At 69.2% G+C, this 49029-nt stretch carries 52 protein-coding genes, 1 tRNA gene and 1 pseudogene (1 of these 54 cut by a window edge); 32 read left to right on the forward strand and 22 right to left on the reverse strand.

All coding sequences use genetic code 11. The features are described 5' to 3' along the window. A protein-coding gene (locus AC061S_RS07540; protein ID WP_478685053.1) for an MFS transporter crosses the window boundary here: on the forward strand, positions 1-777 show its 3' portion. Its footprint begins 507 nt before the window's first position; the window shows 777 of its 1284 coding nt (coding positions 508-1284); its start codon lies beyond the left edge, outside the window; its stop codon occupies positions 775-777. A gap of 280 nt (positions 778-1057) precedes the next feature. Here the strand turns inward: AC061S_RS07540 and AC061S_RS07545 are convergent, their stop codons facing one another. Then, positions 1058-1462 (reverse strand): arsenate reductase ArsC, encoded by a 405-nt coding sequence (locus AC061S_RS07545; protein ID WP_478685054.1) that lies wholly within the window; start codon positions 1460-1462, stop codon positions 1058-1060. Between the two features lie 91 nt (positions 1463-1553). On the opposite strand from AC061S_RS07545, the gene AC061S_RS07550 reads away from it, so the two are divergent. The 3 genes from AC061S_RS07550 to AC061S_RS07560 are packed head-to-tail and all read left to right on the forward strand — an operon-like array spanning position 1554 to position 3716. Further along, positions 1554-1868 carry an ArsR/SmtB family transcription factor gene (locus tag AC061S_RS07550; protein WP_478685055.1) on the forward strand — a complete coding sequence of 105 codons (315 nt, stop codon included), beginning with the start codon at positions 1554-1556 and terminating at the stop codon, positions 1866-1868. 34 nt (positions 1869-1902) lie between these two features. Beyond that, complete coding sequence (locus AC061S_RS07555; RefSeq protein WP_478685056.1) at positions 1903-2670, forward strand: aquaporin; 768 nt, start codon at positions 1903-1905, stop codon at positions 2668-2670. Then, positions 2667-3716 (forward strand): ArsO family NAD(P)H-dependent flavin-containing monooxygenase, encoded by a 1050-nt coding sequence (locus AC061S_RS07560; protein WP_478685057.1) that lies wholly within the window; start codon positions 2667-2669, stop codon positions 3714-3716. Before AC061S_RS07555 ends, AC061S_RS07560 begins: the two co-directional genes overlap by 4 nt. 55 nt (positions 3717-3771) lie before the next feature. Here AC061S_RS07560 and AC061S_RS07565 read toward each other — a convergent pair whose 3' ends face one another. Continuing rightward, positions 3772-4131: an ArsR/SmtB family transcription factor gene (locus tag AC061S_RS07565; RefSeq protein ID WP_478685058.1), complete on the reverse strand. Its 360-nt coding sequence runs from the start codon at positions 4129-4131 to the stop codon at positions 3772-3774. Between the two features lie 141 nt (positions 4132-4272). Between AC061S_RS07565 and AC061S_RS07570 the strand changes: the two genes are divergently transcribed. Continuing rightward, positions 4273-5625: an NAD(P)-binding domain-containing protein gene (locus AC061S_RS07570; RefSeq protein ID WP_478685059.1), complete on the forward strand. Its 1353-nt coding sequence runs from the start codon at positions 4273-4275 to the stop codon at positions 5623-5625. A gap of 102 nt (positions 5626-5727) precedes the next feature. Here the strand turns inward: AC061S_RS07570 and AC061S_RS07575 are convergent, their stop codons facing one another. Genes AC061S_RS07575 through AC061S_RS07585 form a run of 3 tightly spaced genes read right to left on the reverse strand, consistent with a single transcriptional unit; the run spans position 5728 to position 9160 of the window. Further along, entirely contained in the window at positions 5728-6417 is a 690-nt protein-coding gene (locus tag AC061S_RS07575; protein WP_478685060.1) for an ATP-binding cassette domain-containing protein, read from the reverse strand. Further along, positions 6405-8240, reverse strand: coding sequence for a phosphate ABC transporter permease subunit PstC (pstC, locus tag AC061S_RS07580; protein ID WP_478685061.1), 1836 nt, complete (start codon positions 8238-8240; stop codon positions 6405-6407). The genes AC061S_RS07575 and pstC overlap by 13 nt, the downstream gene beginning before the upstream one ends. A gap of 2 nt (positions 8241-8242) precedes the next feature. Next, positions 8243-9160 carry a phosphate ABC transporter substrate-binding protein gene (locus AC061S_RS07585; protein ID WP_478685062.1) on the reverse strand — a complete coding sequence of 306 codons (918 nt, stop codon included), beginning with the start codon at positions 9158-9160 and terminating at the stop codon, positions 8243-8245. A gap of 584 nt (positions 9161-9744) precedes the next feature. On the opposite strand from AC061S_RS07585, the gene arsL reads away from it, so the two are divergent. The 6 genes from arsL to AC061S_RS07615 all read left to right on the forward strand — a co-directional run bounded on the left by arsL (position 9745) and on the right by AC061S_RS07615 (position 16034). Continuing rightward, positions 9745-10995: an arsinothricin biosynthesis radical SAM protein ArsL gene (gene arsL, locus AC061S_RS07590; protein ID WP_478685063.1), complete on the forward strand. Its 1251-nt coding sequence runs from the start codon at positions 9745-9747 to the stop codon at positions 10993-10995. Between the two features lie 30 nt (positions 10996-11025). Beyond that, on the forward strand, positions 11026-12282 hold the full coding sequence (locus tag AC061S_RS07595; protein ID WP_478685064.1) for a GNAT family N-acetyltransferase: 1257 nt from the start codon (positions 11026-11028) through the stop codon (positions 12280-12282). 38 nt (positions 12283-12320) lie between these two features. After that, a complete protein-coding gene (locus tag AC061S_RS07600; protein WP_478685065.1) occupies positions 12321-13433 on the forward strand; it encodes a GTP-binding protein in 1113 nt (370 codons plus the stop codon). 17 nt (positions 13434-13450) lie between these two features. Then, entirely contained in the window at positions 13451-14239 is a 789-nt protein-coding gene (locus AC061S_RS07605) for a methyltransferase domain-containing protein (protein WP_478685066.1), read from the forward strand. Positions 14240-14348: 109 nt separating this feature from the next. Then, entirely contained in the window at positions 14349-14699 is a 351-nt protein-coding gene (locus AC061S_RS07610) for an ArsR/SmtB family transcription factor (RefSeq protein WP_478685067.1), read from the forward strand. A 60-nt stretch (positions 14700-14759) separates the two neighbouring features. Next, entirely contained in the window at positions 14760-16034 is a 1275-nt protein-coding gene (locus tag AC061S_RS07615) for an ATP-grasp domain-containing protein (protein WP_478685068.1), read from the forward strand. Between the two features lie 68 nt (positions 16035-16102). On the opposite strand, the gene AC061S_RS07620 is transcribed toward AC061S_RS07615, so the two are convergent. Together AC061S_RS07620 and AC061S_RS07625 are read right to left on the reverse strand one after the other, a co-directional pair. Next, entirely contained in the window at positions 16103-16579 is a 477-nt protein-coding gene (locus AC061S_RS07620) for an N-acetyltransferase family protein (protein ID WP_478685113.1), read from the reverse strand. A gap of 133 nt (positions 16580-16712) precedes the next feature. Beyond that, positions 16713-17819 (reverse strand): permease, encoded by a 1107-nt coding sequence (locus AC061S_RS07625; protein WP_478685069.1) that lies wholly within the window; start codon positions 17817-17819, stop codon positions 16713-16715. Positions 17820-18163: 344 nt separating this feature from the next. Here AC061S_RS07625 and AC061S_RS07630 point away from each other — a divergent pair, with 344 nt between their 5' ends. From AC061S_RS07630 to AC061S_RS07640, 3 genes are all read left to right on the forward strand, one after another. Beyond that, a complete protein-coding gene (locus tag AC061S_RS07630; RefSeq protein ID WP_478685070.1) occupies positions 18164-18481 on the forward strand; it encodes an ArsR/SmtB family transcription factor in 318 nt (105 codons plus the stop codon). A 13-nt stretch (positions 18482-18494) separates the two neighbouring features. Beyond that, entirely contained in the window at positions 18495-18860 is a 366-nt protein-coding gene (locus tag AC061S_RS07635; RefSeq protein ID WP_478685071.1) for an ArsR/SmtB family transcription factor, read from the forward strand. A gap of 717 nt (positions 18861-19577) precedes the next feature. Beyond that, positions 19578-20522 (forward strand): helix-turn-helix transcriptional regulator, encoded by a 945-nt coding sequence (locus AC061S_RS07640; protein ID WP_478685072.1) that lies wholly within the window; start codon positions 19578-19580, stop codon positions 20520-20522. Positions 20523-20555: 33 nt separating this feature from the next. Here the strand turns inward: AC061S_RS07640 and AC061S_RS07645 are convergent, their stop codons facing one another. The 4 genes from AC061S_RS07645 to gntD all read right to left on the reverse strand — a co-directional run bounded on the left by AC061S_RS07645 (position 20556) and on the right by gntD (position 24739). After that, a complete protein-coding gene (locus AC061S_RS07645; RefSeq protein WP_478685073.1) occupies positions 20556-21713 on the reverse strand; it encodes a PrnB family protein in 1158 nt (385 codons plus the stop codon). Positions 21714-21783: 70 nt separating this feature from the next. Continuing rightward, positions 21784-22656 (reverse strand): MBL fold metallo-hydrolase, encoded by an 873-nt coding sequence (locus AC061S_RS07650; RefSeq protein ID WP_478685074.1) that lies wholly within the window; start codon positions 22654-22656, stop codon positions 21784-21786. After that, entirely contained in the window at positions 22653-23591 is a 939-nt protein-coding gene (locus AC061S_RS07655) for an EamA family transporter (protein WP_478685075.1), read from the reverse strand. The genes AC061S_RS07650 and AC061S_RS07655 overlap by 4 nt, the downstream gene beginning before the upstream one ends. 62 nt (positions 23592-23653) lie before the next feature. After that, entirely contained in the window at positions 23654-24739 is a 1086-nt protein-coding gene (gene gntD / locus AC061S_RS07660) for a guanitoxin biosynthesis L-enduracididine beta-hydroxylase GntD (RefSeq protein WP_478685076.1), read from the reverse strand. 266 nt (positions 24740-25005) lie between these two features. On the opposite strand from gntD, the gene AC061S_RS07665 reads away from it, so the two are divergent. From AC061S_RS07665 to AC061S_RS07675, 3 genes are all read left to right on the forward strand, one after another. Further along, complete coding sequence (locus tag AC061S_RS07665) at positions 25006-25398, forward strand: ACT domain-containing protein (RefSeq protein ID WP_478685077.1); 393 nt, start codon at positions 25006-25008, stop codon at positions 25396-25398. A gap of 20 nt (positions 25399-25418) precedes the next feature. Further along, positions 25419-25904, forward strand: a complete 486-nt coding sequence (locus tag AC061S_RS07670; protein ID WP_478685078.1) for a hypothetical protein — start codon at positions 25419-25421, stop codon at positions 25902-25904. Positions 25905-26006: 102 nt separating this feature from the next. Beyond that, positions 26007-26079 (forward strand) — tRNA-Arg (locus AC061S_RS07675). Between the two features lie 45 nt (positions 26080-26124). On the opposite strand, the gene AC061S_RS07680 is transcribed toward AC061S_RS07675, so the two are convergent. Both AC061S_RS07680 and AC061S_RS07685 read right to left on the reverse strand, forming a co-directional pair. Continuing rightward, on the reverse strand, positions 26125-27795 hold the full coding sequence (locus AC061S_RS07680; protein ID WP_478685079.1) for a site-specific integrase: 1671 nt from the start codon (positions 27793-27795) through the stop codon (positions 26125-26127). Further along, positions 27792-28466: a helix-turn-helix domain-containing protein gene (locus AC061S_RS07685; protein ID WP_478685080.1), complete on the reverse strand. Its 675-nt coding sequence runs from the start codon at positions 28464-28466 to the stop codon at positions 27792-27794. The genes AC061S_RS07680 and AC061S_RS07685 overlap by 4 nt, the downstream gene beginning before the upstream one ends. 109 nt (positions 28467-28575) lie before the next feature. On the opposite strand from AC061S_RS07685, the gene AC061S_RS07690 reads away from it, so the two are divergent. The 6 genes from AC061S_RS07690 (at position 28576) to AC061S_RS07715 (ending at position 34669) form a co-directional block, all read left to right on the forward strand. Next, complete coding sequence (locus AC061S_RS07690) at positions 28576-28791, forward strand: hypothetical protein (protein ID WP_478685114.1); 216 nt, start codon at positions 28576-28578, stop codon at positions 28789-28791. A gap of 246 nt (positions 28792-29037) precedes the next feature. After that, positions 29038-30321, forward strand: a complete 1284-nt coding sequence (locus tag AC061S_RS07695; protein WP_478685081.1) for a DUF3631 domain-containing protein — start codon at positions 29038-29040, stop codon at positions 30319-30321. Positions 30322-30498: 177 nt separating this feature from the next. Then, on the forward strand, positions 30499-31305 hold the full coding sequence (locus AC061S_RS07700) for a DUF2637 domain-containing protein (protein WP_478685082.1): 807 nt from the start codon (positions 30499-30501) through the stop codon (positions 31303-31305). Between the two features lie 243 nt (positions 31306-31548). Further along, on the forward strand, positions 31549-32070 hold the full coding sequence (locus tag AC061S_RS07705; RefSeq protein ID WP_478685083.1) for a plasmid mobilization relaxosome protein MobC: 522 nt from the start codon (positions 31549-31551) through the stop codon (positions 32068-32070). Next, positions 32071-33726 (forward strand): relaxase/mobilization nuclease domain-containing protein, encoded by a 1656-nt coding sequence (locus AC061S_RS07710; RefSeq protein ID WP_478685084.1) that lies wholly within the window; start codon positions 32071-32073, stop codon positions 33724-33726. Between the two features lie 55 nt (positions 33727-33781). Next, a complete protein-coding gene (locus tag AC061S_RS07715; RefSeq protein ID WP_478685085.1) occupies positions 33782-34669 on the forward strand; it encodes a ParB/RepB/Spo0J family partition protein in 888 nt (295 codons plus the stop codon). 55 nt (positions 34670-34724) lie between these two features. Here AC061S_RS07715 and AC061S_RS07720 read toward each other — a convergent pair whose 3' ends face one another. The 6 genes from AC061S_RS07720 to AC061S_RS07745 form a co-directional block, all read right to left on the reverse strand. Then, positions 34725-35162, reverse strand: coding sequence for an NUDIX hydrolase (locus tag AC061S_RS07720; protein ID WP_478685086.1), 438 nt, complete (start codon positions 35160-35162; stop codon positions 34725-34727). Between the two features lie 29 nt (positions 35163-35191). Further along, positions 35192-35983: an SDR family NAD(P)-dependent oxidoreductase gene (locus AC061S_RS07725; protein ID WP_478685087.1), complete on the reverse strand. Its 792-nt coding sequence runs from the start codon at positions 35981-35983 to the stop codon at positions 35192-35194. Continuing rightward, positions 35964-37082 (reverse strand): hypothetical protein, encoded by a 1119-nt coding sequence (locus tag AC061S_RS07730; protein ID WP_478685088.1) that lies wholly within the window; start codon positions 37080-37082, stop codon positions 35964-35966. Before AC061S_RS07730 ends, AC061S_RS07725 begins: the two co-directional genes overlap by 20 nt. Continuing rightward, complete coding sequence (locus AC061S_RS07735; protein ID WP_478685089.1) at positions 37079-38986, reverse strand: nucleotidyltransferase domain-containing protein; 1908 nt, start codon at positions 38984-38986, stop codon at positions 37079-37081. The genes AC061S_RS07730 and AC061S_RS07735 overlap by 4 nt, the downstream gene beginning before the upstream one ends. A gap of 95 nt (positions 38987-39081) precedes the next feature. Continuing rightward, entirely contained in the window at positions 39082-39267 is a 186-nt protein-coding gene (locus AC061S_RS07740) for a hypothetical protein (RefSeq protein WP_478685090.1), read from the reverse strand. Beyond that, on the reverse strand, positions 39264-39518 hold the full coding sequence (locus AC061S_RS07745; RefSeq protein ID WP_478685091.1) for a hypothetical protein: 255 nt from the start codon (positions 39516-39518) through the stop codon (positions 39264-39266). The genes AC061S_RS07740 and AC061S_RS07745 overlap by 4 nt, the downstream gene beginning before the upstream one ends. A gap of 175 nt (positions 39519-39693) precedes the next feature. Between AC061S_RS07745 and AC061S_RS07750 the strand changes: the two genes are divergently transcribed. Then, positions 39694-41013: a helix-turn-helix domain-containing protein gene (locus tag AC061S_RS07750; protein ID WP_478685092.1), complete on the forward strand. Its 1320-nt coding sequence runs from the start codon at positions 39694-39696 to the stop codon at positions 41011-41013. 131 nt (positions 41014-41144) lie between these two features. On the opposite strand, the gene AC061S_RS07755 is transcribed toward AC061S_RS07750, so the two are convergent. After that, complete coding sequence (locus AC061S_RS07755) at positions 41145-41861, reverse strand: hypothetical protein (RefSeq protein ID WP_478685093.1); 717 nt, start codon at positions 41859-41861, stop codon at positions 41145-41147. 1191 nt (positions 41862-43052) lie between these two features. Here AC061S_RS07755 and AC061S_RS07760 point away from each other — a divergent pair. The 6 genes from AC061S_RS07760 to AC061S_RS07785 all read left to right on the forward strand — a co-directional run bounded on the left by AC061S_RS07760 (position 43053) and on the right by AC061S_RS07785 (position 45735). After that, positions 43053-43385, forward strand: coding sequence for a hypothetical protein (locus AC061S_RS07760; protein WP_478685094.1), 333 nt, complete (start codon positions 43053-43055; stop codon positions 43383-43385). Between the two features lie 228 nt (positions 43386-43613). Continuing rightward, on the forward strand, positions 43614-43955 hold the full coding sequence (locus AC061S_RS07765) for a hypothetical protein (protein WP_478685095.1): 342 nt from the start codon (positions 43614-43616) through the stop codon (positions 43953-43955). A 141-nt stretch (positions 43956-44096) separates the two neighbouring features. Continuing rightward, complete coding sequence (locus tag AC061S_RS07770; RefSeq protein ID WP_478685096.1) at positions 44097-44327, forward strand: hypothetical protein; 231 nt, start codon at positions 44097-44099, stop codon at positions 44325-44327. A 62-nt stretch (positions 44328-44389) separates the two neighbouring features. Continuing rightward, complete coding sequence (locus tag AC061S_RS07775) at positions 44390-44761, forward strand: hypothetical protein (protein ID WP_478685097.1); 372 nt, start codon at positions 44390-44392, stop codon at positions 44759-44761. A gap of 111 nt (positions 44762-44872) precedes the next feature. Then, a complete protein-coding gene (locus AC061S_RS07780; RefSeq protein WP_478685098.1) occupies positions 44873-45334 on the forward strand; it encodes a hypothetical protein in 462 nt (153 codons plus the stop codon). Positions 45335-45438: 104 nt separating this feature from the next. Next, positions 45439-45735, forward strand: coding sequence for a hypothetical protein (locus AC061S_RS07785; RefSeq protein WP_478685099.1), 297 nt, complete (start codon positions 45439-45441; stop codon positions 45733-45735). Positions 45736-46198: 463 nt separating this feature from the next. On the opposite strand, the gene AC061S_RS07790 is transcribed toward AC061S_RS07785, so the two are convergent. Both AC061S_RS07790 and AC061S_RS07795 read right to left on the reverse strand, forming a co-directional pair. Further along, positions 46199-46621 carry a CBS domain-containing protein gene (locus AC061S_RS07790; protein WP_478685100.1) on the reverse strand — a complete coding sequence of 141 codons (423 nt, stop codon included), beginning with the start codon at positions 46619-46621 and terminating at the stop codon, positions 46199-46201. Positions 46622-46852: 231 nt separating this feature from the next. After that, positions 46853-47323, reverse strand: coding sequence for a universal stress protein (locus tag AC061S_RS07795; protein WP_478685101.1), 471 nt, complete (start codon positions 47321-47323; stop codon positions 46853-46855). A gap of 249 nt (positions 47324-47572) precedes the next feature. Between AC061S_RS07795 and AC061S_RS07800 the strand changes: the two genes are divergently transcribed. Continuing rightward, positions 47573-47857, forward strand: coding sequence for an isoamylase early set domain-containing protein (locus AC061S_RS07800; protein WP_478685102.1), 285 nt, complete (start codon positions 47573-47575; stop codon positions 47855-47857). A gap of 99 nt (positions 47858-47956) precedes the next feature. Further along, positions 47957-48818 (forward strand): annotated as a pseudogene (locus AC061S_RS07805) (VOC family protein). Positions 48819-49029: the final 211 nt, after the last annotated feature.

Genomic DNA, 49029 nt, shown 5'->3' on the forward strand with positions numbered 1-49029 from the left:
GCCGAACACCTCAGCTGGCGAGCCACCTACGTCGCGCTGGCCGTGACCCTCGCCGCCGTCACCATCCCCGCCCACGCCCTGGCCCTGCGCGCCCCCTGGCCCCCGGCCCCGCCCTCCCCACCCTCAGCCGACCGCACCCCGGTCGCCCGCAGCCGCCCCTTCCTCCTCCTGGCCGTCGCCTTCACCTTCTCCGGCTTCGCCATGTACGCCGTCGTCATGGGCCTCATCCCGCTCCTCACCGAACGCGGCGCGAGCCCGACAACGGCCGCCTGGGCCCTCGGACTCGGCGGGGCAGGGCAGACTCTCGGCCGCACCCTCTACGCCGCCCTGGCAACCCGTACGTCCGTCACGACCCGAACCGTCACCCTCATCGCCCTCGGCGGCGCGACCACCGCATCACTGGCCTTCGTTCCCGGCCCACTGCCGCTGCTGGTCGTGTTCGCGACCCTCGCGGGAGTCGTACGAGGCAACCTCACCCTCCTCCAGGCCACCGCCGTCACCGATCGCTGGGGCACCACCCAGTACGGCCGCCTCTCCGCCCTGCTCGGCGCCCCGGCCCACATCGCGGGAGCACTGGCCCCATGGGCCGGCGCCGCCCTCGCGGGCCCACTCGGCGGCTACCCCCACCTCTTCGCGGCCCTGGCCTCGCTCTCGGTCGTGTCCGCCTGCCTCGCACTGGGCACCTCCGGGAAAAACCGCGGCCGGGCGGAGACTTCGACACCGTCCGCGAGGCGACCGCGCAGCCGGAAGACCTCACCCGGTCCCCCCGAGAACTGAGCCGCGGAGCCCGCCGCCGATCCGCTACCGTGTCCCTGGGCTGCCCTCGCGGCAGCCCAGGACCTTGCCGAGGCGAGCCGGACTCTCACGCAGAGTGTTCAGCCACGCTTCACGCAAGGCCCGCCTTCGTGGGCCTTGCGGAAAACTACGAAACCGCAGATCAGGGCCCCGCCTTACAAAGCCTCGGGAACGCCCCTCTCCCATTTCGGGAACGTATGGCGCTCCTTCGCAGGTCAGCACGGTCCCCGTCGGCCGTGACTCCCTCAACGTCACTCACACCTCAGGCTCCGGGCGCGATCTCCGCGATCAGGCCCTCGACCAGCTTCTTGATGTCATCCCGGATCGGGCGTACGGACTCGACACCTTGACCAGCCGGGTCCTCGAGCTTCCAGTCGAGGTAGCGCTTACCGGGGAAGACAGGGCAGGTGTCGCCGCAGCCCATGGTGATGCAGACATCGGAGGCCTTGACCGCGTCGACGGTGAGCATCTTGGGGGTTTCGGCGGACATGTCGATGCCGACCTCGCGCATGGCTTCGACCGCAGCCGGGTTGACCGAGTCGGCGGGTGCGGAGCCGGCGGACCGGACCTCGACGCGGTCCCCGGCCAGGTGGGTCAGCCAGGCAGCAGCCATCTGGGACCGACCCGCGTTGTGGACACAGACGAACAGCACGGAGGGCTTGGACACGGCAGGTCTCTTCTCAAGCAGGTGGGTGTACGGCAGCGCACGCGTCAGCGCCGGATGGTGTCATCTATCAATGATGTGAAAGTATCAGCACATGATGACGTCAGTCGACACTGAACTGATGCGGGTGCTCGCCGACCCGCTCAGGCTCCAGATCGTGACCCTGCTCGCCCGCGAGACGCTGTGCACCACACACCTCGTGCAGGAGACCGGCGCCAAGCAGACCAACCTCTCCAACCACTTGAAGGTGCTGCGGGAGGCCGGGGTCGTGGAGACGGAACCCTGCGGACGCTTCATCTACTACCGCCTCAAGCCTGACGTCATCGCCCAGCTCGCCAGCCAGTTCGCCCACCTCGCCGAATCGGCTCGCGCCACCGTCGAATCGAACCTCAAGCGGTCCTGCCCGTAGCCCGCTTCCCGCCTCGCCTGCCCGAGGAGCACCGTTGACCGCCCCCGAGTCCGCCATACCCGCCAACGCGCCCCAGCCAACCCCCGGCGCGCCCCCGCCCCGCACGCCCCTGGCCGCCCGCGCAGCCGCTGAACTCGTCGGCACCGCCGCGCTGGTCACGGTCGTGGTCGGCTCCGGCATCCAGGCCACGGAGCTGACGCACGACGTGGGCTTGCAGCTGCTGGCGAACTCCCTGGCCACCGTCTTCGGTCTCGGCGTCCTGATCACCCTCCTCGGGCCCGTATCCGGCGCCCATTTCAACCCCGCGGTCACCCTGGCCGAGTGGTGGACGGCCCGGCGCCGTGGCGCCGACGTCACGTCGCGCGAGCTGGCCGTCTACGTGCCTTCGCAGATCGTCGGCGCGGTGGCGGGCGCGGTGCTCGCGGACGCGATGTTCGGGCAGCCGCTGGTGAAGTGGTCGACCCACGACCGCTCGGCCGGGAACCTGCTGCTCGGAGAGGTCGTGGCGACCGGCGGGCTGATCCTGTTGATCTTCGGCTTGGCCCGTACCGACCGCCTGCGCTTCGCACCCGTAGCGGTCGCCTCGTACATCGGCGCCGCGTACTGGTTCACCTCCTCGACCTCCTTCGCCAACCCGGCGGTGACCGTCGGCCGCGCCTTCACCGACACCTTCGCGGGCATCGCCCCCACCTCGGTCCCGGCCTTCATCGGCGCCCAGCTCACGGGAGTGGTGGTGGGCCTGGCCCTGACCGCCGTCATCTTCATGCGCGGCAAGACGGACACCGGACCGCCCGCCGCATGATCCGCCACACGGACGTGGTCGTGATCGGGGGCGGCCAGTCAGGGCTCGCCGCGGGCTACCATCTCCGCCGCTTGGGCGTCGAGTTCACCATCCTCGATGCCCAGGCCACGCCCGGCGGAGCCTGGCAGCACACCTGGGATTCCCTCCACCTCTTCTCCCCGGCGTCGTACTCGTCGCTGCCGGGGCGGATCATGCCCGCACAGGACGGAGAGACGTACCCCGGAGCCGGGCATGTCGTCTCCTACCTCAGCGACTACGAGAAGCGATACGAACTGCCGGTCGTGCGCCCCGTACGCGTCCAGGGCGTCCACCGCGACGGCGAGTTCCTGCGCGTTGAGACCGACTCGGGCGACTGGCTGGCCCGGGCCGTCATCAGCGCCACCGGCACCTGGTGGCGCCCCTTCGTCCCCGCCACAGGCGGGAAGTTCGATGGCCTACAGCTCCACACGGTCGACTACCGGTCACCCGAGGACTTCGCGGGTCGGCGTGTCATCGTGGTCGGCGGCGGAAATTCCGGCGCACAGGTCGCGGCGGACCTCGCGTACAAGACCGACCTGACCTGGGTCACGCAGCGCGAGCCACGTTTCCTCCCCGACGACATCGACGGCCGCGCCCTCTTCGACGCGGCCACTGCCCGCCGCCGGGCCCTCGACGCCGGCCGCACCGATACCGGGGGTGTTTCCTCCCTGGGCGACATCGTCGCCGTCCAGCCCGTGCGGCAGGCCCGCGACGCCGGACTCCTCACAGCCCGGCCGATGTTCGACCGCCTGACTCCTGAAGGCATCGCCTGGGCCGACGGTACGAGCACCCGGGCCGACGTCCTCATCTGGTGCACGGGATTCCGCCCGGCGCTGTCCCACCTGGCCCCGCTGGGCCTACGGGGCGCGCGTGGCCGCATCCCCACACGCGGCACGCGGACCGTCGACGAACCGCGCCTGCACATGCTGGGCTACGGGGACTGGACCGGCCCTGCCTCTGCCACCCTCATCGGCGTCGGCCGCCCGGCCCGCGAAGCCGCCCGGGAGATCGCCGAGCTGTTGGGCTGACACGGTCGGCGCGTCCGGTCCGAGTGAGCCCGGCCGCGGTGGAAGCCGAAGTCCGTCAGCCGCTCGTTGCGAGGAGCCGGGCCATCGCCGCCACCACACTCGGCTCGACGCGGTAGTACACCCAGGTCCCACGCCGCTCGGAGGAGAGCAGGCCGGCCTCCCTGAGCTTCTTCAGGTGGTGGGAGACGGTCGGCTGCGAGACGCCGACATCGGATATGTCGCACACGCACGCCTCCCCTGCCACGTGGGAGGCGACCGCCGAGAACAGCCTCAGGCGGACCGGGTCGCCGAGCGCCTTGAACATCGCGGCCGTCCGATCGGCTTCCTCGGCGGTCAGAGGGCGTTCGGTCAGCGGCGGGCAGCAGGGCACAGCGGCATCCGGCTCCAGCAGGGGCAAAGCAGCGGCATTCGACATGCCTCCACATTGACATGCATCGAATCAGCAGGCCAGCGCCCCACCCTGATTCGACAGTTCTCTATGTTGACGTTTATCGATACAACATGCCATGCTGGCACCTCAAGCCATCGACAAACGTCGAAGCAGTGGGAGTCCGTCGTGAACGCATCCTCCGCAGCCCTGCCTGTCATCGTGATCGGAGCCGGCCCGGCCGGACTCGCCGCGGCTGCTCACCTGGTCGGGCGCGGCATCGAGCCTCTCGTCGTGGAGGCCGGGCCCACAGCCGGCTCCGCAGTGCGCCAGTGGTCGCACGTACGCCTCTTCTCTCCCTGGTCGGAAGTGGTCGACCCTGAGGCCGAGAAGCTGCTGGCCCCCACTGGCTGGACCGCGCCCGCCCGCGACGCCTATCCGACGGGCGGCGACTGGGCAGAGCAGTACCTCCAGCCCCTCGCGGACGTCCTCGGCGGCCGAGTCCGCTACGGCACGCAGGTCACCGGCGTATCCCGCGCCGGCCGGGACCGCATCGTCGACGCCGACCGCGACCAGCAGCCCTTCACCGTCCACCTCCTGGGGGCGGACGGCACTGAGGACCGGCTCCTGGCCCGGGCCGTGATCGACGCCTCCGGTACGTGGTCCGCCCCAGGCCCTCTCGGCGGCGACGGTCTCCCCGCGCTCGGCGAGAAGACCTCAGCCGACCGGATCTCCTACCGCGTCCCGAACCTCAAGGACCCCGCGATCCGGGCCCGCTATGCAGGCAAACGCACCGCCGTCGTCGGCTCCGGTGCCTCCGCCTTCACCGCGCTGGTCTACCTCGCCGAGCTCGCGAAGGAGGCCCCGGGCACGCACGCGGTCTGGGTCCTCCGGCGCGGCATCGGCGGCTCCACCTTCGGCGGCGGAGCCGCCGACCAACTACCTGCCCGCGGCGCCCTCGGTCTCGCCGCGAAGGCGGCGGTGGACGGCGGCCATGCGGACGCGGTCACCGGCTTCCGCACCGACGCCCTCGAACAGGACGGCAACAGTCGCCTGGTCCTCATCGGTGCGGACGGCCGCCGCCTCGAACCGGTGGACGAGGTCATCGGCCTGACGGGCTTCCGTCCCGATCTGTCCTTCCTGAACGAGCTCCGCCTCGGCCTGGACGAACGCCTCCAGGCACCCACCGAACTGGCTCCGCTGATCGACCCCAACCAGCACTCCTGTGGCACCGTCTACCCCCACGGCGTGAACGAACTCTCCCACCCCGAGCGGGGCATCTACCTCGTCGGAATGAAGAGCTACGGCCGCGCCACCTCGTTCCTCGCCATGACGGGCTACGAGCAGGTCCGCTCCGTCGCGGCGGCCCTCGCGGGTGACCAGGAAGCCGCCGAGCGGGTCGAACTCACCCTCCCCGAGACCGGGGTGTGCGGAGGCACCGGGCTCTTCGATGAGCCCGAAGCCACCGAAGGCACCAGCGGCTGCTGCACGACCCCCGCCGCGCTCACGATCGGCACCCCGGCCCGCTCCGGCGGCTGCTGAACTCAAGGTGACCGACCGCCGAAGTGACGGGCGGGTGACAGACGCCGGGCCCGGTCCATCGTGATTTCGCCACGACGGACCGGGCCCGGTTCCCGCCCCCGCTCAGACTGCTGCCGAGGAGTGCTCCATGGTCTCCGGCAACTCCAGACGCACCGTGCGGTCGCAGAGCCGTTCCACCTGCGCCGGATCGTGCGAGACGAGGAGGACCGTGCGGTTGCCGCGGAGGGCCGCCACGGACTCCTCTACCGTGTCCCGGCTCCGCTCGTCCAGGGCACTGGTCGGTTCGTCCAGTAGGAGGGCCGCCGGCTCCAGGGCCAGGGCACGGGCCAGGCACAGCCTCTGACGCTGTCCCGCAGAGAGCGTCTGGGCCGATTCGTCCAGCCTGTTGTGGACCTCACCCCACAGACCCGCTTCCCGCAGGGCCTGTTCCACACGGTCACGCATCTCCGCCCGGGAGGCGCGCACCAGGTGTCGGAGGCCGAAGAGGGCGTTGTCCAGGACGCTCCCGCCGAAGACGACGGGTGTCTGCGGCACGAGGACGACCGTGCTGCGCAGGCCGGAGTCGCCCTTTCCCTGCCGGACGGGGCGCCCGAGCACGTCGAGATCACCGTCGCGGGTGAGGCCGTGGGGCAGCAGGTCGACCAGGGCGCGCAGCACGGTGGACTTGCCTGCGCCGGAGGGGCCGCACAGGCCGGTGGTCGATCCGGCTTCCAGCTCGAAGGTGACCGGCCCCACCAGGGTCTTCTTGCCGTCGAGGACCCGCAGGTCGCGGACGGATATCACGTGGTCCATCGTGCTCCTTCGGAGCGGTTGCGCAGTGCCACCGCCAGGCTGAGAAGTACTGCGGTGATCAGGACCAGGACCAGGGCGCTCCCCCATGCCTGGGTGATCGCCTCAGGTGCACCCGAGTCCTGGGACAGGGTGAAGATGTGGGTCGGCAGCGCCTGCACCGGGGAGTCGACGATCCCGCTCGGCAGGGCGGGCGCCCCGAAGAACACCGTGGCGGTGAAGATCAGGGGAGCCGTCTCGCCCGCCGCCCGGGCCAGGCCGAGCAGCAGACCGGTGAGTGTGGCCGGCCAGGTGTAGGGGATGACCACGGAGCGGATGTACTGCGCGCGGGTCAGGCCGAGTGCCAGGGCGCTCTCGGTGAGTTCGCTCGGCATGCTCCGGATGCGGCCCGCGGTGGTCAGGGCGATGACCGGCACGACCACGGGAACCAGCACGATCGCTCCGGCCAGCCAGGACCGGCCCCATCCCATGGCGGTGGAGAAGAGGACGTACCCGGCCAGACCCAGCAGGATGGTCGGGGTTCCGCCGATGGCCACCGTGAGGGTCTCCAGCACACGTGCTGTCCTCGCGGAGGCCAGGGTGCCGATGAGAACGCCGGCGCCGTAACCGAGGGGCAGCGCGATCAGCGCCGTGGTGGCCATCAGCAGGAGCGTGCCGAGGATCTGGTCACTCACCCCGCCCCCGGCCGCACCGGTGGAGGAGGTGAACCAGAAGGCCGGGTTGAGTGCGGAGCCGCCTCGCGTCACGAGGATGGCGAGCATCCCGACGAGCAGCGTTCCCGGCAGCAGCAGGGCTACCGTCCGCAGCAGGGTCGCGAGCCGGTCCCGGGGGATGCGCATCCGGGCGGCGGCCCGGTGGGAGCGCAGCCCGCGCTTCACGGAACGGCCCGGGGACGAGCTGCGGGTGCCCCACACCGTGGCCGCGGCCACCAGGACGAGCAGGAGGATGCCCAGGGCGCACAGCGCGGCGAAGTAGGGACCGGAGGTGCCCGCGAGCATCGGCTCCGGGCCGGCCAGCTTGGTGGTCAGGGTCTGCCCGGGGTGCACCAGGGAGGAGAAGAAGCCCCCGAGCGACTCCGGAAGCCTTCCGTCGGCCCGTCCGATGACGAGGAAGACCGCGATCGCCTCGCCGAGCCCCCGGGCCAGGCCGAGCAGGACACCGGCACGCATGCCCGCTCGCGCCTGGGGCAGCACGGCCGACCGTACGACCTCACGGCGGGTCAGGCCGAGCGAGTACGCGGCCTCCCGGTAGCGGGCTGGAACGGCAGCCAGGGCGTCCACGCTGACGGCCACGATCGTCGGCATGATCATCACAGCGAGGACGATGCCTGCGGCGAGCAGGCTGTCGCCGCCCGGTACGTCACCCAGTGCGGCGACGAACGGCCGGATCACCATGATGCCGATGAGGCCGTAGACGATGGAGGGGACCGCCGCCAGCAGTTCGATGCTCAGCCGCAAGGGCCGGGCGAAACGGGGCGAGAGGTACTCCGACAGGGCGATGGCCGCGGACCAGCCGACCGGTACGGCCAGCACGAGCGCCAGGGCGCAGACGACGGCCGAGCCGTAGATCATGGACAGGGCGCCGAAGGCCCCGTTCACCGGGCTCCACGACCGGCCTGCGATCTGGCTGAGCCAGTCGACTTCGCCGCTCGCGATGCCGGTGGCGAGGTATCCGATCAGCACCAGCAGGACGAGGACGACCGAGGACATCCCGGTGTAGACCCATCCCCAGACCCATCTCGCCCGGCCGGGGCGGCCACCCTGGGCGGGCGGCCGCGATGCGACGGATCCGGGCGCCTCGTGAGGGCGCTCCAGGGTGCCGCTCACTGTCAAAGCCCCATCTGCTGGCGGGTCAGGTAGCCGTGGGCGGGCAGCAGCTTCTGGCCTTCGGGCGAGAGGACGTAGTCGATGTACTCCTTGACGGCGCCCTTCGGCTGACCATCGGTGATCATGAACAGCGGCCGGGTCATCGGGTACTTGTTGGACGCCACGTTCTCAGGGGTGGGAGCGACGCCCTCCAGGGCCACGGCCACCAGGTCGTCGTGACCCTCGATGAAGCCGGTCGACAGGGGGGCGATGGAACCCTTGGTGGACTTCAGCTTGTTGCGGGTCTCCAGGTTGCCGCCGACGACGGCGTAGTTGTCGGACTGCGGAGGAAGCGGGGGCTTCTCCTTGCCGTAGACGAACTTGTCGAGCACCTCGCGGGTGCCGCGACCGGGCTCCTTGTCGTAGACGAAGACCTTCAGGTCCGGGCCGCCGACCTCCGACCAGTTGGTGATCTTGCCTTCGAAGAGGCCCTTCACCTGCTCCTTGGTGAGGCTCTTGACTCCGGCGTCGGCGACCTCCTTGGTGATGACGATGCCGACGGCGTCCGCACCTATCTGCGTCGGCACGAAATCGGTGTTCGGGTACGTCTTGCGGTCCTCGTCAGACATGGGCTTGGAGCTCAGCGCCACCTTGATCTGCTTCTGACCGAGCTGGGAGATCCCGCCGGCCGAACCGCCCTGAGTGGCCACAGTGATCTTGAGCCCTCGGGACTTGAGTACCTCGGCGGCATCCGATGCGACCGGGGCAACAGTGGTCGATCCGCTGGCTTGAAGTGTGGTCGAGGCGGCGTTGTCGGAGCCGGCGCAGCCCGTCAGCACCATCGCGAGGAGCAGCGCGGCGGAAGCGGCGAAAGCGATCCGCTTCCGCTTTCCGGTGGGGAGCGACGGTGTCCGGTGGGGGTCGGTGATCATGACAGACATGGCGGTGCCTTTGCTGGTGGATGGGTGAGTTGACTGAGGAATGCGTGCGGGCGAGCCACGCCGACGATCAAGAATCTGCTCCGTGGCAAGGCGGGCGCGAGCCTTGATCACCCGACCTGCCGGGCCGCGAACCCGTCCGCCTCACAACGGTCTGGTGTAGACCTTTTTCGGACACTCATCCAGAAAGGCCACATCCCGCAGCAATCGAAGACTGGCGATGGAGCAAAAAGGATCAAGGACGCCCACACGGAGGCCGGTGCAACGCTGCAACCTTGTCCGACCGACGTCCATCACGGAGGCAGGATTCGTGGCCTACCTCGTGGAATTCAGATGCCGTAGGGGTTCCACGACCCGACCCGGCGATCATTGACGATAGCGGCACGCCTCCCGAGCAGCAAGGATCGGCCGCGATCTGGAAGGGAAACGGGCGTTTCATCCAGAGCCCCATTCATCGATCCATTGACATACATCGCTGAAAGCTGACATGGTTCCGGCCATTGGTCGACACCGCCGTCCGCCACCTGGGCTCCTGACCGCCGCCCCGACTTGCGGTCTTTTCATGCCGATCACTCCCTGGGGGGGAAGTGCCTCAACCTCGTGTGCTCGTAGCTTCCGCGTTCGAAGCGGAACTCCAGCCGTTGACCTGCGCCGTCGTCGCAGCCGCCCTGCAGCAGCACGACGCCCGCGTGGTGGGCTGGGACGCCCATCTGCAGCCGGACGCCCTGCCCGAAGGGCCCTTCGACCTGGTCCTCGTCTCAGTGCAGCAGTTCGAAGGACTTGAACGCGGTATCACCCTGGCCCGCAGGATCCGGGAGGCATTCCCCGCGCAGGTCATCGCCTTCGGTCAATACGCGCAGATGAATCACCGGGCATTCCTCGACGTCGTCGACGGCATCGTCATGGACGAACCGGAGCTGATCGCCGCCGAGCTGGTGGAACTCGCCGCCGGCAGCCGCGAACTCGCCACGGTGCCCGCGCTGATGACCGCAGGTGGTCTGAGGCCCAAGCCCGCACGCTCACGCATCTCCGTCGTCCGCCCGGCCCGAGAGCTCTTCCCCTCCCTCGTGCACTACCCGGCCCACCACTCGCCGTTCGGACTCATGGGCAACATCGAGTCCACCCGTGGCTGCCACCACAAGTGCACCTACTGCTCCGTGTACGGCGCCTACGACGGCGGCATCGCCGCCTATGACGCGGACAGCGTCCTCGCCGACGCCCTGCAGCTGGCCGAGGAGGGCGTGCGGCACTTCTGCTTCATCGACGCCGAGTTCTTCAACTCGCGCACCATCGGGATCAGCGTGGTCGAGCGCCTCGTCGAGGCCATCGGACCGATCACCTTCGAGTTCACCACGCGCGTCGACCACGTACTGGACTACACGAGCGAGCTGGAGAAGTTGGTCCCGCTCGGCCTCAAGCGGGTCACCTGCGCGCTGGAGTTCCCCTCCAACCGGATCCTGCGCATCTTCGACAAGCACATCGACGTCGATCACATGAAGGAAGCGGTCACGGAAGCGGCGCGGATCGGGTTCGAGCTCTACCCGACCTTCATCCCGTTCACCCCGTGGATCGAGTACGAGGAGCTCCTGGGCTTCGAGGACTTCCTCGTCGAGACCGGGCTGGCCAAGGTCACCGACCCCACGGCGCTTCAGACCCGCCTGCTCCTCTTCAAGGGATCCCCGCTGTTGTCCTCCCCGTGGATGGAGGACATCGCGACCGTCGACCGCGGCTTCTGGGTCGAGTGGACCCACCCGGACAAGCGAGTCGAGGAACTGTGGCAGGAGCGCCGCACGGACGCCGAGGACATGGGCAAGATCCGCTGCTGCGTCAAGTGCTGACCCGCCCCTCAAGAACCGAAGGAACCTGACATGGGTGGATCACCCCGCGTCGTCATCTCCACCGGCCGGCAGTTGCCCGGCCTCGACTGGGCCGGTGAACTCGACAGCCTCACCGACGCCTGGCCGTACCTGGGCCCGACCTTCCTGGGCGCGACCGAGAAGGTCATGCCGGACCTCCAGCCCTGGCACACGATCGCCACCCGAGCCCGCGGCGAACTCGCCCTGCTGCCCGGCTACATCCTCCACACCCCGCCGGTCGTCGACCACGAACCCCGCACCTACCTGGGGTGGCAGGCCCCCTCCGGCGAGGAGGTCTGCTGCGGGGCCGAGACCGACGCCGCGCGCAGCGCCGAGATCGACGCCCTGGGCACCGAGCCGTTCTTCCCCGCCCTCCTCCTGGGATCCCCGCTCGGCTACCGCACCGAGGTCGCGTACAACTTCTGGACGCCGACCTTGATGTCGGCCATCGTCGACAAGCTCGTCCCGGCCGCCTTCGAGGCAGGCATCCGCTGCATCGTCGCTCCCTGGATATCCGACCGGCGAGGCAACGAAGCCCTGGTCGACGCGTTCAACGCGGCCGGCGGCCACAGCGCTTTCTGGGGCTACGAGGATTTCCTGAGCCTCGACGCCACCAGCTGGGAAGGCCACCTGGCCGCTCTGCCCCTGAAGAAGCGGCAGCGCATCAAGGGCGACGTACGCCGTGCCGAAGCCGCAGGCGTCACCATCCGCCGTGTCGACGGCACCGACATCCGCCCTCATGTGGCTCGGATCGCGGAACTGACCTGCCTGAACCGGGAGAAGAACGGAGCGGGCGAGCAGCCGGGCCACATCGCCGGAATCCTCACCGCCCTCATCGACGATGGCGCGGACGTCCGGGCCTACCTGGGCTACAAGGACGACGCTGTCGTCGCCACCTGCGTCACCATCCGTAAGAACCACAGGCTGTTCCTCAAGTGGGCCGGCTTCGACTACGCGGCCGTCGGCGAGCGCAGCGGAATCTACTTCGCCCTCGTTCTCGACGCCCCCGTCCGCGACGCCTATGCCGAAGGCCTGCGCACGGCCGAGTTCGGTGCGGGCGCCCACCAGGCCAAGGCACTGCGCGGCTGCACCCCGCGCTCGGTCACCACCTCGATGATCCTGGCCGACCCGGCACTGCGGCCCCAGGCCGCCACATGGCTGAACGCGTTCGGGCGCAGCCGCCGCACGGCATTCGGAGACGCCGCCACCCCCTCGGCCCTGCCACTGCTCGCAGACACGGCCGCCGGCGGCTGCTGCGCCGACAGCTGAGGCCACCCGACCGTCGACCAGGACACCAAGGAACACACATGATCACGTTCATCCCCCTGACCGGCTTCCTCGGCGCCGGCAAGACCACCACCATGACCGCCGCCGCCCTCGCCCTCCAGGCACAGGGCCGCAAGGTCGCCGTCATCACCAACGACCAGGGCGTCGAGCTCGTCGACACCAAGCTCGTCCGCAGCAAGCTCGACAGCGTCGCGGAGGTCACCGGCGGCTGTTTCTGTTGCAAGTTCGAAGACCTCGTCGAGGCGATCGTCGCCCTCGTCGAGTCCGACAGCGTCGACACCGTCATCGCCGAGGCCGTCGGCAGTTGTACCGACCTGCAGGCCACGGTGGTGCGCCCGCTGCGCCAGTACTACGGCGAGAGCATGGTCGTCGCACCGCTCACCACGGTCGTCGACCCGCTGCGCCACCTCGCCTTCGACAAGGCTGCCCAGCGGGGAGAGCCGGAGTCCGACCTCTCCTACCTCTTCCGCCAGCAGCTCATCGAGGCCGACGTCATCGCGGTGAACAAGCAGGACACGGTCCCCGGCAGCCGCGCCGCCGATCTGCTGGAGCGCCTGCGCACCGACTACCCCAACGCGGCCGTCGTCGGGTACTCCGCGACCCAGGGGCAGGGACTGCCCGCCCTCCTAGAAGCCTGGCAGGACCCGGCGGGCAATGCGGAGGTCCAGCTCGACATCGACTACGACCGCTACGCGGCAGCCGAGGCCCAGCTTGCCTGGATGAACCAGGAACTCGACCTCACCCCCACCGGTGGGCCCTTCGACGCCACCGACTGGGCGCGCGCCGTCCTGGCGGAGCTGTCTGCCTGGGCGCACCAGAACAACGCGGTCATCGGTCACGCGAAGCTCACCGTCGAGCTGGCCGACGGCGACTTCGCCAAACTGAGCCTGACCGAGGCCGGAGCCGAGCCCACGCTGGACCGTGGCGCCACGAGCCCGGCCCAGGCGGCCAGGGCCGTGATCAACGCCCGGGTGGCCTGCGAGCCCGCTGCCCTCGACGCGGCAGTCACCGCGGCCGTGGCCGCCGCGGACGCCGTCACGGACGTGTCCTCCTCCGCCACGGCTCCGGTGTCGTTCAAGCCCTCGTACCCCCGCCCCGTGCACCGCCTCGCCGCCGCCAGCACCAGCGCCTGAACTCCAAGGACCCCACCATGTCGGACACCACCAGCAGTCAGCTCGACACCGAGGTCCGGGACTACTACCGGGCCAAGGCCGCCGAGGCGCAGAACGAGGGAGCTTGCTGCTCCCCCGACCCGAACACCTTCGGCCCCGCCGCCTACGCGGAGATCCGCCCCGGCGCCGCCCCCGACACCGCTCTCCTCGCCAGCCTCGGCTGCGGCAACCCCACCGCCGTCGCCGAGCTGCGCGAAGGCGAGACCGTACTCGACCTCGGCTCCGGCGGCGGTCTGGACGTCATCCTCTCCGCCCGCAGGGTCGGCCCCGACGGGCGGGTCTTCGGGCTCGACTTCCTCGAGGAGATGCTGGCGCTCGCCGCCCGCAACGTCGAGGACGCCGAGATCGACAACGTCGTGTTCCTCAAGGGCACCATCGAGGCCATCCCTCTCCCCGCGAGCACGGTCGATGTCATCATTTCGAACTGCGTGATCAACCTGTCCCTCGACAAGCCCGCGGTGTTCGCCGAGATGGCGCGCGTGCTGACCCCCGGCGGCCGCATCGGCATCAGCGACGTCGTCGCGGAGGACCGCCTCACGCCCGCCGACCGGGCCGAGCGCGGAGGACACAGCCAGTGCATCGCCGGCGCGCTGTCCATCACCGAGTACAAGACGCTGCTGGCCGAGGTCGGACTCCAGGACGCGGAGGTCGTACTCACCCAGGAAGCCGCCGACGGTCTCCACGCGGCGATCATCCGGGCAGTCAAGCCCGTCACCGATGCCGCCACCGACGCCCAGGAGTGCGCGCCCGGCGGCGGATGCTGCTGACCGTTCAACCGTCGGGGCGGCCGGGCCGCGGACGGCCCGCGGGTCATTGCCGTGCTCGAGAAGGTGCGGGTCCGCCCGCCGGCCGGCAGTCTGCCAAAAAGGAAACCGGATGCCCGACGAAGAACTTGAGCGCGAGACAGTCGAGCTGTACACCCGCTGGTTCCAGGCCCTGGCCGAACCGACGCGCATCCTGATCATGCGATACCTCAGCGGACAGGCGGAGCCCATTCCGGTAGGCGCCATCGTCGACCACCTGCAGGTCGGCCAGCCCACCGTCTCGCATCACCTCAAGATCCTGCACCAGGTCCGCTTCGTCACCCGGCGCAGGGCCGGAACCAGCATCCTCTACTCGCTCAACGACTGCTGCGCGACCGAGATCCCCCGTGCCGCAGCCGTGGTGCTGGGTCTGCACGCGGCACCGCCCCACCACGCCGATACCGCCCGAGCGAACGCGCACTGACGCGATGCCGCCCACCCGGGCGGTATCGGCCTTCCCGCTCCGTACCGAATGGACTCTTCCGTGCCTGCGAAGACCACCGACACCGACACCGCGCCCCACCCGGCGGCCGCCAAGCCGGTCCTGCTGCTGATCGGCAGCGGCGACCGACGCTACCGCGAGTACATCGTGGAAGCCGTCTCCAGCCACTTCCGCCTCTGGCTCCTGGACTCCTACGAACCCACCTGGCAGCTGCCGTACGTCGAGGGCACCACCCTCGTCGACACGAAGGATCCGGCAGCCCTGCGTGCCGCAGCCGAACCGGTCATGGACTCGCTCCCGGTGGCCGGCGTGTTCACCTACGACGAATCCCTCGTTCACGCCGCGGCACACCTCGCGCAGGCACTACAACTGCCCGGCAGCGCACCGGAGGCGGTCCTCGCCTGCCGGGACAAGGCCACCACCCGGACCCTGCTCAACGCCGCCGGGGTGCCGCAGCCCGCCAGTCACGCCGTCGCCGGAGTCGAGGACGCTCTCGCGGCTGCCGAGAGCATCGGCTACCCCGTGGTCGTCAAGGCGCGGGGCCTGGCCGGGAGCCTGGGGGTCGTACGGGCCGACGGACCCCAGGACGTGGCAGCCGCCTATGCCGCGGCAAGCTCCGCCAACTACCCGGGCGTGCCACGGTACGAAGCGGACGTCCTGGTCGAGGAGTTCCTCACGGGGCCGGAGATCAGCATCGATGCGGTCGTCGTCGCGGGTGTGTGCACCCCGATGGTCCTCGCACGCAAGCAGGTCGGCATGGATCCGTACTTCGAGGAGACCGGGCACACGGTCGACGCAGGCGATCCGCTGCTGCACGACCCGGAGCTCCTCACCCAGCTCGACCGCATCCACAAGGCCCTCGGATTCGACCACGGATCCACCCACACGGAGTTCAAGCTCACCCCCTCCGGACCTCGTCTGGTGGAGATCAACGCGCGACTCGGCGGTGACTTCATCCCGTACCTGGGCGCCCTTGCAACGGGTACCGACCCCTCTGTCGCCGCGGCCCACGTTGCTGCGGGCTTGGTGCCGCACACCGCTGCGCGGCACCACAAGACGGCTGCCATCCGGTTCCTCTACCCGGCCGCCGACTGTGAGGCCGTCGAGGTCGTGGTGCGGCGGGACCGGCTCGGACGTACCGTCCACAAGGCCGTGGCCACGGCGGAAGCCGGTACCCGGCTCGCATTGCCGCCCAAGGCCTACCTGAACCGCTACGGGTACGTCATCGCGGTGGGCGACGACGGCGACGAGGTCCGCGCCGACCTCGCCGAGCCCGAGGCCCTCATCGAACTTGTCACGCGCCCTCTCGACGCCTGACGAGGCATGTGAGGAGGCCCCTCCCCCGACGGAAGGCCGTCGATGGAGGGGCCTCTTCACATCCGGCCTCACCCGATGACGGGGCTGCGGCGCTCCAGCAGGACGACATCGCGCCAGAGGCCGTGGTGCCGTGCCACCCGCTCGCGCCTCCCGATGACCCGGAAGCCGCAGGCCAGGTGGAGGGCCATGCTGGCGTCGTTCTCGGGAAAGACACCGGACTGGACGGTCCAGATCCCGGCGGCCTCCGTGGAACCGATCAACGCGTGCAGCAGCTGCCGACCGACTCCGGCCCCCCGGGCATCCGGGGACACATAGACGGAGTGCTCGACCACGCCGGCGTAGGCGGGCCTGCCGGAGACGGTCGAAACAGCCGTCCAGCCCAGCACGCGGCCGCTCTGCGGCGCGAGCGCGACGAACCTGTGGCCGGTCATCCTGCCCGCATCGAAGGACGCCCAGTCCGGGGCACGGGTCTCGAAGGTCGCGTTCCCTTCGTCCATGCCGGCTTGGTAGATCGACAACACCTCAGGGGCATGCACCGACGACATGGGCGCGAGTCGGGTGCCGGCGCCCATGGGCGGTTGGTTCGTCATCGTGGTCCCCCTCGTGGTTCGGGTAAGGATCCGGCCCCCGCGACGGGGGAGACGCGGGAGCCGGGAACAGGGAGACAGCCCGGGGCTGTCACAGCAGCGGGATCGAGACCACTCCGATCGCGATGCTCCCCAGCATGCCGATGGCCAAGTAGAGCCCGAAGACCTTGTTGTTGACGACGCTGCGCACGGCGACCATCGCCGGAATCGTCGTCACGGCCCCGCCCAGGAGGAAGGTCACACCGGCGGCAGCCAGCATGCCCTGGTCGAGGAGTCCCTCGACGACCGGAATCGCGCCGACACCGTTGAGGTAGAGCGGCACGCTGATCGCACCGGCGACGAGGACGGACAGCACACCGTCGACGCCCAGGATCTCCGAGACGAAGTCCGTGGGCAGGTAGCGCACGATGAGGGCTTCCAGAACGATGGCCAGCAGGAGCCACTTGCCCAGCACACGGGAGTCGCCCCAGATCTCCTTGAGCAGGTCGACCAGCTTGAGCTGCTTCAGATCACGCTTGACCATGACCTTCCACGGGGTGCTGTCGTCCTCGAAGGGGTTGTCAGTGGCCGGTGTCTGTGCCGCGCCGGAGCAAGCACTCGGGCCGGCCGTCTCGGCACCCTCTTCCCGGGCGGGTTCGCCCGACCCCGCGCCGACCTTCACAACCGACGGGGCCGCAGCCTTTGCCGTCGAGCAGGCCGGCTGCTCGGCCTCAGCCGCGGTGGCACACGAGGACGCCTCCACCGTGCTCCGCGCAGCCGCCCGGAGAGGGTTCGCGAAACCTCCCCGCCGCTCGATGGCCAGGACGATGAGGCCCGCGCCGAAGCTGAGCACCAGGGCGCCTACGAGTCGCGCCGTGGCGATGGGGAGGCCCAGCTGGGACGCGGAGAGCGCGTAGATCTCAGGATCCATGGACGGCGAGGCGATCCAGAACGACATCACTGCGGACAGCGGTACGCCGGCCACGAGGAACCGGCGGATCAAAGGGATCACCGTGAAGGAGCAGAAGGGGCTGAACGCTCCGATGGCCGTGACGATCGCGATGCCCAGGACACCCCTGTGCTTGAAGTTCCGCCGGGCCAGGACGTCGATCGACAATCGCTGCACCGCGATGCCCAGCACGATGGCGAGAAGGAACCAGGGAAGGTAGTGAAGGATCTCGCTCAATATGAACAGGCCGAGCGCCCGCGCTTCGTTCACGGTGGACCTCTCTGGAGGGCAGATGCCGCTGCGGCCGCCACGTGAAACCCGGCCGCTGTGGAATGGATACGCCAGGGCAGCGGGCCGTGGCAGGTCACCGCATCCCCCATTAATCGATAATCGATGATAGACGATGAATCTTGGTCCAGGCAATGCCTCGGGGTTCGTACATGCGGCGCACTGCCCATCCGGTGAGCGGCCTGCTCGGCGAGTCGTCCGCCGATCGGCCCCTCGCGGCAAGCGTGACCGAGCGAGGCAGGCACGCGGGACCGCGCGGCCTGGCGAAGGTGACCCTTGCCTGCCTGTGGAACATCGAATATGGTCGATGAACCATGACGGGTACGATGAACGCACAGCTGATCGACCGCGCGACGGCGGAGTCCTACGCCACGTGGTTCAAAGCACTGTCCGACCCCACGCGCGTGCAGATCCTCAATCTGCTGGCCCTCGCACCGGGCTCCATGAGCGTCGGGGAGATCGTGGAGCGGATGGGCGTTGGGCAGTCCACGGTGTCGCACCACCTCAAACTGCTTGCCGACGTGCGCTTCGTGCTGCGCGAGCGGCAGGGTACATCGGCGTTCTACTCGATCAACGTCTCCTGCGTGGCCTGTTTCCCCAGCGCGGCGGACGCCGTGATGGGCCGCCCCGCCTCCACCGCCTGACCGGCGCGGGAACATGCCCGAGGCGAATCCACCGACGTCGGCAGCGCCGGCGTGCTGCCCGCCCATCACTGACGCCGCGCTGTCCGAGCAGGCGGCGGAAACCATGGCCGCCCTGTTCAAAGCGCTGTCGGACCCCGTGCGGCTTCGACTCCTCTCTCGCGTGATGTCCCATCCGAACGGTGAGGCCTGCGTCTGCGACATCGCGGACGTCGGTGTTTCCCAGCCCACCGTGAGTCACCACCTGCGGAAGCTTCGCGAGGCGGGCCTGCTCACCTCGGAGCGGCGCGGCACTTGGGTTTTCTATCGGCCGACGCCCGAAGTTCTGTCCTCCTTGGGCGCATTCCTCGGAGAGTCGGACCTCTCCTTGTCGGGCCCGTAAATCCCTTTCGCCCCATCGCCCGGTTCGGCAACGATTAATTCATCGCCGCGGTCACCACCGGGCAGAGATCACTCTTCCGTGCACCCTCGTCCACAGATAGAATCTTGGAGCGATGGAGAGACCTAGCAAACTCCCATTGCGATGGCCCAGCGTTGTGCCACCCCGTGCGCCGCAGAATATCCAGCGCACGGTCGAGTGTTCAACACGATGACCGGGCATCCACGACATTCCACGCCGGTCACCTTTAACCTGCGGAAGGAATATCTCATGCCTCTCTTGACCCTGTTCTCCCTGATCTGGGGCTGACTGCCGCACTCCCTCTGGCCCTGCGGGAGCAGCATGCCCCGCAGGGCGGAACGAGGTTCGAGCCGCCCTCCTCTGCAATCCAAGAGCCGCCGACAAAAGCGGACACATTGCAACTACGGCAGCCAACCCGCAGGGATTAACCGACGCGAAAATTAACCATTCCGACGAAATGTACCCGCTGATCGCTGGACCTCAGCGGCACATTCGCGTGCCCTTTTACTTTCATGCGACCACCCCCTGGACAGACGTAGCTAGGCTTCTTGCGCCGTGCTTGAATTATCGGCTCAACGGCCTTAAGAGGTCATCACGGGGGGCGCAGCGATGCCGCATGTAAGTCAGGATCACGCCGAAGTACTGTATTCCCGAATTCTGAAGGACCCTCTGTGGTGTCCCGACCGGGTGTGCGCCGAGATGTCCTGGTCCCGGGAGGAACTCGACGGAGCTGTGGCGCGGCTGGCGGAGCTCAGCCTGCTGGTCGAATCAGGCACCCTCCCCAGCGGATGGTCCGTGCTGACCCCCGATTCGGCGGTCCACACGCTCCTCGGTCAGGCGATGCGGAACTCGCTGGCCGTCCTGCACGACGTTGCCGGCACACACCGTGCGGTCGACACCCTCGTCAACACGTTCCGCCCGATCCACTGCAGGGACGTCTCCGAGGCACAGATCGAAGTCCTCGTCGGCGAAGCGGAGGTCACGGCCGCGCTGGAGGATGCCGCACATCACGCGCGCTACCGCGTCCTGTCCATGCACCCGGGCAAGGCGCTTCCCCAGGAGATGCTGGAGAACGGCCTCGACCGGGATGCCGCAGTGCTGGCGCGGGGCACGGAGATCCGGACCCTCCACATGGCGTCCACCGCCGCCGTGCCCCGTGTCGCCGACTATCTGCGCAGATTGACCGAGGTCGGCGGTCAGGTACGCACCGCGCAGCAGCTGCCCATGAGGCTGATCATCATCGATCACACCCTTGCCTTCGTCGCCTTTCCCCAGTCCCTCCACCAGTCCTATGACACGGTCTCGGCGGTCCGCGTGCGGGGCGAGGTCCTGGTCGGGATCTTCGAGGACATCTTCGATCACTGCTGGGGCAGCGGAGCCCTGTTGACCCCGGTGACGGCGGGCACTGGGCGCGGCACCGAACCTCATGAGTCCACCTCGATGGCGGTCGAGCTCACCGCGCGTCAGCGTGAGGTGCTGCAGATGCTTGCCGCCGGGTTGACCGACGACGCGATCAGCCGCAAGTTGGGGGTCTCCGAGCGCACCGTCGGCCGTCAGGTCGCCGACCTGATCAGCAAGCTCGGCGCCGAAAGCCGCTTCCAGGCGGGGTTCAGCGCCGCCCGGCTGGGCTGGTTGGAGCTGTGAGGCGGGCTCCCGCAGCTGCCGGCGCGCCCGGCTTCAGCGGATGACGTGGTCGAGCACATTGTCCAGATGGCGGCGCAGGTAGCGCATGAAGGGTGTGCCACCCGTGCCCACCTCGTTGGAGTTCGACTCGTCGCGTCGCGCCTGCTGCTGCACGTACCGCGCGGCGTAGTCCAAGTGCAGTTTCCGGAACGCGTGCATGGACTCGATGCACTCGTTGTACGCGGCCACGGCCTGCGCGGGCCGCTCTCGGAGCAGCAGTCCGCGCAGGTCGGCCCTCGGGCCGACCTCCTCGATGAAGGCACGGTGGGGAAGCGGCAGGTAGTCGCGCAGCGAGTGCATGTAGTCCGCCAGTGGATCGGACTCGTCGCTGATCCCGAAGACCACATCGAAGAAGGGCACGATCGCACTCTGCGCGCCGGTCTCACCGCTGAACTGCTGCGGTCGCCCACCGAACGCGGCCACGCCTTCGTACAGGATTCCCTCCGGGAAGGCGGGGTTGTTCTTCCAGCCGAAGAGGAAGCGCCGCACCCGGTGGTAGTAGACGTACGGATCGCAGCGTTCGGGCATTCTGGCGAGCACCGACTCCATGGCCGCGAGACTCGAGGCCACCCGCCGCAGGGCCGCGGTCAGCGCCTCGGCATCACCGTTCAGCACGGCGTCCTGGGCCTCTACGGCCGCGAGGAGGCCGGGTGCCGCGGCGGCCTCGATCGCGATGTGCACCAGGACGAACCAGTCGTCGTCCATCCCGCCCAGAAAGTCCTGCAGCCTGACGATGTTGCCGAGTTCGACGGGCCGGTCGCCGTCCAGCCGCCGCCAGTTGTGCAGTTGCTGCGTCGCATACGACAGGATCGGCGGGCGGCCCAGCCGGTCGGCCACCGCAGCCCAGGGGACGGCGATGTTCGCGGGCACCGACTGTGCGGGAGGTTCGGTGTCGTTGATCCACGCGTGGCCGAAGTACGACAGCAGCAGCAGGGCCCGCTCGAGCTCAGCCGCCGTCTGCAACCCGCTCACGTCGAGGGGAGCGACTTCCTTCAGCAGAGTCCGCCCACGGCCGCTCACCAGGTGCTTCGGAAGCTGGGCCGCGATGTCGTCCCATTGCGCGAAGGGCTCCGGAAGCCGGACCAAGGGGTCGGCTGCGGGCAGGAAGCCGTGCACCGGGTCAACGTCGTACTTCTCCAGCGAAATGTTCATCGACATACCTTCTGAGCTGAGAGCTTCCCGCGAGCGAAGCCTTGATCTGTGACGGGTTGGTGCGGCGGTATCAGGCAGAGCTGTCAGCCGCGGCCGACGCGGCGAGCCGGTCGAGTTCCGCGTATCCGCGGGCTACCGCATGGCGGGTACGGTGCTCCGGTATGGGCCAGGTGCCGGCTGAAGGCGCATCGGCCTGGGAGACTCCGGCGCTGTGCAGCGTTCGGATCTCCTCGGCGACCGACGCGATGAACTCGCGCTGCTCCCGCACGAACGCCGCGTCAACGGGTGCGCCGTGGCCCGGAATGACGACGGTGCCGGCCTGGATGAACGCGGCGGCATCGATGGTCGCCTGCCACTCGAAGGGATAGGAGTCCGGCCCCCAGATCGGCGCCCCTGCCTCCTCTATGAGATCCCCCGCCACCACGACGTCGGCGTCCGGAACCACGACCCAGAGGTCGCCGGCCGTGTGGGCACGCCCGGTCCACCTCAGCTCGATGACGCGGTCACCGAGGTCGATCACCGAGGTCTCCTTGACGAGCTCGGTGGGCCGTGCGATCTGCAGCCGGTCGATCTTCGCCTGCCAGTCCGGTCCGCGGTCGGTGAAGGTGTCGAGGAAGAACGCCACTGCGGGGTCGTCCGGCGTCAAAGCCGCGGGTACGGACTCGTGCGCCCAGATCTGAGCCGCCGGAACGTGATGTGGAGCGACGAAGGCGACATTGCCCCAGGTGTGATCCAGGTGGGAGTGGGTGTTCACCACCCAGCGGACGGGCACCGAAGCGAACTCGGCGATGTCCGTCTTGATCTCCTGGGCCTCCTCCAGTGAGCACCGCGTGTCCACCACGGCGACGCCCTCCGAACCGACGACGGCTGTCACCGTCACATCGCAGGGCTCGTACCGGCGCTGGAACACGCCCGCGCCGACCTCGGTCCACTTCGTGCTCATCGCATCTCCTCGTTCATGTTCGGCTGTTGGGCCCGGCCGGTCCGGTCCGCCCAGGTGGCGGCCGCGCTCGCCACAACGACACAGGCCAGACCGGCTAGTTGATAAGGGCCCAGGGACTGGCTCAGCAGGACCAGACCGACCAGCGCAGCCACGGCCGGCTCCAGGCTGGTGAGGATCCCGAACGTCCGTACCGGCATGCGCCGAAGAGCGGTCATCTCCATCGCGAACGCACCCATGGGCGACAGCAGCGCGACCCCCGCCACCGCAGCCAGCAGCAAGACCGGCTCAGGGCTGTCCAGCAGCCCGGTCATGCCTTGCTGGAAACCGACCGGGGTCACCATGAGCGCGGCGACGGCCATGGAGACCGCGAGGCCCTGATAGCCCTCGAAGACCTCGCCGACGACGCGCGTGCACACGATGTAGGCAGCCCAGCAGGCCGCCGCCCCGAACGCCAGGGCCAGACCGGCGTAGTCGAGGGCTCCGGCGGAACCGGCCGAGCCGAAGAAGCAGATCAGGACCACGCCCATGCCGGCAAGGAGCGCGCAGATCCAGTGCGCGAGGCGGCGTGAAGCAAGGACTGCCACGGACAGGGGTCCCAGGAATTCTATGGTCGCCGCAATACCAAGAGGAATGCGTGCGATAGCTGCGGAAAACAGCAGGGTCATGCCGGCCGAAACGACCCCGAGCAATACGACAGCGCCCCATTGCCGCGCCGTTTTCCCGAAGAGGACCGGCCGGACGAATACGAAGAGCAGGAGCGCGGCGATCAACAGCCTGAGCCAGGCCGTGCCGGCCACACCCAGGTGCGCGAAGAGCTTCTCGGAGCAGGCGACACCGGTCTGCAGAATAATGATTCCGCCCACGGCGAGGAACGCCCCGGATGTGGGGTATGCCGCGATATCGGGTCGCCGTGCGGAAGTTTCGAGCTGAGTCATGACACCTTCCGTGGGGGTGGTCCCCCCGGCGGATCGCTCCACCAGGGGGACCGGGCAGTACGTCAGACCAGTGCGCGGCCGTGGTCGCCGTACCGGCGCCCTGCCGCGCGGCGGAGGTCCGCCATGACGTTGATGCGGCGGATCCATCGGTCGGTGCCGTCGTACCGCGCGGTGAACGGCTTCCGGCCGTGGACGGCGCGCTTGTTGTCGACGATCAGCATCTCGCCCGGGGACAGGGCCACGTCGCGCAGGTTCTTGTCGATTCCGGAGATGATCTCCTCGAGAGCCGCTGCGGCCTCGGGGTCCAGGTCGCGCGGCATGAACGCCGGGTCGATGCAGATGTGCGGGGCCTCGGGGTTGCCGGAGAGGACCGCGGTACGGCGCGGGGCCTCGTTCATCCGCGCGATCTGCTCGAAGGCGCGCTCGGTCCAGTCGCTCTCCTCCAGCCCCGTGGTCTCGGCGTTGAACTGCGCCGTGTGGGACTCGTCGGGGAGGATGACGAACCTCTCCTCGAACAGCACCTCGCGGGCCTTCGGGGAGAGCTCGATGTCCTGGATCGGGGCGAAGGTGGTCGGCACCTTGTCGTGGTTCCGCAGCCCGAGCAGCATGATCCAGTCAGCGCGCAGGGGGTGGAAGGCATCCTCGTTGTGCCATTCCAGGTTGACCGTCGAGCTCGACCCCAGCTGCTGGTCCTCATGCCCCTGGATCGGGAAGAGGTCGAGGACCATCTTGCCGCGCTGCTGCGTCAGGTAAGAGACGGGGTCGCCCATCAGCGAGCCGAGCAGCAGCAGCAGGGCACCCGCCCGCGCGGCCTCGCGGCTCGCCGGCTCGTCGGTGTAGGCCACCGGTGTCGGGCCCGCGGCCGCTTCGTCGATCGGCAGATTGGAGACGATCAGGCCGCCGTACGGACGTCCCGTCAGCCGGAAGCTGGTCAGGTTCGCGCGGAGCGACGCGGGCACCTCGTGGGCAAGCAGGGCAAGGCGGTTGAGCTGCCGCTCCAGGGGGAGATCCGGACTGAGGTCGAGGATTTCATCCGCCATCTCCTTGAGCTGCGAACTCTCGGACTTCGTGAGCTCCAGATACGGAACTCCATCAGCTGCCCTGACCGGCAACGCTTCGGCAGTGGGCAACTCAACGGCGAGTGACACCGGAAAACTCCTCTTCGGCAAACGCTATATGGATGGGCCCGGCCAGTGACGATTGCTCTCGAAAGAGCACATTGGCACTGGCCGCCCGGAGGATTCTTTCCGGCCGAAGTCGTAGCGTCCATCGGTTGCGGGCGTCTGGAACCAGTCAGGTCCGGAACCTGACACGCGGTGTACGCATCCGAGACATCCGCCGTGTGCTCGGATTGATCCGTGTGCGGCACACCGGGTGACCGCAACCGCATATTGCTATGCACCTTGAGGGTTGAATGAATGAGTCGCTCCAAAAACTGCGTGCCCTTCCGGGGCACTTCGTCGTAGAACGTGCCGAACACCTCGACTCCGTGGACGCCGAATCCTGGCTGGCCCTGGTGCGGGCACCCGAAGGGCTCACGGTGATCCGTCAGGCCGCCTCTCACGACAGCGGGGAGCCTTGGGTGGCCCTGTACGGCGGTGACGATCCGCACGGTCTGGACGTCCCCGGCGTCCTGGCGCGCCTGCTCGCCCCGCTCGCGGTGGCCGGCATCCCGGTGTTCGTCGCCTCGACCTACAACGCGGACGTCGTTCTCGTACCGCGGCTGAGGCTGAGTGACGCCGCGGAGGCCCTGCGAGGGCACTGCGAGCTGCTGATCGGCACCGACTGGCGAAAGGCCCCCCACTGAACGACGACGAGGCCATCGCGGTGCGCCGTGCTGCCGAGTACGTCGAGCGCCCTACCCGGCACGCCGCCGCGGCAGCTCTGGCCCTGGCGGGCGGATTCAGCGGAGAGATCGGGCACATCCGCCCCGCCGACCTCGACTTCACCGGGCACCGGGTATGGATGCACGGCTCGACGAAGACCCTGCCTCGGTGGTGCCCTCTGGACGACTGGGGCATGCGCGTCCTGACCGCCCGAACCCAGCACTTGGAGAACACCTCCGCAGCCGAGTCCGGCCCCCTGGCCGTCTCCGCCCAGGCCGGCTCCCAGCTCGACCGCTCCCTCTGGAACCGCCGCATGATCGCCTTCGGCGCCGACGCCCAGAGCCTGGTCGTCCTCGGCTTCCTCCTCGCCCAGAACGCCACCAGCGCGGCCCGCCACCGGGAAGACCCCACCTACGCCGACGCGGACGCCGAGCGCAGAAGGCCTCACCGGGTCCCCGAAGAACTGAGCCGCGGAGCCCCCCACTGATCCGCTACCCTGTCCCTGGGCTGCCCTTGAGGCAGCCCAGGACCTTGCCGAGGCGAGCCGGACTCTCACGCAGAGTGTTCAGCCACGCTTCACGCAAGGCCCGCCTTCGTAGCTCAGGGGATAGAGCACCGCTCTCCTAAAGCGGGTGTCGCAGGTTCGAATCCTGCCGAGGGCACAGTTTGCAAGCTGCTGACCTGGGGTTTCTCCCCAGGGAAGCACTTTATTCGGCCCCGGACTCCTCGTCCGGGGCCGTTTGCGTGAGCGGTGCGTGAGCGGACGTGCGGATGACCTCCGGGATTCCCGCCGATGGATCGGCACGATCCGGCACGTGCGCTGCACCTTCTTCTGCTGGCTCGGCAGCCTTGGAAGCCTTGGTGGGGGCCTCCTGGTCGGCCGCCCGAGCGCGCGGTACGAGCCGGGCTGCGGCCTCGGCGATCGCGAGGTCGGCCTCGGGGAGCAGGCTCGTGTAGGTGTCCGCCGTGATGGTGATCGAGGAGTGGCCGAGCATCTCCTGGATGTCCTTCAGGTCGGCCCCCGCCGCGTGAGCCAGCGTCGCGGCGCCGTGGCGCAGATCGTGGAGGCGGACCGGAGGGAGCCCGATCTCCTCGTACAGCTCGATGAAGCGCCGCGTGACGTTCGCGGGGTGGAGGAGCTCCCCGTTCTCGCGGGTGAAGACGCGGCCCGTCTCCACCCAGGCGCTCTCCCACTTGGCACGGTCCTTGTCCTGCTGGACCCGGTGGCGCCGCAGGGCGTGGACGGTGTCGGAGTCGAGCGCGATGGTGCGGGCGCCGGCGTCGGTTTTCGGGTCGTCCTCGTACACCTCCCAGCCGTTGACGACGAGTTGCTTGGCGACCGTGATGAGTCCGGCGTCCAGGTGGGTGTCCGTCCATCGCTGGCCGCACGCCTCACCGCGCCGCAGCCCGCGGAAGGCGATCAGGTGGAACAGCGCGTACAGGCGGTCCTCGGCGATGTGGTCGAGGAAGAGGCCGGTGTGTTCCGGCGTCCAGACCATCACCGGCGAAGGCTTCTCGCCAGTCCGCTTCCAGTGGAGGATGCGTTCGTCGGTCCAGACGAGCGCCTTCGGCCGCTTGCCCGCCTCCAGGTCGACGTGCGCGGCCGGGTTGAAGGTGATGAGCTGCTGGGCGATCGCGGCGTTCAGCGCGGCCCGCAGCGTCGAGCGGACGCGCTGGCGCGTGGACGGCCCCACGATGCGCCGGTAGGGATCCATCTCGTCGATGGCAGCCTTCATCGCCTTGCGCCGGGTGCGGTGGTCGCGCCCCTTCCAGGGGATCAGGGCGAGGTCTTCGACCGCCTTCCGACGTGTGGCGTTCCCCTCGGCGATCTCGACGTTCGCCTCGGCGATCGCGTCGAACATCTCCGTCAGGTGGATGACGCGGAGCCGGTCCAGCCGCAGGTGCCCGATGCGCGGCTTGAGGTGCACGCGGATGTTGCTCTCGTCGCGGCTGATGGCGCTCGGCCGCCCCTTCTTGCCGGAGAGCCACATGTCCAGCCACTCGCCGACGGTCAGCCGGCTGGTCAGGTCCAGCCCGTGGCTCAGGCGCCGCCGGGTTGCTTCGATGTCGGGGAGCGGAGCTTTCTCTTCGGCGACCAGCTCCAGCATGTCCGCGAGCTGGGCCAGGTTTTCGACGTCGTCGGTCTCGGCCAGGCCCAGGAGGGCGCGTATGTGGTCGAGGTCGGCCTGGGCGGCCTTGAGGGTCTCGTAGCCGGCGCGGCTGAAGGAACGGCGGGTGCCGTCCTCGCGGGGCGGGAGCTCCTGGCGGACGGAGTACGAGCCGTGCTTGCGGGTGGCGAGCTTGGGGCACGCCTTGCCCAGTGGCTTGCCGGTCTCCACGTCTCGGCAGTAGCAGCGGCGGTGGGTGGAGCCCTTCAATCGGTGTCCCTTTCGTAGCCTTCGGGTGGGTCGATGTCGGTGAGTGAGGACGGCAGGTCGGGCAGGTTGCCACCGCTCGCGTAGAGGTCTTGGCGTTCGCCGCGGAGTACGGCCTTGGCTTGGGCGGCGCGCTCGGCGAAGTCGGCCTGGGCGCGCAGGGCCTGGGCACGCTCGGCGTCGTCGGGTGTCTGGCCGGCGATCTGCCGTTGGCGGCTCTCGCCCCGCATCGCTTCCGAGGCGGCGAGCACCGCCGCCTCATGGGAGAGATGGCCGCGAAGCATGTGGTGCTCGCCCGCGGTGAAGCTGTAGTCCAGGTTGGCGAACCAGCGCATGGCCTCAGCGGGCTTCACCGGGTACGTGAGCGGGAGCTGCTGCACCTCGTTCACGTACCCGACGGGGTAGATCAGGTGAATCGGGTGGGTGTACAGCGCCTTCGCCAGCACCATCACCTCGACCAGCGGCAGGACCGCGCGCCGGCCGGACTCCATGTTGGCGATGACGTTGCGGGGGATCGGGAAGCCGATCGCCTCGCACCGGTCGGCCAGTTCCTGGGCGCTCCACTTCATCTCCTTCCTCCGTCGTCGGACTTCGCGGGCCACGTCGGCCATGACTCGGTCGGCCCATTCGGGTACGTCGTCCTCATCTCCATCATCGAAACGATTTTGTGTCATGGAGACACATTTGCTTCTTCAGACTTAGTAATCAAGGCCTGGAGACGAATGCGAGGACGTGTTCGCCGTGGGCTGTGAGGACAGGAGCGCCCACGTGCGTGATGACGAGATGGCCGGCCAGCCGAAGGGCATGAGCCGGGAGCAGTTGCTTGCCCTTCCGGTGGCCGTTGACCTGGACACGGGCAACCGGGCCCTGGGGCTCGGGCGGAGCAAGGGGTACGAGCTGGCGAAGCGCGGCCAGTACCCGTGCAAGGTCCTGCGGTTCGGCAACGCCTACCGGGTGGTGACCGCCGACCTGTTGAACCTGCTGGGACTAGCCGCATGACGGCGCGACGCCGCGCCGTCGGATTCTGCGCGGAGCTGACACGGAATCGCTGGACTGTGGCGGGGGTCGTACGTACTGTTCGTGTTCCCCCGAGCCAGGCAACTGCCTCCGAGCGAGGGCGGATTGCCTCCGGCGCATCGAGCCCGGCGGGCACCGATACCCCCAACACCACCAGCCGCAGCGCGCGGACCACCCGGTACCCGGGCGCTGCTGCATGCCCCTGGCCACCGAAGAAGGAGCTGCCCCTTGGACCTGACCCCACTCTCCACCGATCCCGAGTCGACCCCCACTGCCTGGCCCGTGACGGCGATACCCGGTCAGCCGGGCGCCCACCTGCAAGATCCCGTACAGGGAGCGGAGGAAGAGCCGCCCTCCATCCCGCAGACCCCGACCCTGCCCGTAGCTGCCCGGGCCCGAATCATCGGCCCCGTGAGCCTGGGCGAGCAGGTCCTCGGTGACCTGCGTGCCGAGATCGAGCGATACGTCATCCTTCCGAGCGCGGAAGCCCTGACCGCCGTGACCCTGTGGGTGGCGGCGACGCATCTGCAGACGGCATGGCAGCACGCACCGCGGCTGGCCGTGGTCGGTCCCGCGAAGCGGTGCGGCAAGTCACGGCTGCTGGACGTGATCACCGAGACCGTCCACGATCCACTGGTCACGGTGAACGCCTCCGCCGCCGCGATCTTCCGGTCGATCACCGCGACGCCACCCACCCTCCTGGTCGACGAGGCCGACACCCTGTTCGGCTCCGCGAAGGTCGCGGAGAAGAACGAGGAGATGCGCGGCCTCCTCAACGCGGGTGCCCAGCGCGGTCGGCCCACCCTGCGGGTCTCCGGGCCCAACCACGAGGTGACGAAGTTCCCCACCTTCGCCATGGCGGCCCTCGCCGGCATCGGCGACCTGCCCGACACGATCATGGACCGGTCAGTCGTGATCCGGATGCGCCGCCGCAGGCCGGGCGAGAGCGTGGCGGCATTCCGCAGCGCACGTGACATCCCCGGGCTGAACGCCGTGCGCGACCGGCTCGCCGCCTGGCTGACCCCGCTCCATTCCGAGGCGACGGGGCTGCAGCCCTCCATGCCGGTCGAGGACCGGGCCGCCGATACGTGGGAGCCGCTGGTCGCCGTCGCCGACCTCGCGGGCGGCCCGTGGCCCGGCCTCGCCCGCACCGCCTGCCGGGCGATGACCAAGCACGAGGCGGATCAAGACCAGGACAACAGCGGCCTCGGCATCCGCCTCCTGGCCGACATCCGCCGCGCCTTCGAAGCCGAGGGCAATCCGCCGGTGATCCGCACCAGCCGCCTCCTCGACATCCTGAACAAGGACGACGAGACGCCCTGGCCGGACTACACCGCCAACGGCCTCACCCCGCGCGGCCTGCAGATCCTGCTGAAGGACTACGGCATCAGCTCGGCCAACCGCCGCTTCCACGGCGACGTCCAGGCCAAGGGCTTCACCCGCCTGCAATTCACCGACGCCTGGGCCCGCTACTGCACCGCGCCCCAGCCGGAGCCAGCCAGCCGCGCCTGACCCGCCACCACCCGTCGCGACCCGTCGCGCCGCAGGTCAGACCGGTTACGAGTCGCAGGCCCGCAACGAGTCGACTCGACATCACCACCCCACCCGTACCTGCCCTGACCAGGCACGCGACGAGTCGCGACGGGTCCACACCCTCCCAGGCGGCGGCCTCGCCCTGCCCTGCCCGCAATGGCTGAGGCCGCCGCCCCCACCCCCTTGGAGCACTCCCGCTTGTCCGCACCCACCATCCCGGCCCCCACCGCGCTCGGGATCACCGCGATCCGCCTGGGCATCACCCTCCTCGGCGTCACCGCCTTCGCCCTCTCGTACGCCGCCCTGCGCCAGATGGCAGTCGCCACCCACATCCCCGGACCGCTCACGTACGCCTTCCCCCTCGTAATCGACGGGTTCATCGCCATCGGCATCGGCGCCCTCCTGCTCCTGCGCACAGCCCCCATGCGGGCCCGCATGTACGTCTGGGCCCTGGTCGGCCTGGCCACAGCAACCAGCATCTGGGCCAACGCCCTGCATGCCATCCGCCTCAACCAGCAGGTCCGCCACGACGGACTCCACCTGGATGACGTGACCGTCGGCGCCCTTTCCGCCATCGCACCCCTCGCCCTGGCCGGCGCCGTCCACTTCTACTTCGTCACCCGCCAGCACCAGACCCAGCAGGAGCCTGCCGTCCCCCTGATGGAACAGGCCGAGGAGCAACCACCAGTGCCGCCGAGCGACAGCGATGGGGCGGCGGAAAGCCCTCCGGTTGCCGAGGCGGATGTCCCCAAGCCACTCGCCAAGCGGAAGGGCCGCCGTCCTGCTGCCAGCGACGAGCAGCTCGTCTCCATAGGACGCACCGTTCCGCGGGGACCCGACGGGCTGATCCCCCGCAAGAGGTTCGAAGCCGCCGTCCGGAAGGAGGGCTACCCCGTCGGCAAGGACCGCCTGGTCGGTGCGATGGACGTACTCCACGCCGAATCCGCCGACACCACTGCCTGACCGGCCCGGCCCCGCGCCCCCGGCCCGTACTGAGCAGCACGGGCCGGGACCAGGTCATGGCCGACCTTTCTTAGCTCCCCGTCACCGTGACCCCGACCAACTCAGGAGATCCCCATGCACGAGCACTCTCACGAACTCCCACCACCAACAGGGCTGATACCGACCAACACAAGCCCAGACCAGGCAGCAAGGTATGGCGTTGGACCGTCCAAGGGCCGGTCCAACGCAGCCTCCGCCCCGGGGGTGGCGGAGGAGCCCCGGCGCGAGAGCGCACCGGAGCAGGGGGAGGTCGGCGTGCCGGTCGGCGTTCCCGCCGTCGTACGCGCCGCTGACGAGGCCGCGCTGTACCGCGTTGCCCGCCGCCGTGCCCGCGAAGGAGTGCAGCGCACCCAGCGCGTCGACGTCCGCTACAGCGTCATCGAGAAGCGGTCGATCCTCACCGAGGCCCGCCGCCTCGGCCTGGCCAGCGCACACCTCGTGGGCGCGATCGTCATGGCCTACCTCCACGGCGGCTTCGAGGTCCCCGGCCAGCGCACCTCCTTCGACGACCTGATCGACGAGCTCGCCGCCCTGCGCGCGGAGATCGCCCCGATCGGCAAGAACGTCAACCAGATCGCCTTCAAACTCAACTCCGGAGGCCGTCCCCATCCTGTGGACAGTGCCGTCCTGGCCCAGGCCGAACGTCTCCTTGCCCTCACCCGTACCGCAGCCGAGGCGATCGACACCGCCTCGTACCAGGCGGCCGTATCTAAGCGGGCGGCCTGATTGATCGCGAAGATCGGCAAGGCCGGCAGCAGGACCCGAGGCGTCCTGAACTACCTCTACGAGCCCGGCCGAGCCAACGAGCACACCGACCCCCACCTCGTGGACTCGTGGGACGGGTTCGCCCCGGATCCCGGACGCGACCCGAACGCCAGCCTCGCCCAACTCACCACCGCCCTCGACCTCCGCGTAGAGCAGGCCGGCGACCGGGCCCCGAAGGCGCACGTGTGGCACTGCTCCGTCCGAGCCGCACCCGAGGACCCGGTCCTCACCGACGAGCAGTGGGCGACGATCGCCCGCCGGATCCTGAACGCCACCGGCATCGCTCCCGCAGGCGACCCCGACGCCTGCCGCTGGGTCGCCGTCCGCCACGCCGAAGACCACATCCACATCGTGGCCACCAAGGTCCGAGGAGACCTCCGCGAGCCCCGGCACTGGAACGACTACCTGAGCGCCGACAAAGAATGCGCCGCGATCGAGAAGGAGTACGGCCTGCGCCAGGTCCTGCGCGGCGACCACACCGCTGCCAAACGCCCGACCCGCGCCGAGAAGGAGAAGGCCCGCCGCACCGGACACGCCACCACCCCGCGCGAACGCCTGCGCACCACCGTCCGTACCGCGGTGGCCGCTGCCACCAACACCGAGGAGTTCTTCACCATCCTCCGCGGCACGGGCGTACTGGTGGACGTCCAGCACTTCCCCTCCGGTGACATCCGTGGCTACAAGGTCGCGCTCCCGGACGACACCAACGCCAAGGACGAACCCGTCTGGTTCTCCGGCTCCACCCTCGCCTCCGACCTCTCCTACCCGAAGATCACCGAACGCCTCGGCCTCACCGCATCCGTCCCCGTAAGCCTGCGCCCAGAGCGGCAGACAGCGTGGCGTCAGGTCACCGAAGCGGCCGGCCGCATCCCAAAGGTGCTCGACCAGGCAGACGAGGCCACGGGCCAGGCGCATATCACCGTGCTCGCCGAAACCCTCGACGCACTCGTCCTGATCGTTCCGGCCGGATACAAGCCGCAGCTCGCCCAAGCAGCCGGCGCTTTCGAGCGGGCCAGCCGCTCCCGGATCCGCGCGCGCCACCAGCAAGCCCAGGCCACACGTCGGGCGATCAAGGCGATCGTGCGTGAACCCGCACCGAAGGACGGAGCCCTGCTAGCGGTCCTCCTCGACGCCGTTCTGCTGGCCGTCGTCGCAGCCCAGCACTGGCACCACATCCGCCACCACGACCAGCAGGCCGAAGCCGCCGACCAGGCAGCCGGATACCTGCGTACCACCCTCGGGGCTGCTGCCGTGGAGCCGCTGCGCGCCCTGTCCCAGCGCGGCCGTCTCCTTCCGGGTCCGGTCCTTCACCGGCAGGCGGCTGCCCTGCACCGTTCACTCTCGGAACACTCCGTGCGAGTGCTGGCCGAGCCCGGCTGGCCCGCACTCGCCACCACCCTCGCCGACGCCGAAGCCGCCGGTCATGACCCTGCCGCCTTGCTCACCGAAGCGGCAGGTCAACGGGACCTGACAACAGCGGCATCCATCAGCGAAGTCCTGGTGTGGCGTCTACGACACCTCGCCGAACTGCCTCTGCAGACCGCCCCAAGGCGGCCGCCGTCCACGCCACCCACGGCTGGCGCAGCCCAACCGACCCAGCAGCGCCGTACGCGCTGAGCCCGACACCCCACCCGACAAGGAGTCCATCCTGAAGACCCACCCCTTCGCCGCCATGTTCCCGATGCTGAACGAGGAGGAGATGCACGACCTCGCCCAGTCCATCAAGAACGAAGGCCTCCTCAAGCCGATCGTCCTCGCGCCCGACGGCGTCCTCCTCGACGGCCGCAACCGCCTCGCCGCCTGCGAGATCGCCGGAGTCGAACCTCACTTCACGACGTACGACGGCAAGGACCCCTTCCACCTGATCTTCAGCGCGAACGTCGTACGCCGGCACATCAGTCAGGGCCAGCGGGCCATGATCCTCGCGATGGCCCGTTCCATTTCGGAACACTCCCTGCGGAGCCACGCGAAGCTCCACGCGATCAGCCTGACCAGGCTCTCCAACGCCACCACCGTCCTCAAGCACGACCCCGAGCTCGCCGAAAAGGTCCGGGTCGGCACCGTCCGCCTCGACGCCGCGTACGAAATGGTCCGCCGGCGGAAGGAACAGATCGCCGCACTCCTTGCCCTGCAGGACCGGCTACGCCAGCACGCTCCTGACCTCGCAGACCAGGTCATCAAGGAAAGCCTCACTCTCCAAGAGGCAACCACCGCACTCGACCGGCGCCTCGAAGAAGAACGGCTCCGCCTGCGCGTCGAAGAGGTAGACGCCCTCCTCCAGGCCGACGGGACCACCACGCCCCAACTCACCCAGCGCGCCGAGCGGGGCGAACTCACCTGGCAGGAGGCCCACCGGCTCGCCGAACAGCACCACTCCCAGCGGCAGAACACCATCCATCGCACCCAGCAGGCCCTCGAACAGATGGCCACGCACTGGGCCGAACTGGAAGAACTCGCAACCCGCCTGAACACCCCCTACGGCCACGAGGTACTCGGCAGTCTCACCCCGACAGCACGCACACTCGCCACCCGCCTGAGCAACAAGGGCCTGACCGCATAGACACCGCCGGGGCCAACGCATTTCAGCGTTGGCCCCGGCGGCATGTAGGTGGGTCCTAGACCACGATCCCAGCCCCGAGTCCGCCGGCGACGATGGCGCCGCGCAGGACGTGGACGATCTCCTCGGGCTTGAGGTCGATACTGTCGAGCCCCTCCACGGTCAGCGGGATCTCTTCAAGTGCGTATTCGCCGCGGCCCTCGGCGCTGAACTCGGGTCCGGTGCGGTCTTCGAAGGACCACGTCGTGATGCGGGCGAGGTAGAAGAGCTGACGCTCCTTGTCGAATTCCATGGTGTGCAGGAGGCGGATGATGTCGGCCTTCCCCGCGATCTCCTCGTGGATCTCGCGGTGGAGGGCAGCTTCCCGGGACTCGTCGCTCTCCTCGACCCCGCCGCCGGGCAGCACCCAGTACTCGGGGACATCCGGCTTGGTGCGGCGGATGACCAGCATCGTGTCGTCCGCGGTGACGAGGACGGCTCGGACTCGTTCGATCATTCGGCGTTGTCTCCTTGCTTGTTGACGTCTTAGTGCAGCAGCCAGCCGCCGTCGACGTGGACGGATTGCCCAGTGATGAACGACGCGGACGGGCCCACGAGGAACGCGACCAGGGCCGCGACGTCTTCAGGGCGTCCGCGTCGCGGGACGCACTGGCGGTTGATCTGGTCTTCCGGGCGGGCTCGGTGCTGGGCGGGTATGACGGTCTCGGCCTCGACCTGGATGGCGCCGGGCAGGACCGTGTTCACGCAGATCCCGTGCGGGCCCAGCTCGCGGGCCAGGGAACGGGTCAGGCCCAGCAAGCCCGCTTTCGCCGTGCTGTACGCGACGAGGTTGGTGCGGCCGGCGCGGGCGTTGACGCTCCCGATGTTCACGATCCGGCCCCAGCGGCGTTCGATCATGGCGGGTGTCAGGGCGTGGCAGGTGCGGTAGTGGGCGGTGAGGTTCACGTCGAGGGAGTAGTTCCAGGCGGCTTCGTCGGTGTCCTGCCAGGGGACGCGGGGGTAGGAGCCGGCGTTGTTCACGAGGATGTCGACGGGGCCGATCTCGGCGCGGACGAGGTCGGCCATGGTCTGGACGGCGGTGGGGTCGGTCAGGTCGGCGTTCACCGCGATGCCGGGGCTGGCGTCGCGTTCGAAGGCTGCGAGGAGGGCGTGGGCGTCGGGGTCCTGGCCGAGGTGGTTGACGGCGACGGTGGCTCCGGCGGCCGCGAGGGCCCGTCCGATCTCAGCGCCGATGCCGGTGGCTCCACCGGTGACCAGGGCGTTGCGGCCCTGGAGGGGCCGGGCCTGGAGGGGTGCCTCAAGCAGGGGCAGGGACATTGCGGCTCCGTTCGCGGGGGTCGGGGTGAGGGGCCGGTGCGGTGGTGAAGAAGGCGTCGAGGCCGGTGGCTGGGTCTTGGCTCTCGGCGAGCTTGATCAGGACGAGCAGCAGGTCGTGGCCGCTGAGCCGCGTCGGCGGGATCACGCCGAGGATCCGCAGAGCGAGGAAGGCGTGCAGGTCGGCCATGCCGATCCCGCCCTGCTCGCAGAGCCCGTGCAGTGCGCCTGTGATGGCTACGTGACGGCCGGGGCCGGTTTTCCAGGAGTAGCGGATGTCGATGTGCTGGGTCGTGGGGTGCAGTTCCAGGTGGTCGATGCTCGGGGTGGTCTGGGTGGGCAGGGCCAGGCGGAGGGTGCGGGCGTACACGTCGCTCTGGTAGCGGGGGACGAGCCAGCCGCCCATGGCCATGAGGTACCAGAGCAGGTTGGCTGCCTCGCCGACGGCGGTGTTGCGGCCGGCGAATTCAAAGTCGAGCCAGCACAGCGGATCGGCGATGTTGGGCTCGGTGGGGTCGCCCTGGGTCAGCCCGGCCAGCCATCGCTGGTCCGGAGCCAGGGCCTGACGGGCGCTGTCGATGATGGAGGCGACGTTCAGCGTCAGCGGTCGTCCGTTGGCGGTGACGGTGTAGTCGGCGAGTCCCTGGAGGGTGAGGGTCGCCGTGGTGTGGGGGAGGGCGACCGGCAGGTCCCGTTGCAGGTACCAGCGGTCGAGCCGACCGCCGGGCCGGATCCGGTCGAGGTAGAGGTCGGGCACGCACTCGGCGATCGGGACCACCGTCCCGGTGTCGGCCGCCGCGGTCCGCAGGTCGTGACAGACACCGTCCATGAGCCGTCCCAGGCGGGGCAGTTCGGAAGGGTCCCGGTCGGCCAGGCTGATCACGTCGCCGAGCAGCAACTCGCAGCGCCCGCTGGCGAAGACGTCCTCGTACGCGAGCAGGTGGCGGTCCGGGAGTGCCGGACGGCCGAGCAGGGTTGGCACCTGGAAGCGGGCGACGAGCTGGGCCCAGCCCCTGGCTTCGGCTTCGGCCGCCTCGCGGGTGGCGACCTCCTTGCGGAAGGCGAGCCCCGCCGCCCTCTTCGGAAGGCTGGCCGCGCTCACGTTGCCTCTCCCGGCAGGGTGGCCAGCCAGCCCCGCAGGACGGCCAAGGCCAGTTCCTCTGCGGCGGTCCGCTCGGTGCGGGCTGCCGCGACCACGCTGGTGTCCTGGTGGCCCGCTTCGACGAGAAGGCGCAGGGCGTCACTGTCGGAGGGGCATTCGCTCCCGCTGAACCGGAGCTGGATCTTCGCCAGGAGCGCGGTGACCTTGTAGAGGTCCCGGAGGTCGGGCGAACCCTTCAGGAGCTGGCGGCGGATCTCGATGGCGGCCTGGATGCCGTCGCGCAGGCTCGCATCGACGTCGGTGGCCGCGTCCGGGGCCGGCAAGGCCAGGCCGGGGGCGCACCAGAGCGGGATGAGGCCGCCGCTGCCGATGAGCGCGAGGACGTGCAGGAGCCGGGAGGTGACCGTGCCGGCCCGGCACTCCGCACGCGTCAGCACGGTCAGTCCGAGCTTGACCCCACCGAGTTCATCCCCCAGGTCGGCCAGCACGGTCCGCATCCCGTCCAAGTGCTCGGCGTCGGCGACGACGAACACGTCGAGGTCGCTCCAGCCGTGCTGGTACTTGCCGCGGGCTCCGCTCCCGGTGACGGCCAGGAGGTCGATCAGCGGGTGCGGCCCGGTCAGGCGGTCGAGGAGTTCGGAGAGGTATGACTCCAGGTGCACGGGCAGGCCCAGGGCGTTGACCGGCATCGTGCTGGGCTGATGCTCGGGCCACTGACGGGTCAGCGCCATACGGTCCAGCCGCCGCTCCAGCTCCAAGCGGCCCCCGTCGTTGCCGATGACCTCCTGTGCGATGGAGGAGATCTTGTCGGCGCCCCGAGCGCTCTTGACGAGGTCGCGGTCGAGAACGTCCTGGGCTCCCGCCGTCCCGCGCTGTGCACGGACGGCGGCGGAGGTATCCAGGTAGGTGATGGTGAGCTGGGGGCCGAGCATCCTGGCCAGCTCGACCGCCGAGTCGAAGTCGTGCAGCGACTCGATGCTGACGGAGTCGAGGAAGTGGTGGGCCTCGCAGTACCGGTCCAGGGCGTCCACGATCAGCTCGGCCTGCACCACCGGCCCCAGCCGGTACGGGTCGGCGATCCCCGCCCGGCCAGCCGCGTTCTCGATCAGGTAGCCGATCTTGAGGCGGGCGTGCCCGTGATGCGTACGCAGGTACTCGCCCGCCGTGCTCTTGCCGCTCTCCGACATCCCGCCGAGCGCGGTCACATGCACGCCCGCCATCGCCCGGCCGGGAATGGCGGGGTGGAGAGGGGCCAGGATGCGGCGGACTTCGTCCTGGATGGTGACGGTCGGCCGGTCACCAATGTGGATCGTCTCGCCGAACCGGCCGTCCTTGACCAGCCGGGTGATCTGCTCGTGAAGGTGGCGCTGGTAGGCCGCGTAGACGTCCGTGACGGTGGCCTCGTGGGACAGGCTCCGGCGGGTCCCTGCCTCGACGTCCTTGCAGTGCAGGAGCAGGAGGGAACGCTCGCTGTCCTCCGCGGCACGGAGATCGGTCTCGTACGGCGCCAGGAGGAAGCGGGCGCGGTCGGCGGCCTGCGGGGCGGCCAGGTCTTCCCGCACGGCGACGGTGGCAGCGACGGTCACCTCCAGCATCGGGATACCCCGGTCCAAGAACCGCACCGACGCGGAGAACGGGTGCCGGGAGCGCTCCAGATAGGAGGCGGCGAGGACATCGGCGACCTCCTCGACGGGGCCCGTCTCGAACCACCAGCGGCCCATGCCGTCGGCCTTGATGGCCGCCCAGCGCGGGTCGTAGAGGTCCAGCGGTCCCGCCGAGGTCGCCGCGGAACCCATGCGGCGGGCGAGGACCCCGATCTGTTTGGTCTTCCCGGTGTTGTCGGGGCCGCTGAACGCGACCGAGACGGGCAGGGGGTGGGTATCGCTGCTGAGCAGGCTGGTCATGGCTTCCCTTCACAGGTGTGGCTGAGCACGTGTGCCGGCGAAGGTGCTGTCAGCACCTGCCGTGAGGCGAACTGCGCGTTCGGATTCGGAACGCTCTATCCGGCGGTGTCGTCCGGACCTCTGTCGTCGACGCTGAGCGAGGGGTGCGTCATGGCCACCTGCGCAGCCGCGTACTCACCCTGGGCGAGCAGGCCGACCATGGCGAGCCCGGCGGCCGTACCGACCGCCCACACCCAGGTCAGGGCGGTTCCGAGCGGGTCGGATATCGCAGGCCGACTCACGCGGACGCCGCCTTCGGGTCCTCCGCGCGCAGGGCGATGGCCCGCTCCAGCTGGAGGCTCAGCAGCAGGACCTGTCCGGGGTCCATGTCGAGCGTCGCGGTGGTCTTCGTCCCGTCAAGGAAGCAGACCTCGACCGGCAGAGCCGCCTGCCCGGTCCGGCGGTCGTAACGGGGGTCCTTGTCCAGGAGGGCGAGGCCCCGGACGATCGGGGTCGTCGTGCGGGTACGGGGGTCCTGTTCGGTCGTCGTCACCGGTGGTTCCTCTCATGCGTCCGGGCAGGCGCCAACAGGCCCTGAGCAGGGCCTGTTCGAGCCAATCGGAGATCCAAGGGGTGATGTTCAGTCAACGGCGATCCGGGCCCTTGGGGCAGGCCCCAGGATGTAGTCCTGCGTAATCCCGCGTAATCCAGGTGGGGAGGGTGACGGGGTGCCGAAGAACCCGGCCGTCGCGGATCTGATCAAGCAGGCGTGTCAGGAACGCGGCTGGGGGCCCTCCGAGTTGGCGCGTGCTCTCGGCCTTGCGGAGAGCGGGAACCCGCGCCGCCTCCAGCGCCAGCACGCACGCCGCTGGATCGAGGGCGAGCGGACACCGGATCACTGGTGGCCGTACATCGCCCAGGTATTGGCACTGAACCCGGAAGCGATCAACCTCCCAGAGGCCGTGCCGGTGGCACTCCACGCCGATACCGTTGCATCAGTCCTACACCTGGGAAGGAGCGACGTGGACCGCCGGAACTTCATCCTCGCGTCCAGCGGATACGCCCTGTCCGCCCTCGGACTGCCCGACATGGACAGCATCACCCGCCGGACCACGACCGCTCCCCCAGGCGCTGTCCGGGTAGGCCGGGGCGAGGTGGCAGCCGTACGCCACATGGTGAAGGCCCTCGGGGACTCGGCCTCCGAACTCGGCGGCGGCCACGCCCGCCACCTGGCCGTCCGGTACCTGACACAGGACGTCGCACCCTGGCTGGAGGGCCGTTTCACCGAGGCCACCGGCCGCGAGCTGTTCGCCGCGACCTCGCAGCTCGTGCACCTCGCCGGCTGGATGGCCCAGGACGAAGGGGACACCCCAGAACTGCGTGGACTCGCCCAGGGCTACTACGCGCACGCCTTCCGCCTGGCCGCCGAAGCCGGAGACCCGGAGCTGTCCGCCACCGCCCTACGAGGGCTCGCCGTGCAGTGCGTCGACCTCGGCTACCGGGCGGAGGCCGTCCAACTCGGCGAAGCCTGCGTGGACTACGGTCGGCACCTCGACAACCCGCGTGCCGTCGCCTACTACGAGGCCACCCTCGCGAACGCCGCCGCCCAGGACGACGACCGCCGCATGGCCACCAAGCACCTCGCCATGTCCGAGACCGCCATCGGCAAGCCGGCCGCCGCGGGCGCTGACTCCTGGGCAGCGCACTACTCCCCCGGCCGCTGGGCCCACGAGTCCGGCATGATCCTCTCCCGCCTCGGCGACCTCGACGCCGCCGAGGAGCACCTCCACCTCGCGCTGGACATCCACGGCCTCGACCGCCGCCGCACCCGTGCAATCGTCCTCGCGGACCTGGGCGGCGTACGGCTGCGGCAGGGCGATGCCGACGGCGCGATGGCCACCTGGCGCGAGTTCCTCGACTGCGCCGACGGCATCCGCTCCGTCAAGGTCCGGGCCGCCCTGCAGGACATGCGGGTACGACTGCGCCGGTACAGCGGAGTGCCGGAGGCCCAGGAGCTCCGCGAACGGGCGGCACGCATCGCCAGCTGACGGGCACCCGCTGATCTTTCGAAGGCGGAACGCCGCCGTCTGCCCCGGCGCCCAGCCTCTGAAGTCCGGCATCTCACCACCGCACCGCCTCGCGGAACAGCGATCGCGCCTGCAAGGTCGCCTCAAGCCCGTCACGCCGGGAGCGGGAGCCTCAGCCGGATCGGGGGACCCTCACGGGTGGGATCGTCCAGGACGATGACGACGGCGTTCGGCCGGCGGTCCGTGGTGGCGGTGACGGCACGATACTCGTCGAAGTGCGGGGGTGCGCCGCCCCCTCCGCCGGAAATCTCCTCGGGGTCGCCCCCCTCAGGAGCGTGCTCGAAGAGAAGTTTCAGGGGCTGCTGCGGCCAGGGGTCGGAGAAGTCGGGTGCACCCGGCCGGCGCACGGCGTGGGCGGTGACGTGGCAGCCCTGGGGTGAGGACACGACCCCGCCGTGCCGAACGGTCCACTCGGCGTCCTCGTGCACGACGGCACCCGGGAGCAGGAGCCGCAGGAAGGTGTCCGGTTCGATGTCGGGTTCGGTGAGCCCGTTGAGCGCGTACTGCTCGTCCCGGTCAGGGAGCAGGATGCGGGCCGCGCTTCCCGGGATGTCCGGGAGGACCAGCTGGGACAGCCGGGCCCGGGGCGGGCCGAGGAGGGTCAGCTCGTCGGCCGCGATCGGAGCCGTTCCCGGTCCCGGTACGAAGCAGACGGGGTCCGGGGCCCGGTCGGGAAAGGCGGCCACCACGGATCCGACGAGAAGTTCCGTTCCTGAGGGCGTCCGCTCGGCGAACAACCAGACAGCACCGTCCGCTCCGGCGGCCGGCGGCCGGAGCCAGCCCAGCCCCTCACACGTGGGCGTCGTCAATTCGAGCACCCCAGCTTCGCCGGAGATGACTTGCCGCCACCCTGGAAGACGCCGTTCTGGACGTAGGCCCTTGCCTCCGTCACGTACCACCGGGCAGCGGAACTCCTCTTGCACGGCGTCGCGAACGAGGTCCGGGAGACCCTCCAGTTGTCCTCCTTGCGGTCGCTTCGGCGCCAGACGGTCACCTCACGGTCCGCACATCGCTCACAAGCCCGGCTCAGGAGACGGATCTCCAGCCACTTCGGGGCCCAGTCGGGGCGTGAGTCGCACGTGTGATCCGCATAGCCGTAGATCCGCCCCTCGGCATCCAAGGTCGGAGGGTACTCGTTGACTTGGCAGATGAACTTGGCTGCACGGAGCTCAGGAGGTGATGGTTCCGAGTGGGCGGTCCCACTCAGGCACGAGAAGAGCAGGGCTGTGGCGGCGAAGGCCGAAACGCGTCGCATAGGCAGTGCGTCCTCATCATCGAGAAACCGATGTCCGGACCATAGCGACCCTTCGTGACCAAAGGGGTGAAATACATCCGAGTGGCCCTGTATGCGATACCCGGCGCCCCCAAAGGGCCGACCTCGATACCGAAACGAGTCGCACCGGCCTCAAGTAGAAGATCAGGGCCCTCGCCTCCGTTGAACCGGAACGGCACACCGCTCGCCGCAAGGTGCGACGCAACCGTAAGTTCGGCTCGGTGCGTAAGGAAGAGCTCCATGCCCTCCGCGCCCTGGTCCCAGAACCCCCGGAAATCTTGGCGCTTTGCTGCGAGCCCGTCTGGCTGGACCCGCTCCAGAATGGCCAGGGTCTCCTCTATCGCCGTCAGGATGGGGCTCCGCCACACGCATGGACGACGCCCCGGTAGCGATTCGGACGCTCCGCCTCGAAGTACCAACGCAGTGGGTGGGTCGGAACTCCGTCCATCCACCGGCTGAGAACTGGCAGGCCATTTTCGCTCCGGTCAACCATCCATGGATCCTACGAGCCCGCAGGTCGCTCGTGCCATCCGCTCCACGCAAGGCCGCAGGTCGACTTGGACCGGGGCCGTAGGCCGCGTCGACGGCGGGGGCCTGCTTGGGCTTGCGGGTGATCCGGTGGAGGTGCGACTTCCAGTCGCTCGCCTGCTGCGGCTCACCTTGGGCGGGACGCGGCTTCCGGTCGTCCAGTCCGCGGGCCTTGCGCCACTCGCGAAGGAACTCGTCGATGTCGATCTCTTTGCGGCCCAGCGGCGGCCCCGGGGGGCGGCATCCGCAGACCCTGGCCGGTGTGGCGATGTACTTCCTGCCCGGACCCGGCGTCCCTGTGCTCATGATCGGGCTCTCCCTGCTCATCACCGGCCTCGTGTTGGCCGCAGCCGGCCGCCGCTCACACCGCACACCGAGGCCCAGCAAGCCCATCGACGGCTACACCGGCCGAGCATGCCGGGCCGGGTGGTTCGCACGTTTGCCAAACGTTGATGGCAACAGCCGCATTCAACGTTATGTTGAATGCGCGGATGTCTGGCATACCCTGCGCCATCCGCGTACGTTCCCGTAACGCGTCGTCAGTTTGGTCCTGGCATCAACAACGACGAAAGGAACATTAGTGGACACACGGGTAAAACCCCGGCGCATCAGAATGCTGCTGAGCAGCCTTCTCGCAGTCCCGATCGCGGCTCTCCTGGTTCTCACCACTGCGACTTCCGCGAGCGCGCACTATGTGTACGCACAAGACGAAGTCTGGGCTAACGCCGACAGCACCAAGTGCCTTTACACCTATGCCGAGGTGTCACACGGAGACGGTGGCGGCTACACCAAGACGCAGGCGAACGCAGGCCGCGACCTGTACTGCATCATGCCGTGGAAGCGCCTGCCCGGGGACCTCGCAGCCAAGTACGAGTACTACAAGTGGGATGGCGCGGACTGGTATGTCTGCGCTCTGGTCGGGGAATGGCAGTACAGCGCCTTTGAATCGGGCCAGTACACGCTGTCATGGAACTTCGGCGGCGCCCCGCCCTGCGGGGGTGGCTACTACGGCACGACTGGCTACACGTCCGTCCAGTACGGCGGGGACTGGTACGGCTGGAATGTTGGCATCTGGTCGGGCTTCCACTACATCGAACCGTAGGAGGCACGCTTGAACAGGGCACGTTTCGTATCGGTGCTGGCAGGTGCTGCCATCCTCGTCGCCGGAGGCGTCATGACCGCCACAGCCTCCGACAGGCCGCCCGCTCCTCCGCGGCCTCCGTGGGTAAAGGCCGACGGCACGGTGGACACGACAAAGCTGCCTGACCGGATGCCCGTCATGGGCCCGGACGGCAAGCCGGCGAAGGACGCCAGCGGCAGGCAGATCACCGTGGACGTACGGCCGCCTGGGCAGCCGACCGGGCAACAGAACAAGAGCGATCCTCCGGGTAGCAGCAGGAGGGTAGAGAAGGGCGAGAACGGAGCCGTCAACGAGATCTTCGAGATCAAGCCCTCCGCTCCGCCCGCCGGCTAACCCATCAGAAGGGCCCCGAGCCAGCGATCGTTCGGGGCCCGACCCGTAGGAAGGGGCGCGGCATGTCCGCGTTGGTGTCACTGGTCGCGGGCCTTTGGTATGCGGCCATCGCTGTCATCGTGTTCGACGACAACCCGTCAGCAATCCTCTTCGGCGCCGCATTCGGCGCGGCGGGCTTCGTGCTGGCCTCCGCCGGGATCCGCATGCTGACCGGTCACCCGGAACAGGCTCTCCTCGCCCGGCGCGGCGCCTGGCTCGCACTTCTGACAACCGCGATACCTCTGGCCGTCTGGGCCGTCAACGTCACGTCCTCTGACGCTCCTGCCGCCTACGCACAACTTGCGGTCTCACGTGGGGTCTTCGGGTACGTGGCTCTGGCGGTGACACCAGGAGTCCTGACCCTGCTGCTGGTCCGCATCCGCGTCCGAAGCTAGGACTACGCAATCACGACGAGCCTTTGGTCGAACCAGACGCGATGGCGAGCGGAGTGTACTGGGAGCCGATTTCGAGGGCCGTTGGTGGTCGGTGGCGGCCACAATGTCGCCATGGGAGACCTGGGTGGGGAAGAGGTCATGGTGTGGCGCGTCGCAGGCGGAGCCCGTCCTGCGGCGTACGTCATGCCGGCCGTTGTCGCGGTGAAGGCCGCTGTGTGCTGGTTCTCTTGGGTGCTGGCACCCACCTGGGCCGCCGCCCATCTGGCAGGAGTGTGGACCGGCCTCGCGACCGGTGCCTGCTTCTTCTTCTGGTGGGCGATTTTGCGAGTCCGACTTGAGATCGGCCCTCAACGGGTTGTCGCGATCAACCCGTGGGGTACTCATCGGTTGCCCCTGGAGCAGGTCACGCATGTGACGCTCGGCAACTGGGGCGCCGAGTTCCACCAGACCAACGGGTTCAAGACCACCTCGTACGCACTCAGCGACATGGCGGGGTACGCAGGCAAGGCACAGGGGGCCAAACGCTTCGGGGAAGTCCAGGCAGCGCTGGAGAGGGTGCGGCGGCCGACATGAGGTCCGGTTCAGGCGGCTTGTGCCACTTCCTCTGGGCGATGCGGCCGGAGGCGGGTCCTCGCCCTGGTGACGAGTTGGCCGGCCGGAACCTCGCCCTGCAGGCCATGCGCCATCGGCAAGCCGGCAGCCGCACGCGGAGACTCCTGGGCCTCGACATCCACGGCCTCGACCGCCGCCGCACCCGTGCCATCGTCCTCGCCGACCTGGGCGGCGTCCACCTGCGACAAGGCGACGTGGACGGAGCCATGGCCACCTGGCGCGACTTCCTCGACTGCGCCGACGGCATCCGCTCGGTCAAGGTCCAGGCCGCCCTCCAGGACATGCGAGTCCGCCTCCGGCGGTACAACGGGGTCCCGGAGACCCAGGAGCTCCGCGAACGGGCGGCACACATCGTCATCTGACCGGCATCTGCTGATCTACGAAGCGAGTGGACATCAGTCCCCGGTCAAGACTCTGGGCGGGACCTCCGAGGTCGGCGGGCGCTCTCGTCGTATTCGGACAGGCCGGCGAACACAGCACAAGGCCTCACTGTTTCTCCCGCAGTACGTTGCGCGCCACTTCCTGTGCCTTCGCGATCATGTGAGGGCTCTCGTACGGCGCTGTCATCGTGCTGCGGCTCTTGTCTGGTGTGACCCGGATGGTCACCCACGCGGCAGGAATCCCGTCATCAGGTCTTGCCGGTGCGGCCTCCACTCGCATGGATGTGACCCCTGGCCCTCCGTCGGACGGCAGGAACGCCTCCGATCCCACTCGACGAGCGGTGTTCCACGCTTGCCGTCGCGAGATGCCGGTACCACTGGGCGATCAGCTCGCCCGTCCGATAGGCGACCTCGCCGCGCCCCCAGAAGCGACCCCAGGCGCGCGTCAGGCGTCGGGTTCTGCTGCTGAGATGGCGGCGAGAGCCGACCCGGGATCCCGTTCCACCACGAGATCGCCCAGCGTGACGACGCCGACGAGTTCGCCGTCTTCGTCTTGCACGGGCAGACGCCGCAGCGCGTGCCGGCGCATGAGATCCATGGCCTGGTCGACGTCATCGCTGGGCTTTACGGTGACCGGTTCAGTGCTGCAGATCGCCGAAACCGTCGTGTCGGCGGGATCCAGGTTCTCCGCCATGGCACGTATGACGAGGTCCCGGTCGGTCAGGATTCCGCGCAGCCGGCCCTCGTCGACGACCAGGACGTCCCCGATGCCGGCATCCCGCATCACCCTCGCGGCTTCTGCCAGCGAGGTCAGCTTTTCGACGGTCACCGGATTCCCGGTCATCACCTCGTGGACTCGCCTGGTCATGGCTCCTCCCCGTCCTGGAGGGACGGAGCCGACAGTGGATCAGGCTCCGGCTCTGGGCCCGGGGCAGGACTCGGTGCTGGTCGTGGCGCCTGGGGATCACCGGGCCAGGGGTGTGCGGGAGGCGCCGGATGCGGATCCGCGGGATCCTGGGGGAACGGATGGGTAGGCGGGCCAGTCTTCGGATGCGTCATGGTGCCTCCGCTGTTCATGAGGGACTGGCGGCAGGGCTGGTCAGGCGCGGTCAATGGTGTCTTCGTCGCCGGTCGCGTCATGACGGACGATGACGACCGGGCAGGACGCGTGCGCAGAGCATTGCTGGCTGACCGAGCCCAGCAGCAGGCTGGCGAATCCTCCCCGGCCCCTGCTGCCCACGACCAGCAGCTCGGCGCCAGCCGACGCCTTGATCAACGCGCTCGCGGCGCCGCCGCGCACCAGGTGCTGTTCCATCGGCACCTCGCCGACCTGGAGGAGGACCTTCTCGATCTCCTCGGTCATTTCCTGTCTGCGCTGCGCTTCGTCGAACTCGGCATCCACCGCCGGAGCCGACCAGCCGATCGCTCCGGGCAGCTCGTAGGCCGCCACTGCGTCGACCGTCGCCGCGATGAGACGCGCGTACCGCACCGCCCACCGCAGCGCCTCGTACGAGGCCGGGGACCCGTCGACGCCCACTACCACGCGGGGAATCCGACCACTGGTGTCCATGGCCTCATCCCTCCTCGTTCGGTTCCCCCTCCACTTGGCTCTTCTCAACCGCGCCTGCCCACTCTCATCCGGCCCAATCTCCGTTGCTCTCTTCCCTCCGTTTCCCCGGCGCTCCCCAGCTCCTCGGCTTCCCGTTCGCGCTCCGCCGCCCGGGTGCCCGTCCGCTATGTCATCGTGTCGTCGTGGAGCTTGCCCTGCCTCGGTACGAGGATGTGGCGGAACGTTTCCCGACTCGGCAGGAGCCCTCCCGTGCTCGAACGCAAGCGCCGCAACGGCAGCAAGGACCACACGGAGATCACGTTCGTCCTGCCGGCGGAGGCCCCGCCAGGACCAGTCAGTGTCGTGGGCGACTTCAACGACTGGCAGCCGGGAACGCATGAGCTCCGGCCGCGCCAGGACGGCACCCGCGCGGTCACCGTCGCACTGCCCGGCAAGAGCACGCATGCCTTCCGCTACCTGGCAGCGGGCGACTATTGGTTCAACGACGAAGGCGCCGACGCGCTCGACGGCTCCAACAGCCTGCTCCGCACCTGACGAACTGCACCCACACGGCTACGTACCGCCTCCGAGAGCATCCCCGCGAGTACCGCGGGAGGGGCTCCCGTGGGCGCACCAGCGGATGGGGTTGACGTCGTGTCGACATCGAGTCACGAAACGTTCGGCGCACCCTGCTGGGTCAGTCTCCTGTCCCGCGATCTCGGCGCCGCACAGCAGTTCTACGGCGCGGTTCTCGGCTGGGAATTCGGACCCGCCCGGCTCGGCGAGGCGTTCTCCGTCGGCTTCGCCGACGGGATTCCGGTGGCCGGCCTCGGCTCCCTGCCCCCGAAGCTGACGCCCCCCGTGGTCTGGACTCCGTACTTCGCCGTGGACGATGCCGACGTCACGGCGGCACGCGTCCTCGAACGCAGTGGAACCGTCGCCGTTGGCCCCTTGGCCTTCGGCACCGGACGGGCGGCGCTCGCCTCGGACCGCGACGGGGCCGTCTTCGGAATCTGGCAGGGGCGACGCCATCCCCGACTGGGGTATGGGCGGAGACGCCGCTCCGGCCTGGCTCGAACTGCGCACCAGGAACGCCTTCGACGCCGCCATCTTCTACGGCGAGGTCCTGGAGTGGGCCTGCGAGCACGCCGGCTGCTGCGAGGTCGCGTACGCGGAGGAGAGCGAGCGCATCCTGCTGCGCCACGCGGGTCGGACGGTGGCGCGCCTGCACGGCGGGACGCTCGCGCAGGCTCCGGACCCGCATCTGCGGCCGCGCTGGCACGTCCACTTCCGGGTGCCCGACCTCGAAACCGCGGTGAAGGCGGCCCTCGGAAGGGGCGCCAGCACCGTGTCCGGGCCGGACTCCGGCCCCTTCCCCCACGAGATCACCCTGCGGGACCCCGACGGCGCGGTGTTCAGCATCGCCGGTCCCACCGGTCCCACCGGCCCCGGCGGTCCCGGCGGTCCCGGCGGTCCCGGCGGTCCCGGCGGTCCCGGCGGTCCCGGCCCATTCTGACCAGCGGACGCAGTGCGTGTGGGGACACGGCGCGGGTAAGTGCACAGCAGAAGGCGAAGGCACCACATCAGGAGAGGGGCCCCGCCAGTGCGACACGAAGTCGCTCCACCCAAGCGGACGACCTGCACGAGGAAGGAACTGAATACGTAGGCCGTCCCAGACCAGTGTCCAAGGTCTGTCCCCACGCTCGCATGCGTCGCTGGCAACGGCG

It is taken from the genome of Streptomyces sp. CA189 (assembly GCF_056428985.1).

Excerpts from the sequence above, each read along its gene's own strand:
- AC061S_RS07775 (WP_478685097.1), top strand. The coding sequence starts at position 44,390 with ATGTCCGCGTTGGTGTCACTGGTCGCGGGCCTTTGGTATGCGGCCATC.
- AC061S_RS07690 (WP_478685114.1), top strand. The coding sequence starts at position 28,576 with ATGGCCGGCCAGCCGAAGGGCATGAGCCGGGAGCAGTTGCTTGCCCTT.
- AC061S_RS07595 (WP_478685064.1), top strand. The coding sequence starts at position 11,026 with ATGGGTGGATCACCCCGCGTCGTCATCTCCACCGGCCGGCAGTTGCCC.
- AC061S_RS07640 (WP_478685072.1), top strand. The coding sequence starts at position 19,578 with ATGTCCTGGTCCCGGGAGGAACTCGACGGAGCTGTGGCGCGGCTGGCG.
- AC061S_RS07620 (WP_478685113.1), bottom strand. The coding sequence starts at position 16,579 with ATGTCGTCGGTGCATGCCCCTGAGGTGTTGTCGATCTACCAAGCCGGC.
- AC061S_RS07725 (WP_478685087.1), bottom strand. The coding sequence starts at position 35,983 with ATGTCCCTGCCCCTGCTTGAGGCACCCCTCCAGGCCCGGCCCCTCCAG.
- AC061S_RS07645 (WP_478685073.1), bottom strand. The coding sequence starts at position 21,713 with ATGAACATTTCGCTGGAGAAGTACGACGTTGACCCGGTGCACGGCTTC.
- AC061S_RS07785 (WP_478685099.1), top strand. The coding sequence starts at position 45,439 with ATGCGCCATCGGCAAGCCGGCAGCCGCACGCGGAGACTCCTGGGCCTC.
- AC061S_RS07575 (WP_478685060.1), bottom strand. The coding sequence starts at position 6,417 with ATGGACCACGTGATATCCGTCCGCGACCTGCGGGTCCTCGACGGCAAG.
- AC061S_RS07720 (WP_478685086.1), bottom strand. The coding sequence starts at position 35,162 with ATGATCGAACGAGTCCGAGCCGTCCTCGTCACCGCGGACGACACGATG.
- AC061S_RS07700 (WP_478685082.1), top strand. The coding sequence starts at position 30,499 with ATGGCTGAGGCCGCCGCCCCCACCCCCTTGGAGCACTCCCGCTTGTCC.
- AC061S_RS07585 (WP_478685062.1), bottom strand. The coding sequence starts at position 9,160 with ATGTCTGTCATGATCACCGACCCCCACCGGACACCGTCGCTCCCCACC.
- AC061S_RS07560 (WP_478685057.1), top strand. The coding sequence starts at position 2,667 with ATGATCCGCCACACGGACGTGGTCGTGATCGGGGGCGGCCAGTCAGGG.
- AC061S_RS07550 (WP_478685055.1), top strand. The coding sequence starts at position 1,554 with ATGATGACGTCAGTCGACACTGAACTGATGCGGGTGCTCGCCGACCCG.
- AC061S_RS07635 (WP_478685071.1), top strand. The coding sequence starts at position 18,495 with ATGCCCGAGGCGAATCCACCGACGTCGGCAGCGCCGGCGTGCTGCCCG.
- AC061S_RS07600 (WP_478685065.1), top strand. The coding sequence starts at position 12,321 with ATGATCACGTTCATCCCCCTGACCGGCTTCCTCGGCGCCGGCAAGACC.
- AC061S_RS07565 (WP_478685058.1), bottom strand. The coding sequence starts at position 4,131 with ATGTCGAATGCCGCTGCTTTGCCCCTGCTGGAGCCGGATGCCGCTGTG.
- AC061S_RS07685 (WP_478685080.1), bottom strand. The coding sequence starts at position 28,466 with ATGACACAAAATCGTTTCGATGATGGAGATGAGGACGACGTACCCGAA.
- AC061S_RS07795 (WP_478685101.1), bottom strand. The coding sequence starts at position 47,323 with ATGGACACCAGTGGTCGGATTCCCCGCGTGGTAGTGGGCGTCGACGGG.
- AC061S_RS07760 (WP_478685094.1), top strand. The coding sequence starts at position 43,053 with ATGTCGATCTCTTTGCGGCCCAGCGGCGGCCCCGGGGGGCGGCATCCG.
- AC061S_RS07655 (WP_478685075.1), bottom strand. The coding sequence starts at position 23,591 with ATGACTCAGCTCGAAACTTCCGCACGGCGACCCGATATCGCGGCATAC.
- AC061S_RS07715 (WP_478685085.1), top strand. The coding sequence starts at position 33,782 with ATGTTCCCGATGCTGAACGAGGAGGAGATGCACGACCTCGCCCAGTCC.
- AC061S_RS07735 (WP_478685089.1), bottom strand. The coding sequence starts at position 38,986 with ATGACCAGCCTGCTCAGCAGCGATACCCACCCCCTGCCCGTCTCGGTC.
- AC061S_RS07665 (WP_478685077.1), top strand. The coding sequence starts at position 25,006 with ATGAATGAGTCGCTCCAAAAACTGCGTGCCCTTCCGGGGCACTTCGTC.
- AC061S_RS07630 (WP_478685070.1), top strand. The coding sequence starts at position 18,164 with ATGAACGCACAGCTGATCGACCGCGCGACGGCGGAGTCCTACGCCACG.
- AC061S_RS07610 (WP_478685067.1), top strand. The coding sequence starts at position 14,349 with ATGCCCGACGAAGAACTTGAGCGCGAGACAGTCGAGCTGTACACCCGC.
- AC061S_RS07780 (WP_478685098.1), top strand. The coding sequence starts at position 44,873 with ATGGGAGACCTGGGTGGGGAAGAGGTCATGGTGTGGCGCGTCGCAGGC.
- AC061S_RS07790 (WP_478685100.1), bottom strand. The coding sequence starts at position 46,621 with ATGACCAGGCGAGTCCACGAGGTGATGACCGGGAATCCGGTGACCGTC.
- AC061S_RS07605 (WP_478685066.1), top strand. The coding sequence starts at position 13,451 with ATGTCGGACACCACCAGCAGTCAGCTCGACACCGAGGTCCGGGACTAC.
- AC061S_RS07650 (WP_478685074.1), bottom strand. The coding sequence starts at position 22,656 with ATGAGCACGAAGTGGACCGAGGTCGGCGCGGGCGTGTTCCAGCGCCGG.